This is a genomic window from Rhodococcus sp. RCBS9, from assembly GCF_029457415.1.
Classification (GTDB): domain Bacteria; phylum Actinomycetota; class Actinomycetes; order Mycobacteriales; family Mycobacteriaceae; genus Rhodococcus_F; species Rhodococcus_F qingshengii.
The window spans coordinates 3,145,001-3,202,671 of record NZ_CP120422.1 but is presented as its reverse complement, the minus strand read 5'-3'; the positions used below and the strand labels follow the sequence as shown (position 1 = coordinate 3,202,671).

General features: G+C 60.7%; 41 protein-coding genes, 5 rRNA genes and 1 riboswitch (1 of these 47 cut by a window edge). Of the genes, 19 read left to right on the top strand and 27 right to left on the bottom strand.

The window, feature by feature from the left end:
• Both P0M12_RS15100 and P0M12_RS15095 read right to left on the bottom strand, forming a co-directional pair.
• Positions 1-1,023, bottom strand: the 5' portion of a protein-coding gene (locus tag P0M12_RS15100; RefSeq protein ID WP_218695577.1) for an ABC transporter substrate-binding protein. 585 nt of this gene lie to the left of the window's left edge; the window shows 1,023 of its 1,608 coding nt (coding positions 1-1,023); the start codon lies at positions 1,021-1,023; its stop codon lies off the left edge, out of view.
• A gap of 134 nt (positions 1,024-1,157) precedes the next feature.
• Positions 1,158-1,736 (bottom strand): CGNR zinc finger domain-containing protein, encoded by a 579-nt coding sequence (locus P0M12_RS15095; protein WP_042450527.1) that lies wholly within the window; start codon positions 1,734-1,736, stop codon positions 1,158-1,160.
• A 63-nt stretch (positions 1,737-1,799) separates the two neighbouring features.
• Between P0M12_RS15095 and P0M12_RS15090 the strand changes: the two genes are divergently transcribed.
• Together P0M12_RS15090 and P0M12_RS15085 are read left to right on the top strand one after the other, a co-directional pair.
• Positions 1,800-2,177, top strand: coding sequence for a hypothetical protein (locus P0M12_RS15090; RefSeq protein WP_042450525.1), 378 nt, complete (start codon positions 1,800-1,802; stop codon positions 2,175-2,177).
• 93 nt (positions 2,178-2,270) lie between these two features.
• Positions 2,271-2,615 (top strand): hypothetical protein, encoded by a 345-nt coding sequence (locus P0M12_RS15085; RefSeq protein ID WP_042450522.1) that lies wholly within the window; start codon positions 2,271-2,273, stop codon positions 2,613-2,615.
• On the opposite strand, the gene P0M12_RS15080 is transcribed toward P0M12_RS15085, so the two are convergent.
• Together P0M12_RS15080 and P0M12_RS15075 are read right to left on the bottom strand one after the other, a co-directional pair.
• Positions 2,616-3,827 carry a saccharopine dehydrogenase NADP-binding domain-containing protein gene (locus P0M12_RS15080; RefSeq protein WP_054187867.1) on the bottom strand — a complete coding sequence of 404 codons (1,212 nt, stop codon included), beginning with the start codon at positions 3,825-3,827 and terminating at the stop codon, positions 2,616-2,618.
• Positions 3,820-4,818, bottom strand: a complete 999-nt coding sequence (locus P0M12_RS15075; RefSeq protein ID WP_277377920.1) for an alpha/beta hydrolase — start codon at positions 4,816-4,818, stop codon at positions 3,820-3,822. Before P0M12_RS15075 ends, P0M12_RS15080 begins: the two co-directional genes overlap by 8 nt.
• Before the next feature lie 143 nt (positions 4,819-4,961).
• Here P0M12_RS15075 and P0M12_RS15070 point away from each other — a divergent pair, with 143 nt between their 5' ends.
• Positions 4,962-5,840 (top strand): phage repressor protein, encoded by an 879-nt coding sequence (locus tag P0M12_RS15070; RefSeq protein WP_050655932.1) that lies wholly within the window; start codon positions 4,962-4,964, stop codon positions 5,838-5,840.
• Here P0M12_RS15070 and P0M12_RS15065 read toward each other — a convergent pair.
• From P0M12_RS15065 to P0M12_RS15030, 8 genes are all read right to left on the bottom strand, one after another.
• Positions 5,819-6,433, bottom strand: a complete 615-nt coding sequence (locus P0M12_RS15065; RefSeq protein ID WP_050655923.1) for a hypothetical protein — start codon at positions 6,431-6,433, stop codon at positions 5,819-5,821. The two genes, P0M12_RS15070 and P0M12_RS15065, sit on opposite strands and share 22 nt — an antisense overlap.
• A 210-nt stretch (positions 6,434-6,643) precedes the next feature.
• Complete coding sequence (locus tag P0M12_RS15060; protein WP_050655922.1) at positions 6,644-7,969, bottom strand: aminotransferase class V-fold PLP-dependent enzyme; 1,326 nt, start codon at positions 7,967-7,969, stop codon at positions 6,644-6,646.
• Between the two features lie 53 nt (positions 7,970-8,022).
• A riboswitch (SAM riboswitch) is annotated at positions 8,023-8,137 on the bottom strand.
• Positions 8,138-8,197: 60 nt separating this feature from the next.
• Positions 8,198-9,733 (bottom strand): helix-turn-helix domain-containing protein, encoded by a 1,536-nt coding sequence (locus P0M12_RS15055; protein ID WP_050655921.1) that lies wholly within the window; start codon positions 9,731-9,733, stop codon positions 8,198-8,200.
• Entirely contained in the window at positions 9,730-10,788 is a 1,059-nt protein-coding gene (locus P0M12_RS15050) for a DUF917 domain-containing protein (RefSeq protein WP_277377891.1), read from the bottom strand. The genes P0M12_RS15055 and P0M12_RS15050 overlap by 4 nt, the downstream gene beginning before the upstream one ends.
• A gap of 6 nt (positions 10,789-10,794) precedes the next feature.
• Positions 10,795-11,904: a DUF917 domain-containing protein gene (locus P0M12_RS15045; RefSeq protein WP_050655919.1), complete on the bottom strand. Its 1,110-nt coding sequence runs from the start codon at positions 11,902-11,904 to the stop codon at positions 10,795-10,797.
• A complete protein-coding gene (locus P0M12_RS15040; RefSeq protein ID WP_277377890.1) occupies positions 11,901-13,481 on the bottom strand; it encodes a hydantoinase/oxoprolinase family protein in 1,581 nt (526 codons plus the stop codon). Before P0M12_RS15040 ends, P0M12_RS15045 begins: the two co-directional genes overlap by 4 nt.
• A 30-nt stretch (positions 13,482-13,511) precedes the next feature.
• Entirely contained in the window at positions 13,512-14,879 is a 1,368-nt protein-coding gene (locus P0M12_RS15035) for a cytosine permease (protein ID WP_231782879.1), read from the bottom strand.
• Between the two features lie 151 nt (positions 14,880-15,030).
• Complete coding sequence (locus tag P0M12_RS15030; RefSeq protein ID WP_054828021.1) at positions 15,031-15,762, bottom strand: SDR family oxidoreductase; 732 nt, start codon at positions 15,760-15,762, stop codon at positions 15,031-15,033.
• 244 nt (positions 15,763-16,006) lie between these two features.
• On the opposite strand from P0M12_RS15030, the gene P0M12_RS15025 reads away from it, so the two are divergent.
• Positions 16,007-16,147, top strand: coding sequence for a hypothetical protein (locus P0M12_RS15025; protein ID WP_003941170.1), 141 nt, complete (start codon positions 16,007-16,009; stop codon positions 16,145-16,147).
• Here P0M12_RS15025 and P0M12_RS15020 read toward each other — a convergent pair.
• Positions 16,135-16,461, bottom strand: a complete 327-nt coding sequence (locus P0M12_RS15020) for a hypothetical protein (RefSeq protein ID WP_054828022.1) — start codon at positions 16,459-16,461, stop codon at positions 16,135-16,137. The genes P0M12_RS15025 and P0M12_RS15020 overlap by 13 nt on opposite strands.
• Before the next feature lie 39 nt (positions 16,462-16,500).
• On the opposite strand from P0M12_RS15020, the gene P0M12_RS15015 reads away from it, so the two are divergent.
• From P0M12_RS15015 to P0M12_RS14990, 6 genes are all read left to right on the top strand, one after another.
• Positions 16,501-16,908, top strand: coding sequence for a hypothetical protein (locus P0M12_RS15015; protein WP_054828023.1), 408 nt, complete (start codon positions 16,501-16,503; stop codon positions 16,906-16,908).
• Positions 16,909-17,333: 425 nt separating this feature from the next.
• Positions 17,334-19,187: a BCCT family transporter gene (locus P0M12_RS15010; protein WP_007727149.1), complete on the top strand. Its 1,854-nt coding sequence runs from the start codon at positions 17,334-17,336 to the stop codon at positions 19,185-19,187.
• Positions 19,188-19,309: 122 nt separating this feature from the next.
• Positions 19,310-23,203 (top strand): Pls/PosA family non-ribosomal peptide synthetase, encoded by a 3,894-nt coding sequence (locus tag P0M12_RS15005; protein ID WP_277377919.1) that lies wholly within the window; start codon positions 19,310-19,312, stop codon positions 23,201-23,203.
• Between the two features lie 11 nt (positions 23,204-23,214).
• Positions 23,215-24,516: a M1 family metallopeptidase gene (locus P0M12_RS15000; protein WP_050655931.1), complete on the top strand. Its 1,302-nt coding sequence runs from the start codon at positions 23,215-23,217 to the stop codon at positions 24,514-24,516.
• Between the two features lie 148 nt (positions 24,517-24,664).
• A complete protein-coding gene (locus P0M12_RS14995; RefSeq protein WP_277377889.1) occupies positions 24,665-25,180 on the top strand; it encodes a hypothetical protein in 516 nt (171 codons plus the stop codon).
• 11 nt (positions 25,181-25,191) lie between these two features.
• Entirely contained in the window at positions 25,192-26,763 is a 1,572-nt protein-coding gene (locus tag P0M12_RS14990; RefSeq protein WP_003941083.1) for a flotillin family protein, read from the top strand.
• Positions 26,764-26,808: 45 nt separating this feature from the next.
• On the opposite strand, the gene P0M12_RS14985 is transcribed toward P0M12_RS14990, so the two are convergent.
• Positions 26,809-28,083 (bottom strand): MFS transporter, encoded by a 1,275-nt coding sequence (locus P0M12_RS14985; RefSeq protein WP_052959811.1) that lies wholly within the window; start codon positions 28,081-28,083, stop codon positions 26,809-26,811.
• Entirely contained in the window at positions 28,083-28,727 is a 645-nt protein-coding gene (locus P0M12_RS14980) for a GntR family transcriptional regulator (RefSeq protein ID WP_007727164.1), read from the bottom strand. Before P0M12_RS14980 ends, P0M12_RS14985 begins: the two co-directional genes overlap by 1 nt.
• 175 nt (positions 28,728-28,902) lie before the next feature.
• Between P0M12_RS14980 and P0M12_RS14975 the strand changes: the two genes are divergently transcribed.
• Positions 28,903-30,024 (top strand): GGDEF domain-containing protein, encoded by a 1,122-nt coding sequence (locus P0M12_RS14975; RefSeq protein WP_277377888.1) that lies wholly within the window; start codon positions 28,903-28,905, stop codon positions 30,022-30,024.
• Between the two features lie 14 nt (positions 30,025-30,038).
• Here the strand turns inward: P0M12_RS14975 and P0M12_RS14970 are convergent, their stop codons facing one another.
• The 4 genes from P0M12_RS14970 to P0M12_RS14955 all read right to left on the bottom strand — a co-directional run bounded on the left by P0M12_RS14970 (position 30,039) and on the right by P0M12_RS14955 (position 34,280).
• Complete coding sequence (locus tag P0M12_RS14970; protein ID WP_058227989.1) at positions 30,039-30,836, bottom strand: SDR family oxidoreductase; 798 nt, start codon at positions 30,834-30,836, stop codon at positions 30,039-30,041.
• Positions 30,837-30,913: 77 nt separating this feature from the next.
• Positions 30,914-31,612, bottom strand: a complete 699-nt coding sequence (locus P0M12_RS14965) for a class F sortase (protein WP_277377887.1) — start codon at positions 31,610-31,612, stop codon at positions 30,914-30,916.
• A gap of 129 nt (positions 31,613-31,741) precedes the next feature.
• On the bottom strand, positions 31,742-33,202 hold the full coding sequence (locus P0M12_RS14960; protein WP_277377886.1) for a hypothetical protein: 1,461 nt from the start codon (positions 33,200-33,202) through the stop codon (positions 31,742-31,744).
• 619 nt (positions 33,203-33,821) lie between these two features.
• Positions 33,822-34,280: a carboxymuconolactone decarboxylase family protein gene (locus P0M12_RS14955; protein ID WP_007727180.1), complete on the bottom strand. Its 459-nt coding sequence runs from the start codon at positions 34,278-34,280 to the stop codon at positions 33,822-33,824.
• Between the two features lie 47 nt (positions 34,281-34,327).
• Here P0M12_RS14955 and P0M12_RS14950 point away from each other — a divergent pair, with 47 nt between their 5' ends.
• Complete coding sequence (locus P0M12_RS14950) at positions 34,328-35,722, top strand: PLP-dependent aminotransferase family protein (RefSeq protein WP_277377885.1); 1,395 nt, start codon at positions 34,328-34,330, stop codon at positions 35,720-35,722.
• A gap of 309 nt (positions 35,723-36,031) precedes the next feature.
• Here P0M12_RS14950 and rrf (P0M12_RS14945) read toward each other — a convergent pair.
• The 5 genes from rrf (P0M12_RS14945) to pdxA all read right to left on the bottom strand — a co-directional run bounded on the left by rrf (P0M12_RS14945) (position 36,032) and on the right by pdxA (position 44,939).
• Positions 36,032-36,148 (bottom strand): 5S ribosomal RNA (rrf, locus tag P0M12_RS14945).
• 153 nt (positions 36,149-36,301) lie between these two features.
• Positions 36,302-39,437, bottom strand: a 23S ribosomal RNA gene (locus tag P0M12_RS14940).
• A gap of 327 nt (positions 39,438-39,764) precedes the next feature.
• Positions 39,765-41,282 (bottom strand): 16S ribosomal RNA (locus P0M12_RS14935).
• The 16S, 23S and 5S rRNA genes sit together here, the layout of an rRNA operon.
• A gap of 609 nt (positions 41,283-41,891) precedes the next feature.
• A complete protein-coding gene (locus P0M12_RS14930) occupies positions 41,892-42,659 on the bottom strand; it encodes a DeoR/GlpR family DNA-binding transcription regulator (protein ID WP_003941419.1) in 768 nt (255 codons plus the stop codon).
• Between the two features lie 27 nt (positions 42,660-42,686).
• Positions 42,687-44,939 carry a 4-hydroxythreonine-4-phosphate dehydrogenase PdxA gene (pdxA, locus tag P0M12_RS14925; RefSeq protein ID WP_081557279.1) on the bottom strand — a complete coding sequence of 751 codons (2,253 nt, stop codon included), beginning with the start codon at positions 44,937-44,939 and terminating at the stop codon, positions 42,687-42,689.
• A gap of 212 nt (positions 44,940-45,151) precedes the next feature.
• On the opposite strand from pdxA, the gene P0M12_RS14920 reads away from it, so the two are divergent.
• The 7 genes from P0M12_RS14920 to P0M12_RS14890 are packed head-to-tail and all read left to right on the top strand — an operon-like array spanning position 45,152 to position 52,140.
• Positions 45,152-46,729 carry an ABC transporter substrate-binding protein gene (locus P0M12_RS14920; RefSeq protein ID WP_007732494.1) on the top strand — a complete coding sequence of 526 codons (1,578 nt, stop codon included), beginning with the start codon at positions 45,152-45,154 and terminating at the stop codon, positions 46,727-46,729.
• Between the two features lie 4 nt (positions 46,730-46,733).
• The gene (locus P0M12_RS14915; RefSeq protein ID WP_198035682.1) at positions 46,734-47,738 is read left to right on the top strand and encodes an ABC transporter permease; all 1,005 of its coding nucleotides are present in this window, start codon (positions 46,734-46,736) and stop codon (positions 47,736-47,738) included.
• Positions 47,738-48,685, top strand: a complete 948-nt coding sequence (locus P0M12_RS14910; RefSeq protein ID WP_007732498.1) for an ABC transporter permease — start codon at positions 47,738-47,740, stop codon at positions 48,683-48,685. The genes P0M12_RS14915 and P0M12_RS14910 overlap by 1 nt, the downstream gene beginning before the upstream one ends.
• Before the next feature lie 3 nt (positions 48,686-48,688).
• Complete coding sequence (locus P0M12_RS14905; protein WP_007732500.1) at positions 48,689-49,522, top strand: ABC transporter ATP-binding protein; 834 nt, start codon at positions 48,689-48,691, stop codon at positions 49,520-49,522.
• Entirely contained in the window at positions 49,519-50,385 is an 867-nt protein-coding gene (locus P0M12_RS14900) for an ATP-binding cassette domain-containing protein (protein WP_007732503.1), read from the top strand. Before P0M12_RS14905 ends, P0M12_RS14900 begins: the two co-directional genes overlap by 4 nt.
• Positions 50,385-51,344: an aldo/keto reductase gene (locus P0M12_RS14895; protein ID WP_277377884.1), complete on the top strand. Its 960-nt coding sequence runs from the start codon at positions 50,385-50,387 to the stop codon at positions 51,342-51,344. Before P0M12_RS14900 ends, P0M12_RS14895 begins: the two co-directional genes overlap by 1 nt.
• A gap of 34 nt (positions 51,345-51,378) precedes the next feature.
• On the top strand, positions 51,379-52,140 hold the full coding sequence (locus P0M12_RS14890; RefSeq protein WP_007732505.1) for an aldolase/citrate lyase family protein: 762 nt from the start codon (positions 51,379-51,381) through the stop codon (positions 52,138-52,140).
• Positions 52,141-52,203: 63 nt separating this feature from the next.
• Here P0M12_RS14890 and P0M12_RS14885 read toward each other — a convergent pair whose 3' ends face one another.
• The 3 genes from P0M12_RS14885 to P0M12_RS14875 form a co-directional block, all read right to left on the bottom strand.
• Entirely contained in the window at positions 52,204-53,628 is a 1,425-nt protein-coding gene (locus P0M12_RS14885; protein WP_007732506.1) for an aldehyde dehydrogenase family protein, read from the bottom strand.
• 412 nt (positions 53,629-54,040) lie between these two features.
• A 5S ribosomal RNA gene (rrf, locus tag P0M12_RS14880) occupies positions 54,041-54,157 on the bottom strand.
• A gap of 153 nt (positions 54,158-54,310) precedes the next feature.
• Positions 54,311-57,445 (bottom strand): 23S ribosomal RNA (locus P0M12_RS14875).
• Positions 57,446-57,671: the final 226 nt, after the last annotated feature.

Sequence of the window (57,671 nt, the reverse complement as noted above, 5' to 3'; positions counted from 1 at the left end):
CCCTTCGACACTGTTGTAGTCGCAGGCAAGGGGTTCCGAAACCGCGAGGGCGCGTGCGCGGGTTCCTTTACCGCCGGTGGTGATCTCGGTGTAGTCGTCCAGGTCTACTGCCTGCACGAGGGCCTGCCGCACAGCACGGTCTGCCGTGGGTAGGGCCGCGAAATGATTGAAGATGAACTCGCCGGACAACGTGGTGTAGGTCTTCGAATCCAGACCCGCGGCCAAGACTCGTTCCTCGTCCGAACCGGTGACCGCTGCGGCATTCACTCCGCCGGTGAGAACAAGATTCGCCGTCGTACTGGGATCGGTGACAATCTTGATCGTCACTGTCTTCGGCACTCCGAGAGTGTCGGAAGTGGTCTCGCCGTTCGGACTCCAGGTGTAACCGTCGCGGCGTTCCATCGTGATGTGATCGTTCGGAACAACTTCGGTGACCTTGAACAGACCCGTTCCGTTGCTACTCGAACGGATGCTGGCCGGGTCTTCGAGCGTCGCAGCGCACGGAAGCCGCAACGCGCCGATTCGAGAGAGCAGGAAGGGCGCTGGCTCGGCGGTAGTCACCGTCAGTTCGTCACCGTCCGCTGAGGCCGAAGTCGACATCGGCACAGTGGATCCGCGTAGCGGTGAAGCGTTTTCAGGATCCATGACCCAGTTGATGTCATCGGCCGCGGTCTGTGCGGTGAAGGAAGTGCCGTCGGCACAAGTGATGCCCTTCTTGAGCACGAACTTCAGCGTGTTCCCTTCTTCACTCCAGCTCTCCGCCAGATAGGGACGCACAGTGCGTGTTTGCGCGTCGATGTCGATCAACGAATCGTACGAGTACGCGTTCACGATCTGAGTCGACGTAAGGTTGGTGATCAGAGGGTGCAGATTTCCGGGATCGGCGTTGATGACAGTCGTGAAACTGCCGTCCTTTGCATACTCACCGACCGAACCTCCGGGACTGGATGCGCCGCCACACCCGGCCAGGGTGAAAACCCCAACGCTGATAACTGCTGTCGCGGAGACAGAACGGGCTTTCATACGAGCCGCCATCTACTAGGAGTTGCCATGGCGACAATCGTGCGGGATTGACGTGGTCTGTATCTCGTTGAAGTTCCCCATACAGTCGGCCGTACTCTGTTCGATTGTCACTATCGACCGGGCAAGCGCAGACGCTAAGTACGACGCTGCCGTTGACGGTGATTCGCGACGTTGATTCGGTTGCCGCACAACGCCGGCATGCAGTAGCGGCGTCGCCCTCCACGGCTTGTATCGACGAACACCCCGTTGCACGTCGGCGAGGCGCATGGGCGGAATCGTTCGTACCCCAATGTGCGCAGAGTCCCCAGCAACGAGTAGCCGATCAACAGCGCAAGTTCGCCGGTGAGATTGATTCTGCTGTCCGGTACCGCATTCCATCGATAGTCGGACCGGGCATCAGGCACGAGTCGGACGTGATGCGGGACGGTCTGCAGGAGTCGATGAGTGCGATCAACGAGCTCATCGGAAGTCGGAGCATCGAGAATCGAACGAATCCCCTCTCTGAGTTCCTTGACCTCAGCAAGTTCACCGCTGGTAAGCCGACGTCCGTTGGTGAGCGCATCCGGCGAGAGTCCATGTTCGTCCAGTAGATCGTGAAGCGCCTGAGGGGCAGCCAACGCGTCACCTGCCTCCACCCACACGCGGGGCGAGGTATTGACCAAGTCGGTCGCAAACGACGCACCGGCGACGTAATCGTCTAAAACTACTTGCATCCCTTACCGTCCTGCCCTACCGTAATTGAATACCCTAACTTTACACCTTACGGAGGCGGCGGGATGGAACATTGCGCAGACCACAGGCTGCCCGAGATACTCCGAGACACTCACCACCGATTGCGCCGCGCCGGTACCGTGGCATCGCAGACACCCGTCGTCGCTGCCGATCTCTACTGGTCGATCGGCGCGCTCGCCCAGTGCCTGACCGCGATGGACGAGGTCATTTCACAACTTGGAATCAATGCCCGAAAGCAGTTGCGCGCTGGAAAGTTCGACGTCCAGAGCGGACCGTTCGAAGGAGAGCCCGACGCCGCCCTACTCACCGCAGTTCTTGCGCTCGCCAGAGCATCGAGTAGTTGCGAACCGGTTCAGGCGGCAATCGGCAACGCTCAGATCGCGGTGAGTGATCTCGTCGTCTCAAGGCCCACCAGCGCTTGACGCCCGCGCTCGCAGCCTGTCCCAATAGAGACTGTATGGTTGGTTTTCAGGCAGCCATCGAGAGCATCGACCAGCAGGAACCGGGTTATCACTGTGAGTGCAGGAACATCGACAATCTACGAGGACCGAACCGTCCGGATCGACGATCAGGGCGTCACGATCCGCCACTACTACTTTCCGTTTGTCAGCAAGTTCGTCCTGTACTCGCAGATCGAATCCGTCGACCTCGGAGTCATGTCATGGCTGAGCGGACGCCTACGAATCTGGGGAACAACAGATTTCAGCTCGTGGTACAGCCTGGATCTTTCACGCCCGTGGAAGGAGACCGCGGTGGTACTCACTCTCGCCGGCCACGGATCGCCTTCGTTCAGCCCCAAGGACGCCGATCGCGTCGAGACCGAAATCCGCAGTCGCATCGGATCACACGCCGCGAACTGACTAGCGGAACTCGGATTCGACGGTGACGATCTCACTCCAGTCGGTTCGATCGAACAACCGCGCCAGCGCAGTGAACAGAACTTCCGGGTCGACGACGCTCTCGGGTGAGTGCACACCGATCCGATCCGAAATCGTTCCGTCGGCGAGCCGGGACACCACCTGAGCAAGGCCGAGCGCCAAGGGGATTCCGGTTGCACCGGCCATGTCCGACAGCAACTCCGACACCGGTGAATCGTCGGCAATCCGGGCCACGACGCGCATCGCTCTTCCGTCGAACATTCCTGTCGCCGAGGCGAAGAACAACGGCAGGGATCCGTGGCCGGCGCGCGTGAGCATTCGAGGCGCAGCACGGATCATCCGTCCGAGCGAAGGCTTGCCCAATTCTTCGGCGGCCGAGTCGAGATCGATTCTCCCCTTGTCGATGTCGGCGCGGAGAACGTCGAGAAACGCCACGGTTTCCGGTGTGATGACCATCAGATTTGCCGAATGCCCCGCAGGATTGATGGTCCGATGAAACATCACCGGCTCCGGATGCCCGACCACGTAAGCGTTCCCCCGACGTCCGCCGGGCAGTTCGAGTGCGATGGAACGCAACGGTTCTTCGTTGACGATTCGCCCCGCACGAACCACCGGAACCTGGCCGCTGATCTGCTGCATCCAGTGAACGGCGGCTGCACTCAATGTGTCCACCGACTCGTCCTCGCCCTCGACATCAACCGGCCAGGCTGTATACAGATCGTCGACCACGTCCAATCGCGAGACTGCCATCGCGGCCAGGAGGTTACTCATCCCGGGACTTGCGCCCATGCCGACTACCGCACAGATTCCGGCTCCCCTCGCGGCACAGTCCAATTCCAGCATGTCGACGGCCGGCTCCCAGTCGTCGCAGATGTCGAGATAGTGAGTCCCGGTCTCGATCGCTGCCTGGAGAATGCCGACGCCGAAACGGAAGAACGGTCCGACCGTATTGACGACCACGTCTGCGCCGTCAAGCAATTCACGTAGCGTGCGACCGTCCGTGACGTCGATGCTGCGCGCCTCGACTTCCGCTGACGCCTGCGCCAGTTCAACTGAAAGACGCTTCGCAGCATCGATATCGCGATCCGCGACTACTACCTTGCCGATTCCCGGCAATGTTGCGGCCAGACGAACTGCTGCCGAGCCCATGGCACCGGCACCACCCAGTGCGACAACCGTGATTCCGTCAGCCATGAATTCCCTCCAAAAATGCAGTCTGATCCGCTAGATAGCCGGGAGCGAAGATCGAACGGGGAGCAAGGACGGCCACCAGAGCGGACCTCACTTCCGAGTCTTCGAGATCCTTGTCCACGATCGAATGCGTAGCGTCGGGGTACTTCTTGACCACCAATTGCCCTGGAGTGTCCAACAATTCGCGATACACCCTTTCGGTATCAGCCACGTCGACGTTGACGTCTTGTCCGCCGATGATCAAGAGCACCGGAACCTTCACGGTTTCGAGATCGGCTCGCGCATCCGAGAGGTAGTTCTTTCGGATGAAGTTCCACCGGTCTTCGGTGAGACCGTCGGCCTCGCCGGAGGCCACGAGATCGTCGAACGATGCATCACGGGCCAACTGATCCAAGTTCTTCGCACGAGCGACCCGCGCTTTCTCGAACTCGTCGGCCGACGCATTTCTCTCGGAAAGTTCGGCTAGGGTATTGAATTCGCCTTGTTGGAGCCAGTTGATCGCGGGACCCACGGCAATGACGAACGCTACGTCCGGGTCGAGGTTCACCACCTTGGGCATCACCCACCCTGCCTGGCTTGCACCCCACAGACCGATCCGAGACGGATCGATATCCGAACGTCCCCGCGCCCACTCGATTGCCGCTTCCGTTTCTGCCGCGCGATCGTCCATGCTCTGGTCGAGCCAATTGCCCGGTGCCCCATTCACCCCCGGCTTGTCCCAGGAGAGTGACGCGTACCCCGCCTTTGCGAACGCCTCCCACACCGGTCGATAGAACGTCTCATGTGTTGCATCGACCGGGCCGTCTCCGTGGACGAAAACCACGAGCCCGAAGGGACCGTCACCGTGTTCGGGCAGTGCAAGGACTCCCTGGAGCGGCACCGATCCCCCGGTGATCGTCACTTTTTCCTCACGGATGTCATAGGTGTTCTGATACAGCGTCCAGCCCACCAGAGTCGCGATCAGAACAACGACCACCGCCAGGGAAGTAACCATCCACCTGCGTAAACGAGGCTTACTCTTGCCCTCGCTCATCGATTCCGCTGCCATCTTCCCGCCCTAACGTACGAATTTGAAACGATCGTATTGCATTCGATAGTACAGTTGTGGGCGAAGATGTCGAGAAGCGAGGAAAGGACATGGCGATGACCGACAGGGACGTCGATGTACCCACGAGGATCTTGATCGAGGGACTACTGCGCACGGACGGAACTGTCGACGGGCACACCCTCTATGCCACCGCCGACGCCCTCGGCAAAACTGATCAACAGGTTCGGCTGTGCATAAAGCGGTTGGTCACCGAGGGGAAGTTCACTCAGGAAGGTCGCGGGCGGCAGGCCACGCTACGAGCAACGCCGAAAGCCCTGCGCGAGATGGAACCCGACGTCGAATTCGTTCGGCTGGCCTATCGACAAGACCGCGACACTGTGACGCCGTGGGACGGGTATTGGCACCTGGCCGGATTCGCAATTCCGGAGTCGTCACGGAAAGCGCGAGATGCGCTGCGCACCAGGGTCGTTTACCTCGGCGGCGCGCTCGTCCAGGGCGGTCTGTACGTCTCGCCGCACGCCTGGGAACCGTATATTCGCGATGCGGCCGCCGAACTCGACGTCGAACAGCACCTGTCTTCTCTCACCACTCGAGATCTGAAAGTGGGCACTCTCGAAGACCCCGTGAAGATTGCCGCGCAGTTGTGGCCACTGGACCAGATCGCTGACGGATACGAACGGCTACTCGACGTAGCGACCGCACGCCTGCACAAACTGCAGAACAGTCCGGGTACCGATGCTGTCACGATGACCATCGAACTCGCGGCGGAATTCACGCGAGCCATGGAACCGGATCCGCTGTTGCCGCCGGAACTACTGCCCACCAACTGGATCGGCACGAGGGCTCGGTCGATCACTGCGCAGTGCTGGACGCTTCTGGCACAGGTGGACGGTGCCGACGAATTACCGTCGCTGTTCCACCTGTACGCAGATGCAATCGGTGACGATCAGGACGCAAGCGTGCGATGACGGGGCGGCAGTCCGAAACGCCCGAGAACCTCGTCGACTGCGGTGGACGGTGTGACAAGTCCGCGATCCTGAAGCCACGGAATGGTGCTGTCCACCAGATGCTCGAGCGTGCGAGGCAATGCGAGAGGCAGCAACGTAACGCCGTCGGCGACCTCCGCAGCTCGGATATCGGCGATCAAACTGCCGAGACCGGAAGGCGTTCCGACGTAATGAAGCGAAACGGGAACCCGCGGCGAGGTCAACGCGCTGTCCAACTGCGCAAGCTCCTTACGAGCGGAGCGAGCCTCCGGCGCGATCAGAATCTCGAGATCGACCAGCACTGCGACGCTGTCGGGATCGCGTCCTTCTTCAGCGACGGCAGCGCGTATCCGTGCGCGTTCGAGCTGTGCCTCACGCAGATCCGCAGCGCGAATCCGAACCACATTGGTAGGGAATGAAGCCAAATCGAGAGCCTTTTCACCCTCGGTGAGGTCCACCCAGTAGTCGCCGCCGATGATGGGCAGGTTGCCGGGTGCGCCCTCAGCGGCCGGATGGTGACCGGATCCGGTCAACTCGACCGCTACGTGCAGAGAATGCGAAGCGAGTGAAGACATGTGAGACCTCCGAAAATCAGAAAAGTATGGGATGAGCGAGACGAATCGTCAGCTCGAACACATTCCTGAAGAGGTGCGGCACAGATCGACATGGCGACGGCACCACTGACCGAGAGTGATGCTCACTCTCGAAGGGGTGGCGGGAAAATCCGCTGGTGCCATGGCTGCCATGCTAGTTGTCCGTTCGAGTTTTCGGGGACCGAGCTCAGCTCAGACGCACTCGGCTGCGCCGGCATTGTCGTCTGCGGCTCCGAGGAAGGGGCGGGTCTCGGGCACAGGGTTCCACGCACCTGCCGTCTTCGCGTACTTCCAATCACGCTGATTCGAAACCAGGATGTTCACGGCGTCGACCAACCGCGTCACGTCGTCCGAGCTGCTACCGAGGCCGAGGCTGGCGCGAACTGCACCGCCGGAGAGGCCGAGGCGCGCGAGAACCGGATGTGCGCAGAAGCGACCGTCGCGAACTCCGATGCCGTGCTCGGCGGAGAGGAATGCGGCGATCTCGCCCGCTTCGAATCCGTCGACGGTGAAGGTGACGATTCCGACGGCGTCGGGAGCGTCGTTCCACAGTCGCACGAGTGAGACGCCCTCGATGGCGGACAAGCCGTCAGTGAGCTGGGCGGTGAGCGCCTTCTCATGCTCGGCGATCACGTCGAAGTCCAGGGCGTGCAGGGTTTCGCAGGCGGTCGCGATGGCTGCCGCACCGAGCACGTTGGGGGAACCCGCCTCGTGGCGTGCGGGCGCGCAAGCCCACTCGGTGGATTCGACGGTCACCTCACGCACGGCGCCGCCGCCGGCGAGGTACGGCTGAGCTTCGTCGAGCCAGTCACGGCGGCCGACGAGAACGCCGGCGCCGAAGGGCGCGTACAGCTTGTGGCCCGAGAACGCTACGTAGTCGACGCCGCATTCCTGCAGGTCGATGCGACGGTGGGGAGCCAACTGAGCAGCGTCGACGAGGATACGTGCGCCGCAACGGTGAGCGATGTCAGCCAAACGTGCAATCGGCAGGATCTCACCGGTCACGTTGGAGGCCCCGGTGATTGCGAGCAGCGCGGCAGGCTTGGTGCACAGTTCACCGATCAGACGCTCGATCGTTTCTTCGATGGTGTCTGCGGCGGTGACGATACGAGCGTCGTTCCACGGCAACAGGTTTGCGTGATGCTCGACGTCGAGGACGACGGTGCTGCCGGGGACGCACTGCGCAAGCAGGTTCAGCGAATCGGTGGTGTTCCGGGTGAAGACGACAACCTGATCGTCGGCACAGTTCACGAAACGAGCAACGGATTCACGAGCGTTCTCGTAGGTGAGCGTGGAGATCCGGGACGCGTAGCCGGCACCGCGGTGGACGCTGGCGTACGTGGGCAACAATTCGGCGATACGGTCGGTGACCTGGGCCAATGCCGGCGCGCTGGCCGCGTAGTCGAAGTTGGCGTAGGAGCATTCGCCGCCCTGAACCAATGGAACCTGCAGGTCGGCACCCGAAACCTTGGCAATCGCGGTGGTGCAGCAGGTGTCGGCACTCAATACAGCAGTCATCGAAGACAATCCTCACGTTCAAGGACTCGTTCGTCGGGAGATGGCCCCGGAAGAGTCCGCGCTTGCCGCATTCGTTTTCGAACGCAGCCGGGTCGTCACCCGGAGCACCCCACCGCGGAGGAGGGTTGCCGACCAGCAAGCCGGGGCTGAACACTGGTACTCGTGACCTGGCAACGAGGATGGCAGGAACCTCCCGCGCTTGTCAAGACGAAGCTGCGAAGACCGTCGTCACGGCGCGATCGTCCGGCAGGCGAGGTGGAGCGCAAGCCTGGTTTCCGGATCGGCCAGATCGACCGAGAGAAGGCGCTGAATTCTATCGATCCGACTCGATACGGTGTTGCGGTGCAAGCCCATTCGGGTTGCAGTGTGAGCCAGAGACGATTCTTCGTCGAGGTACGTCGACAGAGTCTCGAGCAACTCTCCATTGGAATCGCGTAGCGGTGCGAGCAATGCCGCGGCCGCAGGCTGGAAGGTGTCGGTTCGCGTCCACGCCAGCAGCAACTGCGCCAGCCCGAGGCGGTCCACGTGCAGGAATCGACCTGTTTGAGATCGGGAACCGGCGAGCCGAGCGGCATCCCCGGCCTCCGACAGGGACGAACCGATTCCGGCCGGACCGTCGTGTGCGCGTCCCACACCTACCCAGGTCTCCATCGTGGGTTCCAACCTGGCCTGAGCTGCACGGATGCACTCGGCGATCCTGGTGATCGCCTCCGGTCGCGGCTCGCCTGGCAGAGTCGTCCACGCCGCCCAGCCGTCAGCCTGTTCCACGACATTGGCGTCGATTCCCTCGGCGGCGAGAGCATCTGCAACCTCGCTGCGTCTTGCCACCAGGTCGACCTCACCGACCGCCAGGACTTTGATGCCGATGTGCCATCCGTCCAGCATCCAACCCGCGTCGAGTGCGCGCCGGAGCAGTCCGGGTGTGGCGTCTGCTGACGTGTCGATCAGTTCACCGAGCAACGCGCTACGCCGGCGCGCTTCACGCTCGTCGACCATGCGCGCAACGGCCAGTCGGTGCCCGGCAGCCAACGAGGCCACGTCGAGAACCACTGAGAGAGAAGCCTCTTCGACGCTTTGACGCACCGGGAGCAGCACCGCCAGCCAGGGCTCTCGGGCTGCGCCGGACATCACCGGGCACGCAATCAGGACCGCGCCGGAGTCCAATTCGACCGTGGTGGGCGCCCCGCGACCCGACAACATACCGGCAGCTGCTCGATCAGCGTCTGACAACAGGTCGGCGCCGGTCATCGGACGTCCGGACGTGTCCAGGAGAAAGAATGAACGCTGAAAGGTGTTCAGTAGCACCGACAGAAGATTCTCGACGCTTCCTCCGGCTCGTTGGCCCGCGTGTGTCGCCCGCAGTACTGCGTCGGCCATCACCGCCCGCGAATTCGAGAGAAGATCACGAAGATCCACGCTGAACTGCCACGGGTCGGATACTCCGAGCACCACCAGTCCGAGCCGATCGGCAAGCAACGAGAGATTCGCATCCTCCGCGGCAGCGCTGTGCACAGCGACCACCTGGCAGCCGGTCGCCGCTGTGCGCCGAAGGAGAGCGTCGAATCTCCACTCCCCGATGTCGATTCGATCGAGAATCACCAGAACTGATCCTGAACTCGCCGCACCCGACACGGCCTCGGCCGACTGTGCCGATTCCCCGGTGAGTGCTCCCACTGTCGTCACGACGGGATCACCCTCCCCGGCCAGTCGATACAGCCCGACAAAGGCCGGGTTGTTCAGCAACGCCGAAACACTCGCGCTCATCGCGCCTCCATCAGCACTGCGTCGTGGTCGATCCCGAATGCCCGCGGGCCGACAACTTTCAATCTGCCCACTTTTTCCGCCCACCACTGTGGACCGGGAAGAACCAACACGGCCACATCGTGCCCCTGGTGCACGGATTCACACGAGACGAAGGCGCCGGTCCGCACGTCGAGCAACGTCACGATGTCCGGGCACGTTGCAATCATCTCGCCGTCCAACGCGACGGTCAGGAACTCACTCTCGAATTCGACTCGTATCACCGCAGAATCGTGTTCGAGAATCACGCTGCCCCGACGATCGCCGGTGTCCGGACGACTACGACGGACCGCACGCACCCGGCCAGTCCCCATTACCAGGGCCCCGGAGCTTTCCGCGATCTCCTGCCAACTGCCCACTGCCCCGATGTGCTGACCCAGTTCGTATGCTCGGGAGAGAGTTCCCGGAATGCACGCCTCCTGCACCGTCCGCGCATCGATCGACGCGATCGCCAGAGCGCCCCAACCGCTGGTTCTCCCGATCAACGACCGCACTGCTACCTCGGCGCCGAGCACATCCACTCCGTCGACGACGGTAATGAGGCCGCCGGGCTGGGCGAGTGTGACCGGGCACAATTCCAACCCGGCTGCGGCGAGAGAGAAGTGATCGAGCCGCGGCATCGCTCGACCCAGCAGGTCCGCGTCGACCACGGGAATTCCCAACGCCAACGCCGCCGCAATGCCGGAGAGAGCGTTGAGTCCACCGCCTTCGAAAGTCATCACCGCGGTCGGACGCTTCCCGGTCCAGCGCGTCAAAGCTGCTGCAGTATCTGCGAACTCACGCCCGGAGGGCAATTGCTCCTCCAAAGCCAGGGCCGATCCGACGATTCCCACCGGCATCACCAATGCCTCCTCCGGCAACTGGTCCGGCGCGATGACCTCCACCGAAGTAGACGTCATCAGTGGACGCAGCAATTCCACGAACAAGCGTGGATCGCCGCCCCCGCCGCAGCCCAGGACCACCGCCCCCGCTGCGATCGCGTCGAGGTCGGCCTCCCGGACCGCGTGCAGCCTGCTCACGGCTCGCTATTCTGCCAGTACAGGTTGCTCGAGTGTCTCCACCGGCAGGAACGGGCGATCGAGCCCGAAGCTAGCCGGGCCGAAGACCGCCAGTGCCTCCGGGGTTCTCATGATGGGTGGGGTCGCGATCCCGATGACCGCAACGCGCTGCCCGTACCGCAAGCCCTCGGTGGTGATGGGTTCGGCGGTATCGGCCTCGACGATGCAGATCAGGTCTGGCACGATCGCCACCATCACTCCGGATTGGACGGCGATCAGATTTTCGTTCTGGAACTGAACTTCCAGCTCTTCGTCTCCGACGCCGGCGATCCGCACCGAACCGCGAGCGAACCCCTCATCGGTTCGCCTGTCGACATCGATAACCTTGCCGTGAAAGAGAACTCGCCCGTATCCGTAGAGCGTGTCGGCGAGACTGTCGACAAGCGCCTGCACCGGGTCCACCCGCTGCTCACGTGAAAGTCTGATGGACCGGCCGATGGTCATGGCCAACGACAGAGTCCGTGGGATCGCCGTCCGCTTCACATCTGCACCCGTCATCGAGTACTGCGCGATGTGCGCCATCCCACCGAACCTCGACGTCACCCCGCGGGCGAGGCCCTCCAATCTGCTGTTGTCACTTCCGGTGTCGAAGATCGCCACCTCGTCGTGCTCGTTCGCCATGGCGAGCGGACTCGCCGAAATCCCGTACACCGAGAAGGTTTCCATCTCGAGCTGAGGAAAGGCTCGTCCCATCCCGTCGGCGTCGACAACCGGCAGGCCGCGCCGCGCGGCCACCAGCAACGGAATCATCGAATTGATTCCGCCGCACTCCATCGGCATCGTGGCATCTGCAGTTCGACCCGTGTGCTTCTCCAACGTGATCAGCGCCAGCTCGGGTTCGGTTCCGCGCGGCATCTTCTCGACCACGACGGTCGGGGCACCCATCTGCGCGACGGGAATCACCCATGCGTCGTCGTCAAGCTCCTCCGGATCGAGAATTGTGATTTCACCGGCCTCACCGAGCGCCTGCGTGACCAACATCTTGCCGACGAACGGATCTCCCCCGCCGCCGGTGCCCAACAAGGCTGCGCCCCTGGCGAGGTCGTCGAGGTCCGCCGTTCGTAGTGTCCAACTCATCGTGAGCCCTCCTGACCGATGGAGACCAAACCACTGTGCAGTGCCAAGTCACCGACTGCCTTCACTCGAATACGCGTTGCGTTGCCCGGCAGATACGGAATCGGGACCTCGTCGAACTCCACGATCTGCACCGACTCGGGCCGTGCGCCTGCTGCGACTGCCCGATCGATCGCCTCCTGGCGAGCATCGTCGGCAAAAACCTGCCGGTGCCCGTCCCGCACCGCTTCGACTCGATCTACCTCACCACTGACCTGCGCGATCGCAGCGCCGATCGCATTGGCAACATCGAAGCGCTCAGGACGAATCACCGTTCCCAGGCCCGGGAGTTCACGCTCCAGCAGTACCGATCCCCCGCCAACCGCCACAACGGGAAGTGGATCCGACGTGGTCCGCATCTGTTCCACGGCGTCGGCGACTCGGCGCGAGATCCGGTCGAGTGCCGTCGACACCAGGCCGCGGTCGAGGTGCGCCACCGCACTGCGATCTCCGACGTCGGCCAAGCCTGCCGCGACGGCTATGTCGGTGGCCGTCAACGTGTCACCGCCGAATACGAGTGCCCGTGAACCCAATTCGTATCCCACAGATTCGGGTCCGACTGTGAGTCCGTCTGCATCCACCAGCGAACCACCACCGATACCGATCGAGAAGACGTCCGGCATACGGAAATTGGTCCGTACCCCCGCGACCGTCACCTCCGTGGTGGCTTCTCGCGGGAAACCGTTGGTCAATACGCCCACGTCGGTAGTGGTACCTCCGATGTCGATCACCGCACAGCTGGCCAGACCGGACAGCACAGCGGCGCCTCGCATGGAGTTGGTCGGTCCCGATGCGAAAGTCGCCACCGGATAACGCCTTGCGTACTCGATGTCCATCAAGGTTCCGTCGTTCTGGCTCAGGTACAGCGGCGCGACAATGCCGTGCTCGACCAAAGATCGGGCAAGACCGTCGACGATGTGATCGGCGAGCTCGCGCAGCGCAGCATTGATGATGGTCGCGTTCTCCCGCTGGAGTAGACCCACTCGACCGATCTCGTGCGAGAGCGAAATTGCGACGTCGAGGCCGAGTTCCTCACGCACGATCTCCGCGGCGGCCGCTTCGCATTCGAGATTGACCGGAGAGAACACCGAAGATATTGCGACCGAACGAGTACCGCTGCGAGCCATGGCGGCGGCATGGCGGCGAATCTCGTCGGGGTCCAGCGACGAAATACGACGACCGTCGAACTCGTGCCCACCGTGAGCGAGGTAGCGCCTTCCTTGCACAGCGGAGACCAGGTCTCGCGGCCACCCCACCATCGGAGGAAGCGCCGCGGTCGCCGGAAGCCCCAATCGCAGAGCCGCTGTCGGTGCAAGTCCGCGTTGCTCGATGAGAGCGTTGAGAAAGTGCGTCGTGCCGATCATCACTGCTTGAACAGCGCTGGGAGAGAAAGAGTACTGCTGCTGCAGCGCCGTCAGAGCTCCGCCGATTCCGCCGGTGATGTCCTTGCTGGTCGAGTGTTTGACATGCCCGATGACGGTGGTCCCGTCCATCAGGACCGCATCGGTGTTCGTACCACCGACGTCGATTCCGATTCGCATCGCGAACTCCCTTCTACAGTGTGTGCCGTGCTAGTGCGTGAGCGCAGATTTTCCCGAAGTCTCTTGCGGCGCTTCGGTTGCGGTGCGTCCGACTCCACGAATCAGGCCGAGTCGACCCGCGACGATGTAGAGAACGAAGGCCGAGGCCACCGCGTTGATCGACGGCAGGCCGAAGGTGCTGTAATGACCGATCAGCGCCGAGACGATCCAGATCACCAGCGTGGCCGGTACCCAAGTGGGTGCCGAGTTCGGGAGGGTACCCGCAGCTCGACTCTCCTCCAGATCCTTGCGCCATGTCTTGACGATGAAGTATTCCGCCACCATGATCCCGGCGATCGGCGGGAATCCGACGCCCAACAGGATCAGGAAGTCGGTGAACGAGTTCAGGATTCCGGCAGCCGCGAGGACCGAACCGGTGATGCCGACAACTGCTGTGACAACTGCGCGATTGATCCGTCGACCGAACACGACGTCGATGAAGTTCACGACGCCGAGCCCCGAGCTGTACAGGTTCCAGTCGTTGATCTTGAAGGTGCCGAGAACGATGATCAGAACGCCGACCCAACCGACCGACGAGAGAATGATCGTGGCGATGTCGGAACTGCGAACGGCATGGGCAAGGAGAACACCGGTCAGCCCGATCACGTATTCGCCCAACGTTATTCCGACGAGCGTCTGCTTCACGACATCGCCTGCCGTGCGGTTGAAGCGCGTCATGTCAGGTGTGATCACTGCTCCGGCAATGAAACCGCCTGCGACGATGGTAGTTCCGGCGAGGAAGCTGAGCTCCGGCCCGGCTGGAGCAGATGTCATCAGATCTGACAGCGAGTGATTACGCAGTTCGGCGATGACGGCCCAACCGACCAGGATCAGGAACAGCGGAACGGTGATATTGGCGATCAGTTGCATGGATCCGAACCCGCGAAGGACTATCGCGGTGATCAGGAGACCGAAGGCCAAAGCCCACGCCCACTGCGGCAGAAACGGCATGATTCCGTGCAAACCTGATGCAGAGACAGCAGATTGAATGCCGAACCAACCGATCAGGCTGACCCCGATCACCAAACCGATCACCGCGGAACCTGCGTGCCCGAATCCACACCAGCGTGCGACCACCGATGTGTTGAGCCCTTCACGAACCCCGATGATGCCGATGAAAATACAGACGACCTCGAGAATCACCGCCCCGACTGTCAATGCCCAGAAGGCATTCCAGAACGTCATACCGTAGCCGAGCGTCGCACCGAGCAAGAACTGTGCGAGTGCCGATACCTGACCGAATCGCTGTACTGCCACCGAGAACCACGAATATCGTGCTTCGTCGGGAACGCGGGTGAGCGCGTAGTCGTCACCGTCGGACACTTCACCGCCGGCGGCGGTCGTTGACGTGTTTTTCATGACGGACTCCTCGAATAGTTGGGAAGTGTTCTCGGAGAAGACGGTACGAATGTGGCCAGGGTCACGCCTATGGGCGAATTGGCGTTTCTTCGTGTTACGACAATGCATTTCGCACAGTCGTCATTTCACACAGTCGCCAAATGGCACGGGTCTAACGCAACGCGTATCCGCCGTCGGGGTACAGCGTGGAACCCGTTGTGTACGTGTTGGTGAAGAGATAGAACACCGCTTGTGCAATCTCGTCTTCGTTCCCGACGCGGCCGAGCACGTTGTTCTCGGCGCTCCAGGTGAACGCGGCCTCCCGAACCTCCGCCGGGCGCTGAGCCCACAGATGCCCGTCGATGGTTCCGGGAGCGACAGTGTTGACGCGGATCGGCGACAGTTCGACCGCCAGCCCCCGCCCGAGCCCCTCGATTGCCGCGTTGGCTGCAACGTATGCCGCGGCAGCTGCGGGTGGCCGCACACTGGCAGCGCCGGACATGAGGACCACCGATGCGGTGGGTGTCAGCTTGTCGAGCGCAGCGTGCACGACGCGGTACTGCCCCCAGAACTTGGAGGTGAACGGCGACGCCGCTTCCTCGACGCTCTGTTCACGGAACGAGCCGACCTGGTAATCGGCAGCCGTGGTGAAGAGAGCATCGACGCTGGGGATGTTGGTGAAGAACTCTTTCACCGAGTCGTCGTCGGAGGTGTCGACGGTGAACCAGTGCGCAGCCTCACCCAGCTGCGCGGCCGCTGCTTCGAGCTTGGATGCGGTTCGGCCACCGAGAACTACCTGCGCGCCGGCGTCGACGGCAAGCTGCGCCACTCGCAGCCCGATGCCTGTTCCGCCGCCGATCAGTACGACGGTCTTGCCTGAGAGAGGAGAAGGTGTCGTTGTCATGCAGCGACTGTAGGGCTCACCGAATTGTCCCGACATGTGCAGAACGCACAGATTTCACTACGGAACAGTGCTAAGTATCGAGACTTAGCTGGTAGAGGACACCGCCCCCGGGGATCTCGCTTGACGACGTTTGCTGCGTCGAAACTGCCTTCACATGTACTCCTCCTTCGAGTTCGCTTGTAACAAAACAACTCCCACGACCGAAAATGTCGGTGAACCACAACAGCGAAGGGAAGTAACGACTATGGGATCAGCAGACGTCATGGCCTGGCTCGCCGAGGGTTACCTCGCCGGCGATCCGATTCGCTATCCGCTCTACGTCGGATCGATGTTCCTCGCGATGCCGTTCCAACTGATCGGCGTAATTCTGGGTCACCCCTTCTGAATCGTCACATCAGGCCAGGGCGGACGACGTAGAACGGCCAGAGTTGCGATCACTGCGGCCGCCAACCCGATGAACTCCCCCATCAAAGCCGCCCTGGTGTGATCGACGGCCGGTGACCACGACGGCTCACCCTCGTGGATCGAGAACACTCCCACTGGCACCGGTATCGGGTCGCGGCGCCACCGCCGGTGTAGACGCGAAACCGTGATGATCGTCGATCCGTCGCTGGTCTGGTGCGGTTCTCCGAAGATCATCGAGGTCCCGGAATCCGCCCGAAGTCGCTCCACCGCATCACGAATCTCCATGATCTCCATCGTCGCACCGAAACAGCAGCCCTGTGCGAGTATCGGTCGATGGCAGAGTGGTGGAATCCGAGCAGGCGCGTCGAGCGATGGTGGCAGACGATCGTGCTGGTTTGGCTACTCGTTTTCTTCGGCCCAAGCACCATCGACAAGGTCATCACAGAACCCACAGCTTGGAATTGGACATTCCTCGCAATCTGGCTTTTCGCGACGGTCGGGTCTGCTTACTACGCAGTCCAAGCCTGGCGAAGCAGGAACAAACCTCAGTCGGTGTGGTGGGAAGGGACAACTGCCCCCACCGAAATCCCTGCCGACGACGTCCGTAGCGCACTCGCGTCGACAGACGACCGCATTCCCGCAATCAAGGCACTACGCGAACTACATCCGGGCTTGGGCCTGAAGGATGCGATGGATCTGATCGACGCCCAGCGGGGCGAACAGGGCCCGCAACACCGATAGTTGCGACCATCACAATCACAGTTAGGTATCGACACCTGACCGCCACGATCGGGCAAGCACGCCAGGAGTTAACCACCTGACAGACAGGCTGTTTCGCCTAGTTTGACAAATGTGGTCAATCGGTGAGCGTCGACTCGACCGATTCAACTCACCGTACCAATCGAATTCGCCGTTCAGCATTCCACTCATGACCCAATGCCACTATTACCCAACGATTTACAACCGGAACTACGGCATCCAGTGAGAACTTTCGCGACAGTGCAGCATCTTTCGTCCAGTTGAGTTGACCGAAACTTGACGTTACGTTGAATTTCAAAGCAATAGCCCGGTCTTGACCTGCGATGGTGTGAGCGAAACGCCCACCTACGCGTGACACGTGGCCGCACTGATGGGCGCTGTGAATGCCTGAACGTTCGAGGAGTGGAATGACTGCGGTCAAAACTGCGTGGCGTGAACTACGGAAACCCGTGTTCATCCCCGCGTCGATAGTGATCTTTGCCCTGATCGCCTTTGCCGTGATCTACGCGGGAACAGCCGCGGACGCTTTCGAAACACTCAACAACGTGATCAGCGACGGCGTCGGCTGGTGGTACATCCTCTCGGCCACCGGTTTCGTGATCTTTGCGCTGTACTGCGGAATCAGCCGCATCGGCAACATCCGATTGGGACGTGACGACGAGCAGCCCGAGTTCGGGATGCTCTCGTGGTTCGCGATGCTCTTCAGCGCCGGCATGGGCATCGGGCTCGTGTTCTACGGAGTAGCCGAACCACTTTCGCACTACGTGACCCCACCCGTCGCCGGGCAGATCGCCGGATCCACGGACGCCGCAGCCAATCAAGCAATGGAACTGACGCTGTTCCACTGGGGCCTTCATGCATGGGCGATCTACGTCGTCGTCGGCCTCGGTCTGGCGTACATGACCTACCGCAAGGGTCGTCCGCTCTCGATCCGTTGGTTGCTCGAGCCGCTCCTCGGACGGGCTCGCATCGAAGGAAAGATCGGCCACGCCATCGACGTCGTCGCCATCGTCGGCACGCTGTTCGGTGTCGCGACGTCGCTGGGCTTCGGTGTCCAGCAGATCTCGGCCGGCCTCGACTACCTCGGCTGGGTGGAGACCGACAACTGGTTGGTCATCACCATCATCGTCATCGTGACGGGCATGGCGACCTTCTCGGTCGTCTCCGGTGTCACGAAGGGCCTCAAGTGGCTCTCCAACATCAACATGATGCTCGCTGCCGCGCTGGCACTGTTCGTCCTGATTCTGGGACCGACGCTGTTCCTCATGCAGTCGTGGGTGCAGAACCTCGGCGGATACGTCCAGGCCTTGCCCGAACTGATGCTGCGTACGTCCCCGTTCGCCGAAGACGGCTGGCAGGGTGCATGGACCATCTTCTACTGGGGTTGGTGGATGAGTTGGGCACCGTTCGTCGGCATGTTCATCGCGCGCATCTCACGCGGCCGCACCATCCGCGAATTCGTCTTCGGTGTGCTGCTGGCCCCGACGCTGGTCGGTTCGTTGTGGTTCACGATCTTCGGTAACTCCGGCATTCTGCGTCAGCGCAACGAGGGCACGATGCTCGACGCATCCGGCGCAGTGGACACCAACACGTCATTGTTCACGCTTCTCGACGGACTTCCGCTCGGAACGATTTCGAGTGTTCTCGCGATCGTCGTGATCGTGTTCTTCTTCGTCACGTCCGCGGACTCCGGCTCGATCGTCATCGACATCCTCGCGACCGGTGGCAGCTTGGAGACCTCCAAGATCACGCGTGTCTACTGGACGTTCCTCTCCGGTGCCGCGGCCGCAGTTCTCCTCATCGTGGGTGGCAGTGGATCGCTCACGGCGCTGCAAACCGTTGCCATCGCCACGGCGGTACCGTTCTCGGTCATCATGGTGCTGGCATGTCTGTCGATGCTGAAGGCGTTCCGATACGAGGTCGCTTCAGCACCACGCTACCTGCGGGTTTCTACAAATGCCTCGGCATCGACCGACGTTCCGCAACCCACCGAAAAGCGGCTCCGCGATCTGAAGATCTCGTCGACCTTCGCCGGGCTGACCCCGTCACAAAGCGGAATCATGACGGATCCCTCCGACGCCCACATGCTCGTCGCGGTCCACGAAGTTCCCGCCCATGCGGTCAACATCGACCCGGATACCGGCGCCGTCGACTTCTCCGAGGAATCGAAGGTCGTCGATCCGCTGGGCGGAGAGGTGTTCGACACACCCGAGTTCGCCGACTCGGCAGAAGGCCACGCGCAAGCTGCCAGTACGGACTGACCGGCACGTTCGGCATGTTGCATTAGGCATATCTGTTCACCAACTCGCAAACTTGTCATGAGACTTTCAACTCGACAGTTCGCAGGACTCTAAGTTTCGTGAGTAGAACAGGACCAACGGGTTTGCCACTCCAGTCGCAGTCGGAGACGGAACAATCTTTCGGGATTCCGTCCGTATTCCTACGGTCGGCGCATGCACCTGCGCCGCGCACGCTCATCGACATCGTGCGGGCCTCAGCCGAGGCCAACCCGGAAGCACCCGCCATCGACGACGGCGACACCACACTGTCGTACTCGGAGTTGCTCGACGAGATCGAGCTCGGTGCGCGCTGGCTCGGTGATGCCGGCGTCGGCGCAGGTGACCGCGTCGGAATCAGGATGCCGTCAGGTTCGCGTTCGCTGTACGTCGCGATCCTGTCGATCCTCGCGGCGGGCGCCGCCTACGTTCCCGTCGACGCCGACGATCCGGAAGAGCGCGCCGAGTTGGTGTTCGGCGAGGCGCAGGTAGCGGCGATCATCACCGGCGACGGAATCCAGCCGGGGACGGCGCCGAAGCGGCTCGAACATCCACCGGTTCGCGAACCCGAACCCGAGGACGACGCCTGGATCATCTTCACCTCAGGATCCACGGGCACCCCCAAGGGCGTCGCGGTCACTCACCTCAATGCCGCTGCCTTCGTCGACGCCGAGGCGCGCATGTTCCTCCAGGACGAGCCCATCGGGCCTGGTGACCGCGTCCTCGCGGGACTCTCCGTGGCATTCGACGCGTCCTGCGAGGAGATGTGGCTCGCGTGGCGCCACGGCGCCTGCCTCGTCCCGGCTCCTCGTTCGCTGGTTCGCAGCGGCATGGACCTCGGCCCGTGGCTGGTCTCGCGTGACGTCAGCATCGTCTCCACTGTGCCGACGCTTGCGTCTCTGTGGCCGGCCGAGGCCCTCGAAGCCGTTCGACTCCTGATCTTCGGCGGCGAAGCCTGCCCACCCGAACTGGCAGAGCGCCTGGCCGTCGAGGGCCGCGAGGTCTGGAACACTTACGGCCCCACCGAGGCAACCGTCGTCGCCTGCGGCGCACTGATGGACGGCAAGAGTCCCGTCAGCATCGGCCTCCCCCTCGACGGCTGGGACCTTGCCGTCGTCGACGCCCAGAGCAATCCCGTCGCGGTCGGTGAGGTGGGCGAGCTGGTGATCGGCGGCGTCGGCCTCGCCCGTTACCTCGACCCCGCGAAGGACGCCGAGAAGTACGCGTCGATGCCCTCTCTCGGGTGGGAACGCGCCTACCGAAGCGGCGACCTGGTCCGGCTCGAAACCACCGGCCTGATGTTCCAGGGCCGCGCAGACGATCAGGTCAAGCTCGGCGGCAGGCGCATCGAACTCGGTGAGGTCGACAACGCCTTGCAGAACCTGCCGGGTGTGAGCGGCGCTGCCGCAGCCGTGAAGAAGACGGCAGCCGGCAACCAGCTCCTCGTCGGATACATCGCCAGCACGGATCCCGACTTCGATCTCAAGGCCGCTCATGCACTGCTCAGCGAGCAGCTACCAGCAGCCCTCGTGCCGCGTCTGGCGTTGATGGACGAACTTCCGACGCGTACGTCAGGCAAGGTCGACCGCAATGCGCTGCCGTGGCCCTTGCCCGGCGCCGGTGAAGATGCGGGGGCCGCGTTGGGCCTCGACGGCACCGCTGCCTGGGTTGCCGGCCTGTGGGGATCGATCCTGGGCGCGCAGATCACCGGACTCGACGACGACTTCTTCGAAGTGGGCGGCGGATCCCTCTCTGCGGCTCAGCTGGTAACCGCCCTGCGCGAGCGGTTCCCCGAAGTGACCGTCGCACAGCTCTACGACCACCCACGGTTGGGATCGCTCGCCGAATATCTCGACGAATTGGCACCCACCGAAACTGTGGAGCCGCGCATCGTCGCTCCGACACCCTTGAAGACTCAGCTCGCGCAGATCGCCGTCACCGTTCCGCTCACGACGCTCACCGGACTGCAGTGGGTGACGTGGCTGGCGATCGCGAACAACGTCCTCGGCTGGTTCGTCGACGTCAGCTGGGCGCCCACGGTCTCGTGGTGGTGGATCCTGTTGGCGTTCATCGTGTTCATCACGCCGATCGGCCGTATGACCCTCGCCGTCGTCGGGGCGCGCCTGCTCCTACGCAAGTTGGAGCCAGGAACGTACCCGCGAGGTGGTAGTGAACACCTGCGTCTGTGGATAGCGCTCCGACTCACCGAAGCCAGTGGCGCAGCAAACCTTTCGGGCGCACCGTGGATGCTCTACTACGCCCGCGCCCTCGGCGCCGACATCGGCAGCGGCGTCGATCTCCACACACTTCCTCCCATCACCGGCATGCTCGAACTCGGTGACGGCTGCTCCGTCGAACCCGAAGTCGACCTCTCCGGCCACTGGATCGACGGCGACGTCATTCACATCGGCGAGATCAAGATCGGCGACGGCGCCTCCGTCGGTTCACGCTCGACGCTTCTGCCCGGCGCGCGTATCGGTCGCGACGCCGTCGTCGAACCCGGATCTGCGGTGTTCGGCCGAGTGAAGGCAAACCAGCAGTGGGCCGGCTCCCCCGCCACCAAGGTCGGGAAAGCGAATCATCCTTGGCCGGCCGAACATCCGAAGCGCGCACCCGGCTGGGTGCCGGTATACGGCGTCACCTCGGTCTTCCTGGCCGGTATGCCGATCTTCGCGCTGATGGCCGGGATCGCATTGATCGGTTGGTGGATTCGCGACACCGACACGCTCGCGAGTGCAGTGCTCCAATCGCTGATCATGCTTCCCGTCGCGACCATCCTGAGTTTGCTCGTCTTCGCAGTCGTCACCCTTGTGGCCGTTCGTCTTCTCTCGATCGGGCTGACCCCCGGTTACCACCCTGTCCGCAGCCGCATCGGCTGGCAGGTGTGGGCGACCGAACGCCTGCTCGACTCGGCCAGAACCTTCCTCTTCCCGCTCTACGCGAGCCTGCTGACACCGGGATGGCTCCGCCTTCTCGGCGCCAAGATCGGCAAGAACGTCGAAGCCTCCACCGTGCTCCTCCTTCCCAAGTTCACGACGGTCGCCGACGGCGCATTCCTCGCTGACGACACCATGGTTGCGAGCTACGGCCTCGGCGGCGGCTGGATGCACATCGAACAGGCGAAGATCGGCAAGCGCGCGTTCCTCGGCAACTCCGGTATGACCGCCCCCGGTCGACGCGTCCCCAAGAACGGTCTGGTGGCGGTTCTGTCGGCTACCCCGTCCAAGGCCAAGTCCGGATCATCGTGGCTGGGTAGTCCACCGGTACGTCTGAGAAGGGCTGCCGGAGACACCGACGCCGCCCGCACGTTCAATCCGCCCATGCGCCTCAAGATCGCCCGCGGAGTGGTCGAAACCTGCCGACTGATCCCCGTCATGGTCACGTTCGGCATTGGTCTCGGTGTTCTGTTTGCACTCGAAGCACTGGTCGGCGCAGTCGGATTCTGGTTCGCGGCTCTGCTGAGCGGCGTAATTCTGCTCGTCGCCGGAGCAGTGGCGGGCGCGATCACCATCGCCGCCAAGTGGATCGTCGTCGGACGCATCGCCAAGGTCGAGCATCCGCTGTGGAGTTCGTTCGTCTGGCGAAACGAGGTAGCCGACGCCTTCGTCGAGACCGTCGCGGCGCCGTGGTTCGCTCGCGCGGCGACTGGTACGGCCGTACTGAACATCTTCTTGCGTGGACTCGGGGCCAAGATCGGTAAGGGCGTTTGGTGTGAGTCGTACTGGCTACCCGAGGCAGATCTTGTGACTTTGGGCGACGGAGCGACAGTGGAACGGGGGTGCGTCGTGCAAACTCATCTCTTCCATGATCGGATCATGTCCATGGACACCGTCACTTTGGGAGCAGGAGCAACGCTGGGACCGCACTGTGTCGCGCTACCCGCAGCCGGCATCGGCGCGGGAGCGACGGTAGGGCCTGCATCTCTGGTGATGCGAGGTGACACCGTTCCGCCCTCCACCCGCTGGCAGGGCAACCCGATTGCACCGTGGGTGGCGTCGTGAAGCCGAACCGAATGCTCGAGGAGCCGATCGATCCGTACCTGCCGCTCAACGGCAACCGCGGGTACCGCGTGTCCCGGTACGAACTGGAACTGACGTACAAGGTCTTCAGCAACCGTCTCGCCGGCAAAGCTGTCATCACCGCTGTCACCACCGAGAGCCGATCCAAGTTCAGCTTCGACCTCGCACAGAACCTGCAGGTGTCCAAGGTGTCCGTCAACGGTGCCCGCGGCACCAAGTACGCGCACTTGAACAACAAGCTGATCCTCACGCCGTCTACCAAGATCCCCGCGGGCGGTGCCCTGTCGGTCACCATCGCGTACAGCGGCAACCCCGAGCCGATCAAGAGCCTGTGGGGCGAAGTCGGCTGGGAGGAACTCGACGAAGGAACTTTGGTCGCAAGTCAGCCCAACGGCGCGGCGTCCTGGTTCCCGTGCGACGACCATCCGATTTCCAAAGCGTCGTACCGAATCTCGATCACCACCGATTCCCCGTTCTATGCCCTCGCCAACGGCAAGCTGATCCGCAAGCAGACCCGTGCGAGTCAGACGACGTGGGTCTACGAGCAGACCGAACCGATGGCAACCTACCTGGCAACCATTCAGATCGGTCAGTACGAGCACCGACAAGTGAGCGCCGGGCCGGTACCGGTCTTCGCCGTTCACCCACCTCGGCTGCGCGCAGCGTTCGACGTCGACTTCGGGCGCCAACCCCAGATGCTGGAGGTCTTCGGAAAGCTGTTCGGCCCGTATCCCTTTGCCGACTACACCGCTGTGGTCACCGACGACGAACTCGAAATCCCCATCGAAGCGCAGGGACTCTCGATCTTCGGAGCCAACCATTGCACAGGCAGGCGCGGTTCCGAACGTCTTGTCGCACACGAGCTTGCCCATCAATGGTTCGGCAACAGCCTCACTCTCGGGCAGTGGTGCGACATCTGGCTGCACGAAGGCTTTGCCTGTTACGCGGAGTGGATCTGGTCCGAGAATTCCGGTGGTCCGTCCTCGAACCAACTCGCGACAAACGCCTATCAAGGGCTCGGGCGTAAATCTCAGGACTTGATCGTCGCCAATCCCGGTCCTGCCCTGATGTTCGACGATCGAATCTACAAGCGGGGCGCATTGACTCTGCACGCCCTGCGCGGCGTTCTCGGAGACGAGAAGTTCTTCGAACTGATCCGTCAGTGGACCACGAAGCATCGGCACAGCACGGTCAGTACCGAGCAATTCACCGATCTCGCTTCACGTTTCACCGACACTCCATTGCGCCCACTGTGGGATGCATGGCTGAATCAGCGCTCTCTGCCTCGTCTCTGACGCTCTCTCACCGCGATATCACCACGCCGAAACATTCCGAATGCGCCGATTAGCTTTGTCTTACCTTTACTATAGAGGTGGGCCGAGGGACGACCCCGACAACACAATTCTCAGGGCACGCTTCCTCGACAGGTAGATCGGGGGATCGATGTTCGTTGTATTCACAATATGTTTCGTAATCGGGGTCGTCGCCCTGATCGGAGCCTTTGCCGTCGGCGAGGTTGCAGATCTGGGCGGCGGCCACGCAGACGGGCTGCCATTTCTGAGCCTGACAACCTTGGCCACAGCACTTTTCGGCTTCGGCGCCGGCGGCGTAGCTGCCACTCTCGCGGACGCTCCGACATTGGTAGCGGCGATTGCAGCACTCGCACTCGCCGCCGTTCTCGTTGTCGTCACGCGCGGCCTACTTCTCCCCTATCTCATTGAGCAACAAGATAATTCGCACATCGGACGAGCTTCGTACTCCGGGCTGTTGGGCACGGTCACCCTCACCATTGCAGCCGAAGGTTGGGGAGAAGTCTCGTTCGTCGACGCCGAAGGCAATCGCGTGCAGGCCAAGGCCGTCAGTGCACAGCCGATGGCGCTCACCACCGGCACCACCGTCTACATCGCCGATGTAGACGATCAATACCTTCACGTCGTCACGGTTGACGACGCGATCTAAGGACTCGATACATGCTGCCAATCATCATCATTGCGGTTGTAGTCGCAGTAATCATCTTCATCGTTCTCCCCGCGATCTACGTGAAGAACTACGTCAAGGTCCCGCCGAACGAAGTGGCGGTCTTCACCGGACGAGGCAAGCCGAAAGTCGTCCGCGGCGGAGCCCGGTTCAAGATTCCGGGAATCGAACGCGTCGACATCATGTCGCTCGAGCCGTTCAACGTCAGCATCAATCTCAAGAATGCGCTCTCCAACGACGGTGTTCCGGTCAACGTCGAGGCAGTCGGCCTGGTACGAATCGGTTCCGCCGACGAAGCGGTTCAGACAGCGGTGCAACGATTCCTGACCTCCGACCTGGACGAACTCCAGCAGCAGATCAACGAAATCCTCGCCGGCAGCCTGCGCGGAATCACCGCAACCATGACGGTCGAGGATCTGAACTCCAACCGCGATTCGCTCGCACGCAGCGTGGTCGAGGAGGCAGGCGGCGACCTCGCACGCATCGGCATGGAAGTCGATGTCATCAAGATCGCGGGAATCTCCGACTTCAACGGCTACCTCGAATCGCTCGGTCAGCGCCGCATCGCCGAGGTCAAACGTGATGCCGCGATCGGAACTGCTGAAGCAGAGCGTGATTCGCAGATCCAGTCGGCAAAGGCGCGACAGGCAGGCTCCGTCGCACAGGCCGAGGCCGACACTGCGATCGCGAGTGCAAATCAGAAGCGCGACGTCGAACTCGCTCGCCTTCGAGCACAGACCGAAGCCGAGAACGCCGAAGCCGACCAGGCCGGACCACTCGCGCAGGCAACGGCCGAGAAGGCCGTCGGCATCGCACGTGAGCAGGCCGAGGCGGCCCGCGTCGAAGCTCGCACCGAGGTCGAGCGTCGTCGCGCCCAGCAATCGGAAGCGGCATTGCAGGCAGATGTCATTGCACCGGCCGAGGCCGAACGCCAAGCCTCCATCGCACGCGCAGAGGGTGAGCGACAGGCCGCGATCCTCCGCGCCCAGGCACAGGCCGAGTCAGCAAGGCAGGCCGGCGGGGCTCAGGCCGATGCACGAAAGCTCGTCGCCGACGCTGTTCGCTCCGAGCAGCAGGCTGATGCCGACGGCCTTCGAGCACGTCTGGAAGCCGAAGCTGACGGCCGCAAGGTAGCGGCCGACGCCGTTCGCGCCGAACAGCAGGCCGAAGCGGATGGTTTGCGCGCCAAGCTCGAAGCCGAGGCTGCCGGTAAGCGTCAGATCGCCGAGGCGCTCAATTCCTACACCCCGCAGGCCGCGCAGTTGCTCACTCTGCCTGACGTTCTGGCAGCACTGGTCGACGCCACCGCAGCAGCAGCGAAGCCGGTCGGCGACATCGATCGGATCTCCATCGTCGGCGGCAGCGACGGGGCGCAGGGTTCGATCGGCTCGATCCTGGGCATCAGTCCCCAGGTGATTGCCGGTGTCATCGAAACTCTCGAAAGCTCAGGCGTCGATATCACCGGTTTGCTCAACGGCCTGAACAAGACCGCATCGGTTCCGGCCGGTTCGGTACACAATTCGGTCCACAGTTCGGAAAACGGTTCCGCAACTGTAGACGCGTGATTTCGCCCCGGTCCGCCGACTCTCGCAGGGGTCGGCGGACCGGCTTCACGCGCTCGGCAGGTGTGAACGCGACTTGAAGAGAATCAGAATCAAGCAGGCAGCGGCGGCGGCTGATCCGAACAGAAGAGTCACCGTGTAGCTCAGCGCCGGAATGCTTTCCGACAGCATCGCCAGCAACGCAGGCACCGCGAACCCGATGTAGGTGATCGAGTAGAACACCGCGGTCAATCCTGCCAGATCGTCCGGCCCCGCAATTCGCTGGATCTCCAGCAACCCGGACACCAGTGCCATGCCGTACCCGCAACCGAGGATCGCTGCAGCCACGATCGCGATCGCCACGGTCAGCGTCGACGCAACCAGAGCAGCACCGGCCATACCGACCACCAGAAACACCAGAGCCACAACGGCGCCACGAGCACTGCGGTCGGTGTCGATCTTGCGCCCCAACGACTGAATCGCGAATCCGCATGTCAGCGCGACCATGCACAGCAGAGCCGAAAAGGCCACGGGCGCATCGCCACTGTGCCCGGTCATGAGCGCCGGAATAACTGCATACGCGACACTGGCGGCACCGAACACCCACGGCGCCAACGGAACAACGACGTAGAGGAATCTGCGGTGACCTGCCGAGGGGATCTTGAGGTCGTCGATCAACCTGCGACGGTCGGATTTCGCCTGTGCCGGTCGTGTTTCGGGCGCACGCCACAGCGCCATGGCGGCGAGGACGGTGATCGCGATGTGCAGCACGTACGCCAACACACTCGGCATGGGCGCCCACTGCGCCAAGATTCCCGCAGCACCCGCTCCCAAGGCGAAGCCCGCGGTCAGACTCATCGCTGCTCGCCGAGCACCTGCGCCTTCCGACGCCGTCGGATCCCAAGGTTGCGTGGACAACTCCTTGACCCAGGAGCCGCCGACGGCCATACCGATCCCCAAGGCGATGCCACAGAGGATTCTTCCCAGGATGAGAGCAGCGGCGGAGTCCGCCCCGAAAGCGAGCAGCGTCGAACCGGCGATCGCGATGATCGGCGCGGGGAGCATGATCGGGCGTCGACCCAATCGATCGGACAGCGGGCCGCCGAGCAGCAGGGCCGGCACAATTCCGACGACGTAGGCGAAGAGGAAGAAATCGACCATCACCGGCGAATAGCCGTGGTCGAGTCGGTACATCACCAGCAGTGGGGTGAATTCGTTTCCGCCCCAGGCAGCGGCGAACATACTGGCGGCAACGGTCAGCCACAGCCACTTTCCGCCGGAGAGGCGTTCACCCTCGAGACGAGTTTCGGCCGCGGTCCCAGCGCCGATCGTTTGGGTGCTCATCACAGAGTTCCTTCGAAGCCGAGGCCGTGGACCTGGCGCATGTGTGTGAGGACGGCAGTGTTGTATCCGTCGGCATCGCCTGTGTCGACGAGGTCGGTAAGCGCGGTGTGATCGGCAAGGATGCGCGAGAGTTGGCCAGGGTCGCGTGAGATCGACCGGGCTGTCATCCGTCGTTGCCTGTCGCGCAGACTCGCGTAGAACGAGTCGAGCAAAGGGTTCCCACCGGCGGCAACGATCATCTTGTGGAAGTCTGCATCGATTGCGCTGAACGCGGCCACGTCCCCGCGATCAGCAATCTCACGTTGCTCGATCAGATTCGCGCGCAACGCTGCGACAAGCGCTTCCCGTGCGTGCGGTCGGACCGACACCACTCGAACGCTCTGAGTCTCGACGAGCTGTCTGGCACTGACTACGTGTTCCGCTTCCCCATCCGCGACCGGGACGATCAGCGCCCCCTTCTTCGGATAGAGGCGCATCCAACCTTCCGATTCGAGACGCAGAAACGCCTCACGCACCGGCGTTCGGCTCACATTGGTCCGTGCAGCGATGTCACCCTCACTGATCAGCTCCCCGCCGGCGAGCTCGCCGGAAAGGATCAGCTCCTTGACTTCGCGGAAGACGGTTTCGGAAGCGGAATACAACATAGACACAAGATGTATTTATACTCCACGCTGGCGCAACGCAGACATCCGGGTCGCCGATCCGAACATCTCGGTCCGATGCGGCATCGATCCAGTTAGCATTGCAAGGTGCCAGACAGAAGAGGAATCAGTTCGCGATGAATGGCGCACGCTCCGGCCTTCGAAGACTGACGCACTCATGACATCGCAGATGAAGTCGATGAGGACGCTGACCCGCGAGTGGTTGATACTTCCCGATCAATACGACCGCTTCACTCGCTATCTCCGCGACAACGGCCTCACGACCGCCACCCGGCTATTACTTGGCATCATTGTCATCGGACTGGGAGTGTGCGCACTACTGAACAGATTCAGCCCTGCCGGTCCGACAAGCACGATTGCGCTGTTCTTCAACACTGTTGTCGTGATCTCGTGCTTCGTAGTCGGAGTCTCATGGTGGGTCTTCGGCCCCACAAAGCGTCGCTCGTTCGGTTTCGTGGTCTTCTGCGACATCGCGGTCACGATCTCCGTCGTTGGAGATTCCTCCCAGCTCGCACGATTGCTCACCTGTGTCATTTTTGCTCTGGTCGGCATCTACATCGCCTACTTCCACAACCCGAAGTTGCAGATCGCGCACATAGCTTTTTCGCTTCTTGTGATCGCGGTGGCTGCGCAGCCAATTCTGTTCGGGCCGGATCGCGATCCAGCCCTTGGTGTTTCGAAAGTACTGGTCGTCATCACCGCGTTGGTGGTCTGCGCATTCATCTCGCAGATCGTGCTGACGATGCTCAGCATGGATGCTTCCAGTTCCGACCTCGATCCTCTCACCGGCCTCTTGAACCGTCGTGGCCTCGACCGCCACGTCGAGAAGGTACTCGAGGGGTTCCAGCGTCAAGAATCTGCGGCACTACTCGTGATCGCGATCGACATCGACCGGTTCAAGACGATCAACGACGTGCACGGCCACGACGTCGGCGATCGCATCATTCTCCGGGTATCGCAGCGGTTATCCGCCTGGGCACACGCCGATGCTGTCGTCGCGCGGGTCGGCGGCGACGAATTCATCCTCGTTCAAAGACTTTCCGTGCCAGCCATCGGACCGATGCTCAACTCGATCGGACCGGCAATGCACTCGAATCCCGACGAGATACCATCGACGTCGAGCATCGGAATCGCCGTGCGTACCCACAAATTCGTCGCCGGAGAAGACCGCGCAGCAGCGTTCACGGACATGCAGAAAGTCGCCGATTCGGCGATGTACGAAAGCAAGAGACTCGGGGGCGGACGCGTTCACACGATCGTCACCACCGCCGGCAGGTAGCAGTACGCACAATTTCAGTAGTAGACCGGCCCCGGCACCCCTCCACCCGCTGCCACTGCGTCACCGGTGATCGCGATGCTTCGCGGCGATGCCAGGAAGGTCACGACGTCGGCTACTTCTTCGGCATCGATGATCCGATGTATCGAGTTCGTCGCAATACCACGCTCCACCTCTGCCTGCGAGCGGCCGGATTCTTCCGACTCGCGCGTAATCCGTGCGGTCAACCTCTCGGTCCTCGTCACGCCCGGATGGACGACGGTGACGTTGATTCCCTTGGGGCCCAGCTCGTCCGCAAGATTCTTGGTCAGTGCAGACACACTGACGTTGCGGATCGTGTGGGCGATCGAAGTGGCCTGTCTGGCACCCAAACCGCTGATGTTGATGATCCGACCCCAACCCTGATCGATCAGATACGGCGCCACAGCGCGCGCAGTTCGCAGGTACCCCAGCACTTTCACTTCGACTTCGTCTCGCACGACGTCGTCGGTGGTCGCCTCGAAATCCGTCGGCTTTCCGGCGCTGAACGGCGTCGCTGCCGAATTGACCAGAATGTCGACACCGCCGAACTCCTTTACCACTTGCCGCACCGACGCCTGAACCGCGTCGTCGTCTCGCGTATCCGTCACGACTCCGATCGCACGAATTCCGAACTCCGAAACCAAATCTCGTGCAACGCTTACGACGGTTCGCTCAGTGCGCGCGAGTATCGCGATGTCGACCCCTTCAGCGGCCAGACCTCTGGCGATTGCCAAACCGATCCCCTTGCTACCACCGGCAACGATCGCACGCTTTCCAGACAGGTGAAGATCCATACCTGCGACACTATCCAACAGGCGGTCCCCGATCTCTACGAAGAGAGATCGGGGACCGTCGGGATCATTCCTGTGCCTCAGACCATCAGATCCGCGTACAGGTAGACGTTGTCGGCGTAGTTGCCCACACCGTCCTCGAATTGCAGTTCACCGCCGCAGGTTACGACTGCCAACTTACGAGGGCCCTCCGGGCCGGCCAGCACGCTTTCCTCCACACCATCGGCCTTCGGGCGCGTCGTCACCGCAGTCACCTTCCACGACGTGCTCTTACCCGTCGCGTCGGATGTACGGATCACTTCACCCGGCTCGATCGTGCCCAGGTCGAACAGCGCGCCGTTACCCTGGCCGGTCAGATTGACGTGTCCGGCAATCAAGGTCGTGCCGGTGGCGGAATCGAGAGATGCACCGTCGAGCCAGATTCCGACGTTCTTGACGTTCTCCGGCGGAGTGAGAACTCCTTCCGGCACGGTGGCGTCCACGATCGGCGCCTGAACACCGACCGGGTCGAGCGAAAGGGTGTTGGGAGTCATCAACGCATCCGTAGGCGTTGCCGGATTCACGGAGTGCGACATGACAACTCCCGGACTCGGCGGGATCGCAGCATCGCCATCGGAGGATCGCAGGCCGACGAAGGCCATGGAAGCACCGGCGGCCAACACCGCGATGAGAGCCAGAATGAACGCGACACGACGCCCTTTGCCTGGACTCGCGGGCTGATCGTGGTTGGGATCGTCGTATGGATTGGATGGATTGGGATCCGACTCGTACATGGTCATCGAACTGTCTCCTGCGGGATGAGGCGCCCCCGGCACCTCGTGCGAATTGACGCCCCCTGCGTCTGATCAATGTCGGCACCGATCACACGAATCGTGATCGGTGCCGACGTCTACTACACGTGCCTGGTGTCAGGATCGCTTGCGGCGGAGAGCAACTGCTCCGGCAGCAGCCATTCCGACAAGCCCGAGGCCCGTCACTGCGACGGCGACGTTACGGCCTGAATTCTGTTCAGCAGCACCACCGTCGATGGCAACCGGGCGGGGGCCAGTGGCCGGCTTCGGAGCCGACGGCGCCGGAGTTGCGGGAGTTGCAACCGGCTGCGACGGAACAGGTGCACCCGGAACTACAGGCACAATCGGCACGATGGGCACGATCGGAACAATCGGCACGATCGGAACGACCGGGGTTGCAGGCGTCGTGGTGGCCGGTGTGGTCGTTGCCGGTGTGGTTGTTGCCGGTGTGCTTGTTGCCGGCGTGCTCGTTGCCGGTGTCGTCGTGGGTGCTGCTGCATATCCGACGCTGGCAGATGCATTCATCGAAGCCGGCCGAACGGTGTCGAACGACGCGAAGATCTGGCACTGTGCGCCTGCCGTGTTCCAGTGCAGGTTCTCGACCGAATCCGGAATGACGCTTGCAGTCACCGAGTAGTCCCCGCCGGCCGCAGCGGTGAGGCAAAGATCAACAGCAGTCGGTGCGTCGCCGCGGCCGTCGACCGTCAGTTGATTTGCAGACAACGTCGCCTTGGCGTTGTCACCACAGACGGTCAGTTCGGTGCCCGCCGAGGACTGAACAGTGATCGGCTTCCGGTACATATTCGTATTCAGGGTGAAAACGGCAGTCTCGCCGGCCTTCAGAGTCCCCGTCGCGGGTGTCTTGCGAACGAGGTCGAGCGTCTGCGTGACGTTCATGATCTCGACGATGCGAGCTCGCTCGTCGTCGCCGATGTTCCTGTCGCACAGGCTTTTGAAATCGGCCATCAGCGGATTGTCGTAGTCCGAGACACACCACACAAGCGTCTGCCGCGCCGAACGTGCATCCTCGCTGCTATTTCCCGAAACGACACCGTCGAGTTTGGCGGGATTCTGCAGCAACCAACTGATGACAGCGAGATCGTCGGCTGACAGATCGGGATTGCCCGAAGACGGCACCGTCGCACCCATCTCGTCGTTGTGCTTGTCAACCGGCAAACCGTTCTCGTCGACACCGGCACACGGATCGAGATCGAAGTCCGTGCAGTACATCCATTCCGACTTCGCAATTCCGTCGACGTCGCGGACACCGCAGACCGGAGCATCCACCGCGGCCGAGGTACCCCGATCGGTGGTGCCGTACATCGGCACGATGTTGCCGTCGTTGTAGTGATCCAGCCGAATGCCGGAGATGTCGAGCATCTGCTCCGAGGGCGTGTACTCGGCGCCCTCACACAACCCGGCGGTGAACGCCGGAGCGGCCGCGGTTCGCACCGGCATCGGCGCGGACACAGCTGGCGAAGCAAAAGCGACGCTACTACCGGCCACCGTTACGGCAATAGCTGCAGTTAGCGAGAGCCGGAGAACAAGCGGCCTACGCCGTGAACCAGACACAGTCATCAAAGCTTCCCTTTCAAGACATTTCGGTAGCGGGACGATTGCCTGGATTCCCAATACCACGCCACCCAGCGCTCACTTCCGAGAGGATCAGCCGATCACTTATGGCAATCAGCCAGTTACTGAATGGCAATGTAGTGCATGTTTCAAGAAAGATCACCCAATCGTCGAGCACTCAGGGCGCAGCTTGGACATTCGGATGACGAGTTAGCCATGAAGGTGACTGAACCTTTGTCCAACCGCACAACAATCGCGATCCCCCCAAAATCTGCTCATCCAACCGCGACGTTCCCGACATTTCGCCAACGCTAGCCAGTCGGTAACTTGGACATTCTGGGGAAACTCACAGGAAGGGGCGTTTTCAGCTCGCGCGCAAAAGAAGGGGCCCGCTATGCGGACCCCTTCGCCGGAAACTTCCGACCGAGACTGCTTTGTCGGGATTCGGGCAACTTGTAGATGACCCAGAACAATCTCCACTCACATTATGTGATTTGCCTCACATTCAAAGAATCTGTTGGTTTTGTTCACACCCTGAACCAATCTTTTGGTCCTCTTTGCGTCGATTACCCAGATCTCCGACGGCGGAACCCTGCCCTGCCGGAGAGCGGAGCACGGCCTCGGATCAGTCTCGGACCGGAGGCGCCTTCCTCGTGGTAACCGCAATGCGATTCCACGCATTGATCGTCAAAATGACGCTGATGAGCTGAGCCAGTTCCACGTCCGAGAATTCGCCGGCAGCCTCGCTGTACACCTCGTCCGGAACGAAACCGTCGGTGAGGACTGTCACGGCCTCGGTCAAGGCGAGCGCGGCTCGTTCACGATCGGAGTACATCCCTCGCGCTTCTTCCCACGCGTTCAGTAGGTAGAGCTTCTGCTCCGTGACGCCGACCTTTCGGGCGTCGCGAGTGTGCATGTCCAGGCACCATGCGCAATGATTCAGCTGCGACGCACGCGTGAGGACCAGCTCGACGAGCGTCGGCTCCAGCCCCTTGCGTGCAGCGGCATCCAACGCAATCATCGCCTTGTAGACCTCGGGCGCCAGCTTTGCGATATCCAGTCTTTGTCCTGTTGCTGTAGTCATAACTCAAACGGTAATCCCGGAAAGACCCGGAAACATGGTTCAATCCGGTGGTGAATTCGTGGGCCAATCTTGGGTTCGATCTACATATCGAGCTGCCACAGGGAATCGGGGTTCGCGCTGCACTGCTTCAGACCCTTCGCGACGCGATCGACAGTGGACTGCTGAAGCCCGGCACCAGACTCCCACCTTCCCGCACCCTCGCGCTCGACCTCGGAGTTGCCCGAAACACCGTTGCGGACTGCTATGCCGAACTCGCCGCAGCTGGGTGGCTTGTCACACGGCCTGGTTCCGGGACCCTGGTCGCCACGCTCGCCGGCACACACACCCGCGAGGTCGAGCCATCACCGACTCGACGACGCTGGACCTACAGCCTTCTCCCTGGATCGCCCGACGCGTCGGCGTTTCCCCGCGCTGCATGGATTTCGTCCGCCAGACGTGCTTTGACCACCTCGCCGACCGACGCGTTCGCGACTACTGATCCCAGGGGCCGAGTCGAACTCCGAAACGCCCTCACCACATACCTGAGCCGCACCAGAGGCGTTCGCGTCGATCCGAGCTGCATTGTGATCAGTGCCAGCTCGGGTCACGGGATTTCCCTCCTTGCCCGCGCACTCGGAGGAACGATTGCGGTCGACGCTTTCTGCCTTCACCTGCACCGGCAGTTGCTCGCCGACGAAGGGCTGCTGACAGTTCCCATATCGGTTGACGAATCAGGCACTTGCACAGACGAATTGGCCTCTACATCTGCTGAAAGTGTTCTGCTGACGCCGACCCATCAGTTCCCTCTCGGCGGTCCCCTCACACCGGCGAGGCGCGCGACCGCTCTCGAATGGGCCACGACTACGGGCGGCGTCATCATCGAGGACGACTACGACGGCGAATTCCGTTACGACAGAAAACCTGTCGGTGCACTCCAAGGAATCGCACCGCAGCACGTTGCGTACCTGGGCACTGTCAGCAAGACACTGTCGCCGGCCATTCGCATCGGATGGATGGTGTTGCCGGACAGGCTGATCGAACCTGTCCTCGCAACAAAGGGACCCTACGAACGCTGGGTAAGTTCAACGGATCAATTGACCTTGGCGGACTTCATCGAATCCGGAAGATTCGACAGCCATATTCGAAAGATGCGCACCTCGTACCGACGACGACGCGATCAACTGGTCGCGACACTTGCGCAGCAAGTACCCCAGGTCAGGGTCGGGGGGATCTCCGCGGGACTTCACGCTGTGATCCGTCTGCCCTCCGGCACCGAACAATCTGTTCTTGCAGCGGCCCAGGCGCGCGATCTCGGGCTCGAAGGGCTGTCGGTCTTCCGACATCCCGACGTGTCGTCAGTCGGCGGTGACGGCATCGTCGTCGGCTACAGCACGCCGACGCAGTCGCAGTACTCGAGGACGCTGGACGTGCTCTGCGAGGTGCTGCAGGCGGCTCTGCGATAACGCCTGCCGGCCCTGCCCATCCGCTCACCTGCCCTGCCCTGCCCTGCCCTGCCCTGATGGTGTGAACGTACCGTTCCCCTCGCCCAAGAGGGTGAGCGTGTCGTTCACTCCATGCCGGGGTGCCGGCGGCGTGCCCGCCCCTTTGATGGTGTGAACGGTACGTTCGGTCGATCTGAGGCGACGAAAGTGCCGTTCGCTCGAAGTCGGGGGTGCCGGCGGCGGTGCTTTCGGGTGTTGGTGATGGTGGGGGTGTTTTGGGTACGAGAAAGCCCCCCAACCAGTACTGGTTGGGGGGCTTCTCTAATGTGTGTTCGGCGGTGTCCTACTCTCCCACACCCTGTCGAGTGCAGTACCATCGGCGCTGAAGGGCTTAGCTTCCGGGTTCGGAATGGGACCGGGCGTTTCCCCTTCGCTATGACCGCCGTAACTCTATGAAACTGTCACAGTAACCTTCTTCTGATCACCTGGTTTCACCACCCGTCAACACCAGTTTCTGGTGTTGGGGGATGGAGAAAACAGGGTTTCTCATCAGTATCTGTGTGTTGTTTCAGATACCGCACAGTGGACGCGTAGCTTCTTTGTGGTAAGTCCTCGGCCTATTAGTACCAGTCACCTGCATGCATTACTGCACTTCCAGTTCTGGCCTATCAACCCGGTGGTCTGCCGGGGGCCTTACCCCCTCGAGGGGGTGAGAAACCTCATCTTGGAACAGGCTTCCCGCTTAGATGCTTTCAGCGGTTATCCCTTCCGAACGTAGCTAACCAGCGGTGCTCCTGGCGGAACAACTGGCACACCAGAGGTTCGTCCGTCCCGGTCCTCTCGTACTAGGGACAGCCTTCCTCAAGTTTCTAACGCGCGCGGCGGATAGAGACCGAACTGTCTCACGACGTTCTAAACCCAGCTCGCGTGCCGCTTTAATGGGCGAACAGCCCAACCCTTGGGACCTACTCCAGCCCCAGGATGCGACGAGCCGACATCGAGGTGCCAAACCATCCCGTCGATATGGACTCTTGGGGAAGATCAGCCTGTTATCCCCGGGGTACCTTTTATCCGTTGAGCGACACCGCTTCCACTTGCCGGTGCCGGATCACTAGTCCCGACTTTCGTCCCTGCTCGACCTGTCAGTCTCACAGTCAAGCTCCCTTGTGCACTTGCACTCGACACCTGATTGCCAACCAGGCTGAGGGAACCTTTGGGCGCCTCCGTTACATTTTGGGAGGCAACCGCCCCAGTTAAACTACCCACCAGGCACTGTCCCTGAACCAGATCATGGTCCGAGGTTAGAGGTCCAATTCGATCAGAGTGGTATTTCAACAACGACTCCACGATAACTGGCGTCACCGTTTCACAGTCTCCCACCTATCCTACACAAACCGAACCGAACACCAATACCAAGCTGTAGTGAAGGTCCCGGGGTCTTTTCGTCCTGCCGCGCGTAACGAGCATCTTTACTCGTAATGCAATTTCGCCGAGTCTACGGTTGAGACAGCTGAGAAGTCGTTACGCCATTCGTGCAGGTCGGAACTTACCCGACAAGGAATTTCGCTACCTTAGGATGGTTATAGTTACCACCGCCGTTTACTGGGGCTTAAATTCTCAGCTTCGCTCCCGAAGGAACTAACCGGTCCTCTTAACCTTCCAGCACCGGGCAGGCGTCAGTCCGTATACATCGTCTTACGACTTCGCACGGACCTGTGTTTTTAGTAAACAGTCGCTTCTCACTGGTCTCTGCGGCCCCACCCAGCTCAGACAGTAAATGTCGTCACCAGACAGGGCCCCCCTTCTCCCGAAGTTACGGGGGCATTTTGCCGAGTTCCTTAACCATAGTTATCTCGATCGCCTTAGTATTCTCTACCTGACCACCTGTGTCGGTTTGGGGTACGGGCCGTGTGAAAGCTCGCTAGAGGCTTTTCTCGGCAGCATAGGATCACTGAATTCGCCTCAATCGGCTACGCATCACGTCTCAGGCTTGTGTGCGACCCGGATTTGCCTAGGTCACGCCCTACACGCTTACACCAGTATTACCACTGACTGGCTCAGCTACCTTCCTGCGTCACCCCATCGCTTGGCTACTACCAGATCAGGTCCCATGCATCCACCAACTCGAGACCCGAAGGTCTTCTCGTGGCTTCAGGATGGTTAGTATCACTGATTCACCATGGGCGCGTTCACACGGGTACGGGAATATCAACCCGTTGTCCATCGGCTACGCCTGTCGGCCTCGTCTTAGGTCCCGACTCACCCTGGGCGGATTAACCTGGCCCAGGAACCCTTGGTCATTCGGCGGACGAGTTTCTCACTCGTCTTTCGCTACTCATGCCTGCATTCTCACTCGTGTGGCCTCCACGGCTAGGTCACCCTGCCGCTTCCATGGCCACACGACGCTCCCCTACCCATCCACACACCTGCCAGAAAATCCGTGGATCAACTGGGGGCTATTGCGTGAATGCCGCAGCTTCGGTGGTGTACTTGAGCCCCGCTACATTGTCGGCGCAGGATCACTTGACCAGTGAGCTATTACGCACTCTTTCAAGGGTGGCTGCTTCTAAGCCAACCTCCTGGTTGTCTTCGCGACCCCACATCCTTTTCCACTTAGTACACGCTTAGGGACCTTAGCTGGCGATCTGGGCTGTTTCCCTCTCGACTACGAACCTTATCGCCCGCAGTCTCACTGCCGCGCTCTCACTCACCGGCATTCGGAGTTTGGCTGATTTCGGTAAGCTTGTGGGCCCCCTAGACCATCCAGTAGCTCTACCTCCGGTGAGAAACACGCGACGCTGCACCTAAATGCATTTCGGGGAGAACCAGCTATCACGGAGTTTGATTGGCCTTTCACCCCTACCCACAACTCATCCCCTCAGTTTTCAACCTAAGTGGGTTCGGTCCTCCACGACGTCTTACCGTCGCTTCAACCTGGCCATGGGTAGATCACTCCGCTTCGGGTCTAGAGCATGCCACTACGATCGCCCTATTCGGACTCGCTTTCGCTACGGCTACCCCACACGGGTTAACCTCGCGACATGCCACTAACTCGCAGGCTCATTCTTCAAAAGGCACGCCATCACCCCCAGCAGTAAACTGCTCGAAGGCTCTGACGGATTGTAAGCGCACGGTTTCAGGTACTATTTCACTCCCCTCCCGGGGTACTTTTCACCTTTCCCTCACGGTACTAGTCCGCTATCGGTCACCAGGGAGTATTCAGGCTTATCGGGTGGTCCCGACAGATTCACACCAGATTTCACGGGCCCGGTGCTACTTGGGTTTCCATTACAACAGTCACAAAGTTTTCGTGTACGGGATTCTCACCCTCTACGACAGGCCGTTCCAGACCACTTCCACTAACCCTGTGATTTCTTACTGTTGGCCAACACGGCAGTATTGACAAAATGAACCCCACAACCCCACGAATGCAACGCCTGCCGGCTATCACACACCCATGGTTTAGCCTCTTCCGCTTTCGCTCGCCACTACTCACGGAATCACGGTTGTTTTCTCTTCCTGTGGGTACTGAGATGTTTCACTTCCCCACGTTCCCTCCACACGCCCTATATATTCAGGCGCGGGTAACACGACATCACTCGTGCTGGGTTTCCCCATTCGGACATCCTCGGATCACAGCTCGGTTGACAGCTCCCCGAGGCTTATCGCAGCCTCCTACGTCCTTCATCGGCTCCTGGTGCCAAGGCATCCACCGTACGCTCTTCATTACTTACAACAAAGATGCTCGCGTCCACTGTGCAGTTCTCAAACAACACACAAACAACCACATACACGTTGACACCAACACCCACCAAAGTGGACCGGTATGACAACTGCAGTCATTTGTCGTTACTTCCTTCGAGGAAACACTCGCGTGTTCTCTCAGGACCCAACAGTATGTCGATATATTGTTCGTCGGTTTCCCACAGAGGAGAAACCGTACGACGATCAAGTTTGTCAGCGATCCACCCATGAGCAACCGCCGGACAACATCGTGTCCGAAACGGTCTCTGCCAACCAGTAATTCACCTGTGTGAACCCTGACATTGGAGAAGCTCCTTAGAAAGGAGGTGATCCAGCCGCACCTTCCGGTACGGCTACCTTGTTACGACTTCGTCCCAATCGCCGATCCCACCTTCGACGGCTCCCTCCCACAAGGGGTTAAGCCACCGGCTTCGGGTGTTACCGACTTTCATGACGTGACGGGCGGTGTGTACAAGGCCCGGGAACGTATTCACCGCAGCGTTGCTGATCTGCGATTACTAGCGACTCCGACTTCACGGGGTCGAGTTGCAGACCCCGATCCGAACTGAGACCAGCTTTAAGGGATTCGCTCCACCTCACGGTCTCGCAGCCCTCTGTACTGGCCATTGTAGCATGTGTGAAGCCCTGGACATAAGGGGCATGATGACTTGACGTCGTCCCCACCTTCCTCCGAGTTGACCCCGGCAGTCTCTTACGAGTCCCCACCATAACGTGCTGGCAACATAAGATAGGGGTTGCGCTCGTTGCGGGACTTAACCCAACATCTCACGACACGAGCTGACGACAGCCATGCACCACCTGTATACCGACCACAAGGGGGGCCACATCTCTGCAGCTTTCCGGTATATGTCAAACCCAGGTAAGGTTCTTCGCGTTGCATCGAATTAATCCACATGCTCCGCCGCTTGTGCGGGCCCCCGTCAATTCCTTTGAGTTTTAGCCTTGCGGCCGTACTCCCCAGGCGGGGCGCTTAATGCGTTAGCTACGGCACGGATTCCGTGGAAGGAACCCACACCTAGCGCCCACCGTTTACGGCGTGGACTACCAGGGTATCTAATCCTGTTCGCTACCCACGCTTTCGTTCCTCAGCGTCAGTTACTGCCCAGAGACCCGCCTTCGCCACCGGTGTTCCTCCTGATATCTGCGCATTTCACCGCTACACCAGGAATTCCAGTCTCCCCTGCAGTACTCAAGTCTGCCCGTATCGCCTGCAAGCCAGCAGTTGAGCTGCTGGTTTTCACAAACGACGCGACAAACCGCCTACGAACTCTTTACGCCCAGTAATTCCGGACAACGCTTGCACCCTACGTATTACCGCGGCTGCTGGCACGTAGTTAGCCGGTGCTTCTTCTGCAGGTACCGTCACTTGCGCTTCGTCCCTGCTGAAAGAGGTTTACAACCCGAAGGCCGTCATCCCTCACGCGGCGTCGCTGCATCAGGCTTTCGCCCATTGTGCAATATTCCCCACTGCTGCCTCCCGTAGGAGTCTGGGCCGTGTCTCAGTCCCAGTGTGGCCGGTCACCCTCTCAGGTCGGCTACCCGTCGTCGCCTTGGTAGGCCATTACCCCACCAACAAGCTGATAGGCCGCGGGCCCATCCTGCACCGATAAATCTTTCCACCACCCACCATGCGATAGGAGGTCATATCCGGTATTAGACCCAGTTTCCCAGGCTTATCCCGAAGTGCAGGGCAGATCACCCACGTGTTACTCACCCGTTCGCCGCTCGTGTACCCCGAAAGGCCTTACCGCTCGACTTGCATGTGTTAAGCACGCCGCCAGCGTTCGTCCTGAGCCAGGATCAAACTCTCCGTTGAAGACTCTAGATATCACCAACCCGAAGGCCGGCTAATCAGTCATAGACAAAAAGAGTCAAATCACTAGCAAAAAAACTCAACTAGCAAAAAATGTGTCGGCAACCATTCAGACGGAAGAATGAACAATCACCGACGAAAAATACTCACACCCCGAACATCAGAACCGAAACCCGAAGGCCCGGAACATCATCCGACATGTGAAGTACCAAAAAAATTTTGGCACTGACATTCATCGACACACTGTTGAGTTCTCAAAGAACACGCACACACCATCACCACGACCCTACGGCCGCCGCTCCGGGGCAACTTTTCCAGCCTATCCCAACCTGGCCACCGGCGCAAACCGGAACCCCGTGAAGAAAAACTGGATTGTGTTCGCCAGGCACTTCGTACAACCTCGTGTCACTCACCCTCGCAGGTGGGAGTCGGTGTCCGTGTCGCTCTGACTTGGAATAAGTTACGCGTCCGCCGAAGTCTTTGACAAATCCACAGGTCAGAGACTCAGAGGTATCCATTTCCCCAGCAAGATTGCCCGTTTAAGTCGATTTTCACGAATTCGGATATCATGTGACGCCGGACACCGTGCCCGGATCGGCACGCAGCGGGAACTCACACCACTTGGACTCGGATACCTGCATCCTCGAACAACGCGACTTGCTTTGCGTCTACTGCAGCATCGGTAACCAGCACGGCCCCCGGCGGTATCGGCGCCCACGCATGGAAAGGACGTTCACCGAGCTTGGCGGAGTGGGCGAGGATGTAGACCTCGCCGGCACGTTCGATCATCATTTCCTTGAGCCGGGTCTGATCGAGCTCAGCTTCACAAATACCCAGGTCAGCGGTAACTGCATCGGCACCGAGGAATGCCTTGTCAAACGACACCCGCTGCAGCGACGCTTCCGCCAGTGGCCCGACGAATCCTTGACTGAGCTGTCTCAGGGTCCCCCCGAGACATTCGACTCGAACACCATCAGCGTCGGCTAACGCCTCGAGCGCCGTCAGCCCTGCAGCGATCACCGTCAAATTCGTCACGTGACGTAAGAACTCTCCCATCGCTCCGACGGTGGTACCTGCATCAAGGAGCACGGTTTCTCCGGGCCGGACCTGCTCAGCAGCCCATTCGGCGATGCCCCGTTTGGCGTCGAATCCCTCCATTGCGCGTTGACGCAAGGAGGATTCCGGATGAGGGTTGAGAGCAATCGCCCCGCCGTACGTTCGAGCAATTACTCCCTGGGCAGTCAACTGACTCAGGTCGCGACGAATCGTGGATGCAGTCACCCCGAATTGGGCAGACAGATCCTCGACACTGGCCAGACCGCTGGTGCGAGCGAGCCTCGCAATCTCCGACCGCCTCGCCTCCGACTCCCGGATGGCCATCGCTCCTCCCCCTACAAACCGTGGTTCTTACTTGGAAACGAATGTGCTGGTTGCCAATTCGGCCGCCTGCCGCAGCGCTTCGACCATACTACCGGCCTCGGCGATGCCCTTACCTGCAATATCGAAAGCGGTTCCGTGATCGACGGAGGTACGGATGACAGGTAACCCGACGGTGATGTTGACGCCGGCCTCGATCCCGAGAACTTTGACCGGGCCGTGCCCCTGATCGTGGTACATCGCAACGATCAAGTCGTAGTCCCCACGTCCAGCGAGGAAGAATGCCGTGTCCGCCGGCAGTGGGCCGTGGACGTCGATTCCTTCTGCCTTCAAGAGTTCGACGGCGGGAATGATCTTCTGCTCTTCCTCTCCGTACCCGAAAAGCCCGTTCTCCCCCGCATGCGGGTTGATCCCGCACACGCCGATTTTCGGAGATGGATTGCCCGTGCGCACCAAAGCTTCGTGACCTCGACGAATGGTCCTCTCGACCAGGCCGGGCTCGATCCTGGCAACTGCATCGAGCAGTCCGATGTGAGTTGTCACGTGAATCACCTTGAGCTTGGGGGTCGACAACATCATCGACACCTCCTCGGTACCGGTCAGGTGCGCAAGCAATTCCGTGTGTCCGGGATAGATGTGTCCTGCCGCATGCAGCGCTTCCTTGTTCAGCGGCGCCGTGCAGATCGACTGGACTTCACCGCGTACGGCGAGTTCGCTTGCGACGCGGATATATTGATAGGCCGCATCCCCCGCGACTGCCGACAGTTCACCCCAGGCGAGATCCTCGGGTAGCAAGTCCAGGTCGATGACGTTGATCCGTCCATCGATGAATTCAGCATCCTTGATCTCCTCGATCGCGACCACGTCGACGTCGATTCCGAGCACCGTGGCAGCCAATCGCAAACGCTTCGCGTCGCCGACAACAACAGGGCGGCAACGCTTTCTCGTTTCGGCGTCGAGGAGTGCGGGGACGATCACTTCCGGTCCGACGCCGGCGCCGTCGCCCATCGTGACAGCAATCAGCGGCAGTGGAGTGGATTCGATTGACATGGGATTGACCTCGTTGTCTGAAGGAGTAACTGAAGGTGGACTGTCCGGAGCGGCGACCGGGGTGGGGTGCGCGAGAAACTTCGTTATGGAGAAAAGACTGTGTGCATTCCCGAAACTGCCTGGCCGCGTGACGATGTACCGTCCGGTGCGATCGACGGAAAGTACGGCGCCGTGTTCGATTTCGTAAATCGGTGACAGCGTGTCGATCCGCAGGCGGTCGAGAACGCTGCGCGCGGTTTCGCCACCGGTAAGTACCAGGTCGATCGGGTACTCGTCGTGGGAGAATCCTGCATCGACGGCAGCGATCAGATCGGCGAGAGCCGAAACGAGGTGGACGGATTCTGCAGGCACGACAGGTCCACTTACCGAAACCACGACGTTTCCGCGATCCAGTGCGTTCAGAATCGGAAGCGGATCGACCGAATGCGCCAGCAGCTCAGCACTGTTCACTTCGATATGATGCGCCCCTGAATCCCGAAGCAATGCCACTTGGTCCCCGGCAGACGCATCCGCCGTCCCCACGACGACCAAGGTAAATCGAGAATCACGAAGAGATGGGCACGCGACGGGTGACTGCACGGTTCTTCGTCGTGCCACTGCCATCGCGAGCGCCGAGGTTCCTACCAATCGAGAACCCCGAACCTCCTGTGCTGCAGCCACAATCAGTTCCAGATCACTCTCGGTCTCGACGTCGCAGATCGCCACCGACCCGGCTTCTGAGATCGACGCAAGAACCTGGATCAAACGACCGGAGCGAATGTCATCCAGCGATACGCCAGAAGTGATTGCCGACGGGCCGAGCGCCTCTGCAATCGACCGAGGAGTCGGCTTCGACTCCGCGCGCCACAGGTCGGTGGAGTGCAACGCAACCCCATCGACCAACACCACGCCGTCTTGCACCGTGCGCCCTTGTCTGGGCAGTCCGGCGGCGACGATGACCGGGGATCCGTCGCGGGAGAGTTCTCCAACCTCCGCTGCTATGTTGCCCCTGAGCAGGGAATCGATCTTCTTGACGATCTCGGAGCCGTCAGACGATTGCAGAACTGATCTCACGTCCCGAGAGGCTCTGGCGGGGTCGGATCGCCGTGAGTGCAGATCGAAAACCGTCACTCCTGATCCGTCGGGCGCATCTGGGCCGAGCCGAAGCGATATGCCCGAACTGCGGAGCAGAAATCCTGCGGCCGACTCCGCTGCTCCGGAAAGATCATCAGCGATGATTACCAGTGGTTTCATCGAATTCCTCGACCCCCTTTCGGTCTGAATCGAGTTTGCACAGCATCGCAAACGATGCGCGAAGTACGCAATCGAAGTTACGGGACTTGCGCGAAGTGCGCAACAGTGCCATTGTGAGCTGAGTTACAAGCGAGAGCCCGACGCGATTGTTCACCAACAGTCCGCTCGGAGCGTCGCCCCCACGCTGCCCCGTCAGGATCGAAAGGTCACCGATGACCAATACTCGTTTGCGAACACCACAGCTCTCCCGGCGATCCTTTCTGCAGTTCACCGGGCTGATCGGTGGCGCAACGCTTCTGGGCACGACTGCCGCGTGCGCCGGCCCTACCGGGAAACCGACACAGGACACCCTGGTGCTCGGGCTCAACCGCTCGCTCGTCAGCCTCGACAACAAACTCAATCAATTCGACGCAGCAGTCACGGCTCAACGTGGCGTCAGACAAGGTCTCACCCGGATCGGCGACAATCTGACACCGCAACTCGTTCTCGCTGACAGGTTCGAATCGACCGGCCCGACCGAGTGGACGGTTCGACTCCGCGAGGGCATCCGTTACTCCGACGGCACACCTGTGCTGATCGACGACGTCACGACGGCAATGCAGATGTACCAGCAGGTCAGCGGATCGTTTGTCGCACCGCAGTTCCCCGAGTGGCCGACGGTCGTCCCCATCGACGATCGCACCTTCATCCTTCGGACGAATTCCCCGGTGCCGGTTCTGGACTCGCTCATGTCCAACATCTTGATCACCCCGGCCGCTGCCAACGAACCCAACGAACTGCAGAGCGGAATCGGGTCGGGACCGTTCGTCGTCAGCGAATCGAACCGGGGCACCGGCGATTACACACTTGTCGCCAATGACAACTACTGGGGCCCGGCCCCCGGCGTTCGTCGTGTTCAGGTCCGCTTCATTCCCGAAGAGGCCGGCCGCGTCGTCGCGCTTCGGAGCGGCGAGGTCGACGTCATCGACTCGATCAGTCCCGATTCCGCCGAACAACTCGCCGATCTGCCTGGTGTCCAGGTGGACACAGTACCGAGCACACGCATCAACCAACTGTTCTTCAACTTCCGCAAGCCCGCCGATCACCCACTGTCCAATCCGCGTGTCCGAGAAGCTCTCACGTATGCCATCGACGGTGAGTCACTCGCTCGGGACGTGCTGATCGGTTCCGCAGTCCCGGCCACCGGCCCCGCACCGTCGACCTTGGACGGAGCCGTGAAAACCGGTACTTACCAATATGATCCACGGAAAGCGCGGCAAATGCTCGAGGCCGAAGGTGCCGACGACCTCGAACTCACCTTCATCTGGGAAACCGGAGAGTTCACCAACGACGTCTCGGTGATGGAATCGGTACTCGAAATGATGAAGGCCGTGGGAGTACGCGTCAAACTCCAGCAGTTCGAACCGGGCGGTGACATCTCGTCCTGGCGCCAGGGCAAGACCGGCGACTGGGATGTGCTGGGCAACGGCTACGGCAACCAGACCGGACTTGCACTGACCACGTTGCAGGGGATGTACGCCGGCACAGCGGAGAAGGAAGCAACTCGCGACACCTATCACGGGTACGTCTTCCCCGAAATCACCGCGAAGATCCAAGCCGCATCCAGTGAACCAGACCCGACCAAGCGCGCCGCTCTACTCGACGCCGCACAACAAGACATCTGGAACACCTGGCCTTGCCTGTGGAGCTTCGTACCCAACGCACTCCTTGCGAAACGCACTCGTGTACAAAATGTTTCACTGACCCCAATCAACTCCTACGACCTCGGCGCCGTCCGATTGGAGGCCTGAGGCGATGACTCTCACCGCTCCGAAACCGCAAACCGCTCTCGGAATCTCTCCGCGTCGACGCACAAGGATCAACCCGACCGTCAAATACGTGCTCAAACGTCTGGCACAGAGTGCCTTGACGATCTTCCTCACGCTCACAACAGTGTTCGTCCTGATCCGAATGGCACCCGGCGATCCTGCCTACGCCTTGGCCGGACCGCTGGCCAGCACCGAGGATCTCGCACAGATCCGTGCTGACATGGGCTTGGACAAGTCGGTGTTCTCCCAATACCTGATCTACCTGTGGGACCTCGTCCACCTGAATCTCGGCACGTCGTACTCGTTCCAGGCGCCGGCCATGGACGTTGTCCTCGGCCGTCTCCCGTACACCATCACCCTTGCCGTCAGCTCCATTCTGTTGACCGCCGTGCTCTCGATTCCGCTGGGCGTGTGGATGGCCCGTCGCGCGGACACCAGACGTGAACTCGGTGCGAACGTCGTAGCCGTCGGCGGGCAGTCCATGCCGGAGTTCTGGAGCGGCCTGATGCTGGTGACGATCTTCGCGGTCTTGATCCCAGTACTCCCGGCAGCCGGTTTCACCACATGGCCGTCGTTGATCCTGCCTACCGTCACCATCGCCATCCTTCAGATCGCGTTGATCTCCCGGATGGTTCGACGCGAAATGGTCTCGGCCTTCGCTTCTCCGTACATCACGGTCGCACGCTCTCGCGGAGTATCGGAACGCGAACTCACCTGGCGATATGCGATGCGTAATTCGGCGATTCCGATCGTCACCGCGCTGGGCACCAGATTCGCCGGAATGCTGAACGGCGTCGTGGTGGTCGAGGTCGTGTTCGCCTGGCCTGGTGTCGGCTCGCTGGTGGTCCGCGCACTCGAGACTCGCGACTACCCGCTCATCCAGGCCACCGTGCTTGTCACCGCGGTTCTCGCCGTGCTCGTGCAACTGGCAGTGGACCTCCTCTACCCCCTCCTGGATCCACGCGTGCGACTCGGAAAGGGCGCCAACTGATGACTACCGTCTTGGAACCTCCAACAACTCCACGCGCCAGCGCGGTCACCGAGGCAGACTTCGCACGCGCCGGAGCCACGCGCCGTAAGCGAGACAGCCGAGTCAAGATCTGGACCGGCTCGATCTGCGCGCTCCTGGTGATTCTTCCTGTTGCATTGGCGGGACTACTCCCCCTTGCAGATCCGAACCAGACCAACCTGAGCAGTCGACGGCTACCGCCCCTCACCGACGGCCATCTGTTCGGCACCGATCAGTTGGGACGAGATCTGCTCTCACGGATCCTGCACGGCGGCCAGGTGTCTCTGACGATCGGTATTCTCGCCGTGATCGTCTCCGGCGTCATCGGCATCGTCGCCGGATCCGCCGCGGGGTACTTCGGTGGTTGGGTCGACACCGTGATCTCCCGCCTACTCGAAGCACAGCTTTCTCTGCCTTTGCTGATGATGCTGCTTCTCGTTGTTGCGCTGTTCGGCCCGTCCATTCCCGTCATCACGTTTGTCATCGCGATCGCACAGTGGCCCGAAGTCGCACGGTTGACTCGCTCATTGGTACTCGTCGAACGCGAAAAGCCTTACGTAGCTGCAGCTCGAGTCCTCGGACTTACCCGCATGGCCATCCTGCTTCGTCACGTCATTCCCAACATCGTCAAGCAGGCATCGCTCGTCGTCCTGCTGCTGCTCGCGCAGGCCGTACTGCTGGAAAGTTCGTTGAGCTACCTCGGCGCCGGACCGCAACGTCCATTCGCTACCTGGGGACGAATCATCGCCGACGGCCAGGACTACATCACCACGTCATGGTGGATCGTCACGTTGACCGGTCTGATGATCGTGCTGCTGGTCGTCGGAGTGAACCTACTCGGCGATGGTCTGCGCGATCGTCCTGCAGGTTCGAAACGACTGGGCGCAAGCCTGTTCGGGCGTGGCAGCGCCCAGAAAGCGAAGGCGTGAGACATGGGAAATCTACTACGGGTCGACGATCTCCAGATCGAACTTGTCACGGCGAACGGCGTCATCCGAGCCGTCGACGGCGTGTCCTTCTGCATCGACGCCGGTGAAACCGTCACCATCATCGGTGAATCCGGCTCCGGAAAGTCGACGACAGCCATGGGGATTCTCGGACTGCTTCCGGACGATCTTGCGGTTCTTTCCGGGAAAGCCGTGTTCAAGGGTCAGGACATTCTCGGAAACACGAAGATCCTGAACGATATTCGCGGAAAACACATCGCGCTCATCCCCCAGGACCCGATGACGGCTCTGAGTCCCGTCCACACCATCGGTAGCCAACTTCGAGAAGCAGTGCGCCACAGCGGTGTGACCGCGAAGAAGCAACAAATCGAGCGGGCAGTGCAACTGCTCGAGCAGGTACGCATTCCGTATCCGGATCAGCAACTCGACAAGTACCCGCATCAACTGTCGGGTGGAATGTTGCAGCGCGTCCTGATCGCCGGCGCTCTTGCTGCCGGCCCCGAACTGATCGTGGCCGACGAACCCACCAGCGCACTGGACGTAACCGTTCAGGCCGGGATTCTGGATCTATTGCTCGAGTTGCAGGAGCGCACCGGCATCGGAATGCTGGTCATCACTCACGATCTCGGAGTTGCGCGGTTGGTCTCCGATCGCATCTACGTGATGAAGGACGGACGTTTTGTCGAGACCGGTAGTGCCGACGTTCTCGTCGACTCACCGCAAAGCGCCTACACACAAAAGCTTCTCGACGCCATACCTCAACTGGGGCCTTGGGACGGCGACCCCGCCCGTTCAACACAGATCGGAGCCTCGGCATGACCCGCCACGAAACGCCACTTCTCGCCGTCGAAGATCTCGTGGTCGAGTATCCGGTTCCCGACGGAGTTTTCCGAGCCGTGGATGCTGTGAGCTTCTCGGTGGAAAAGGGCAAGACCTTGGCCATCGTCGGCGAATCCGGATGTGGCAAGTCGACCATCGCTCGATCGATCGTCCGACTCCTCACACCGACCAGTGGACGCATTCTCGTCGACGGCAATGACATCGCGCAGATGTCGGAGAAGTCGCTGCGCCCCTACCGCTCTCGCGTTCAAATGGTGTTCCAAGATCCGTACGGATCGCTCGACCCTCATCTGACTGCCGAGGACATCATCGGAGAACCACTGCGCCTCAAAGGTGTTCGGAGCAAGTCTGAACGTGCAAAGGCAGCAGCAGAACTCGTCGATCGCGTTGGCTTGCCCAGCTCGGCACTACACCGGCGTCCGGCGGAGTTCTCAGGAGGCCAACGTCAGCGCATCGGAATTGCTCGTGCACTTGCCAGCGGACCCGAGATCCTGGTCTGCGACGAAGCGACCAGCGCTCTCGACGTGTCGGTGCAAGCGCAGGTACTCGAGCTCCTACGTGAAATTCAGGCCGATACCGGTCTGACGTACGTTTTCATCTCACACAACTTGGGCGTCGTCCGAGAAATCAGCGAGACCGTAGTCGTGATGTCGAAAGGAACCATCGTCGAATCCGGTTCCACAGACACAGTTCTCGCCAGCCCGCGCGAGCCGTACACCCGCGCACTACGAGGCGCTGCTCTCGATCCCACCACCATGGTCGGCATCAAACCACGCCACGTGGTGGCAGCCCTGTCCAAGAACTTGCTAGCCAAGCAGACCGAATCACGAGGAGTTGCCTGATGACCGCCCCACTCGAGCTTCCGAAACTGGTGCTCGGCACCATGACATTCGGAGACACGGTCGACATATCGGGCGCCGGATCGATGCTCGACGCAGCACTAGGCGCCGGTATCTCTCACATCGACACGGCCAACGGCTATGCGAGCGGCGAGTCCGAGCGCATGCTGGCAAAGCTGCTCCACGGCCGACGCGATTCCGTCACTCTGGCCACCAAAGCGGGAATGCCGCATCCCGATGCCGGCGACAACAGCCCACTCTCGACAGAGGGGCTCCGAGCAAGCGTCGAAGGAAGCCTGCGCAGACTCGACACGGACTACGTCGACCTGTTCTATCTCCATCAGCCGGACCGAACCGTCACGCTGACCGAAACTCTCACCACCGTCGCGGAACTGGTTGCCGAGGGCAAGATCCGCACACTCGGCGTATCCAACTTCGCAGCGTGGCAAATCAGTGAAATCAACTACACCGCAGACACAGTCGGAGCTCCCCGACCGATCGTCGCACAGCAGCTCTACAACTTGCTCGCGCGTCGCATCGAAGAAGAATACGCAGAATTCGCGGACGTGACCGGACTGACCACCATGGTCTACAACCCACTCGGTGGGGGCCTGCTCACGGGGCGCCACACCTTCGACGAAAGTCCCGCCGACGGCCGATTCGGCGACTCACGTCTTGCGTCGATGTACAAGGAGCGATACTGGAACACACAGATATTCGACGCGATCGCTCAACTGACGGCAATCGCAGAGCAGTCGGGCATCTCCCTGACCGAGCTTGCGTTGCGCTGGCTGGTCAGCAAGCCCGTCGCCGGATCGCTGCTCCTCGGAGGATCCAAAGTAACGCACCTCGAATCCAATATCGCGGCCATCGGGCGAGGTCCACTCGACGCCTCGACCGTCGAAGAGTGTGATCTCGTCGGTGCCGCCCTACGAGGCCCCATGCCCAACTACAACCGCTGAAACACCCGACCTTCATCAGGAAGAGTTCTTCACTATGTCAGCACAGGAATTCGCCGCACGCATCCGAGGACGCGAACGCATACTCGGATATTGGTCCGTCATCGACAGCCCGATCTCGACCGAATGGATCGCGCACGTCGGCTGGGACTACATTGCCCTCGACATGCAGCACGGCCTGATCGGCTATTCGGGGATGGTCGCCGGGCTCACCGCCATCGACTCGTCACCGTCCACCGTCGGGATGGTGCGCGTCGAGGCAAACAACCCGACGCCCATCGGCCGTGCACTCGACGCGGGCGCTGTGGGCGTCATCGTTCCGCTGATCAACAACGCCGAAGAGGCAGCGGCCGCCGTGGCAGCCGCCAAGTATCCGCCTTTCGGCATCCGCTCCTACGGACCCATGCGCTCGCAACTCCGTATCGGCCCCGTTCCCGCCGACGCGAACCGCGACACCGTTGTATTTGCGATGATCGAGACCCCACAGGGTCTGGCGAACGTCGAAGAGATCTGCGCAGTGCCCGGATTGGACGGCGTGTACGTCGGGCCGTCCGACCTACGAATCGCCGTCGGAGGTAAGCACTCCAACGATCCGGACGTCGCCGAGGAATTCGAATCAGCGCTCACCAGGGTGCGCGAAGCTGCCGCCGTCAGCGGAGTCGCTGCGGGAATCCACACACCTTCCGGTCAGGTTGCGGCACAACGGCTCGGGGAGGGCTACACGTTCGCGACCGTGGCCTCGGACCTGACACATCTGGCGAACATCTCGGCTCAGCATTTGGATGCCGCCAAGTCCTGATCCGGGTACAAAAATGGCGATGCTCCCGCACTTGGTACGGGAGCATCGCCATTCTCGAACAAACTATCTCTGAATCGCCTTGATCTCGAGGAACTCTTCGAGCCCGAACGTGCCGGCCTCGCGCCCGACGCCCGACTGCTTGTACCCACCGAACGGAGCATTCGTGTTGAAGGCGCCGCCGTTCACCTCGACCTGCCCGGCACGCAGTTGCCGTGCGACGCGATCCGCGCGATCGGGGTCACCTGACCAAACGCCACCGGCCAGTCCGTACTCGGTGCCGTTAGCGATCCGCACTGCGTCGGCCTCGTCTTTGTAGCCCATGATCGAGAGGACCGGTCCGAAGATCTCCTCGCGCGCAATGGTCATGTCTTCGGTCACGTTCGCGAACACCGTCGGACCGACGAAATATCCACTGGCCAGACCGGTTTCGCGACCGTCGACAACCGCGGTGGCGCCTTCCGACACACCTTTCTCGATGTATCCGCGAACGCGTCCCAGCTGATTCGCGTTCACCAGAGGACCAAGCACCGAAGTCGGCTGAGTCGGATCACCTACCGGGAAATGAGCGGCGACCGCAGCAGCAATTGCCGCTGCCTCATCCACCTTCTCCGCGGGAACCAACATACGCGTCAGCGCCGAACAGGTCTGGCCCGAGTTGATGAAGCACTTTGCGACGCCGTCCGTGACAGCCTTTTCGAGATCGGCGTCGTCGAGAATGACGTTCGCCGACTTGCCACCCAGCTCGAGCGAGACCTTCTTGATGGTGTCCGCGGCAACGATGGCCACTCGCTTGCCTGCCCGAGTCGACCCGGTGAAGGAGACCATGTCGACTTCCGGGTGGCCGGCGATGGCTTCACCCACTACCGGGCCGTAGCCACTTACCAGGTTGAATACACCTGCAGGCAAACCAATTTCGTCGAAGATGTCAGCGAGAGCGTACGTGATGAGTGGCGCAACCTCGGTGGGCTTGAGAACCACGGTGCAGCCCGCCGCGAGCGCACCGCCAACCTTCAAGACAACTTGGTGGAGCGGGAAGTTCCAGGGAGTGATAGCGCCGACAACACCCGCAGGTTCGCGAACAATCAGCGAATTCCCGACCTCGTGAGCGTCGAAATCATAAGTGCGAGCCAATTCGGCAAATGCATTCAAATTCGCGAGCGGCATTCCGATTTGCACGGGCTTCGCGAATCCGATCGGCATTCCCATATCCTGCGAAACCAGCGCCGCAAGATCATCGGTACGTTCGGCAATAATCGCCGCGGCTTTGGAAAGATATTCGGCTCGCTCGCCGCCGGATAGTGCAGACCAAGCGGGGAAAGCCTTTCGTGCTGCCTTCGCGGCCGCATCGACATCTTCGACAGTGCCTTCGGCGACAGTTCCTATCAGCTCTTCGGTAGCCGGATTGAGAACGTCGATCCGACCGCTGCCAGTGGATTCGATCCAGGCGCCATCAACATAGATTTTGGTGCGGTCGAGAATATCGGTCATCGAAGCCTCCGTAGTCATCACGTGTGCACAGGTGAGGTGGGCCCGATCACACGGGGCACCTCTTCCGAGCCTAGCCACGCTCGACGGGTTCCGTGGCAGGTTGGTGTCGCGATTGACCGTCGACTGACGAGACCTGTGGTGCGCGCACGCTTTTCAGTGATGGTGTGAACGTACCGTTCCCCTCGCCCAAGAGGGTGAGCGTGCCGTTCACTCCATGCCGGGGTGCCGGCGGCGTGCCCGCCCCTTTGATGGTGTGAACGGTACGTTCGGTCGATCTGAGGCGACGAAAGTGCCGTTCGCTCGAAGTCGGGGGTGCCGGCGGCGGTGCTTTCGGGTGTTGGTGATGGTGGGGGTGTTTTGGGTACGAGAAAGCCCCCCAACCAGTACTGGTTGGGGGGCTTCTCTAATGTGTGTTCGGCGGTGTCCTACTCTCCCACACCCTGTCGAGTGCAGTACCATCGGCGCTGAAGGGCTTAGCTTCCGGGTTCGGAATGGGACCGGGCGTTTCCCCTTCGCTATGACCGCCGTAACTCTATGAAACTGTCACAGTAACCTTCTTCTGATCACCTGGTTTCACCACCCGTCAACACCAGTTTCTGGTGTTGGGGGATGGAGAAAACAGGGTTTCTCATCAGTATCTGTGTGTTGTTTCAGATACCGCACAGTGGACGCGTAGCTTCTTTGTGGTAAGTCCTCGGCCTATTAGTACCAGTCACCTGCATGCATTACTGCACTTCCAGTTCTGGCCTATCAACCCGGTGGTCTGCCGGGGGCCTTACCCCCTCGAGGGGGTGAGAAACCTCATCTTGGAACAGGCTTCCCGCTTAGATGCTTTCAGCGGTTATCCCTTCCGAACGTAGCTAACCAGCGGTGCTCCTGGCGGAACAACTGGCACACCAGAGGTTCGTCCGTCCCGGTCCTCTCGTACTAGGGACAGCCTTCCTCAAGTTTCTAACGCGCGCGGCGGATAGAGACCGAACTGTCTCACGACGTTCTAAACCCAGCTCGCGTGCCGCTTTAATGGGCGAACAGCCCAACCCTTGGGACCTACTCCAGCCCCAGGATGCGACGAGCCGACATCGAGGTGCCAAACCATCCCGTCGATATGGACTCTTGGGGAAGATCAGCCTGTTATCCCCGGGGTACCTTTTATCCGTTGAGCGACACCGCTTCCACTTGCCGGTGCCGGATCACTAGTCCCGACTTTCGTCCCTGCTCGACCTGTCAGTCTCACAGTCAAGCTCCCTTGTGCACTTGCACTCGACACCTGATTGCCAACCAGGCTGAGGGAACCTTTGGGCGCCTCCGTTACATTTTGGGAGGCAACCGCCCCAGTTAAACTACCCACCAGGCACTGTCCCTGAACCAGATCATGGTCCGAGGTTAGAGGTCCAATTCGATCAGAGTGGTATTTCAACAACGACTCCACGATAACTGGCGTCACCGTTTCACAGTCTCCCACCTATCCTACACAAACCGAACCGAACACCAATACCAAGCTGTAGTGAAGGTCCCGGGGTCTTTTCGTCCTGCCGCGCGTAACGAGCATCTTTACTCGTAATGCAATTTCGCCGAGTCTACGGTTGAGACAGCTGAGAAGTCGTTACGCCATTCGTGCAGGTCGGAACTTACCCGACAAGGAATTTCGCTACCTTAGGATGGTTATAGTTACCACCGCCGTTTACTGGGGCTTAAATTCTCAGCTTCGCTCCCGAAGGAACTAACCGGTCCTCTTAACCTTCCAGCACCGGGCAGGCGTCAGTCCGTATACATCGTCTTACGACTTCGCACGGACCTGTGTTTTTAGTAAACAGTCGCTTCTCACTGGTCTCTGCGGCCCCACCCAGCTCAGACAGTAAATGTCGTCACCAGACAGGGCCCCCCTTCTCCCGAAGTTACGGGGGCATTTTGCCGAGTTCCTTAACCATAGTTATCTCGATCGCCTTAGTATTCTCTACCTGACCACCTGTGTCGGTTTGGGGTACGGGCCGTGTGAAAGCTCGCTAGAGGCTTTTCTCGGCAGCATAGGATCACTGAATTCGCCTCAATCGGCTACGCATCACGTCTCAGGCTTGTGTGCGACCCGGATTTGCCTAGGTCACGCCCTACACGCTTACACCAGTATTACCACTGACTGGCTCAGCTACCTTCCTGCGTCACCCCATCGCTTGGCTACTACCAGATCAGGTCCCATGCATCCACCAACTCGAGACCCGAAGGTCTTCTCGTGGCTTCAGGATGGTTAGTATCACTGATTCACCATGGGCGCGTTCACACGGGTACGGGAATATCAACCCGTTGTCCATCGGCTACGCCTGTCGGCCTCGTCTTAGGTCCCGACTCACCCTGGGCGGATTAACCTGGCCCAGGAACCCTTGGTCATTCGGCGGACGAGTTTCTCACTCGTCTTTCGCTACTCATGCCTGCATTCTCACTCGTGTGGCCTCCACGGCTAGGTCACCCTGCCGCTTCCATGGCCACACGACGCTCCCCTACCCATCCACACACCTGCCAGAAAATCCGTGGATCAACTGGGGGCTATCGCGTGAATGCCGCAGCTTCGGTGGTGTACTTGAGCCCCGCTACATTGTCGGCGCAGGATCACTTGACCAGTGAGCTATTACGCACTCTTTCAAGGGTGGCTGCTTCTAAGCCAACCTCCTGGTTGTCTTCGCGACCCCACATCCTTTTCCACTTAGTACACGCTTAGGGACCTTAGCTGGCGATCTGGGCTGTTTCCCTCTCGACTACGAACCTTATCGCCCGCAGTCTCACTGCCGCGCTCTCACTCACCGGCATTCGGAGTTTGGCTGATTTCGGTAAGCTTGTGGGCCCCCTAGACCATCAGTAGCTCTACCTCCGGTGAGAAACACGCGACGCTGCACCTAAATGCATTTCGGGGAGAACCAGCTATCACGGAGTTTGATTGGCCTTTCACCCCTACCCACAACTCATCCCCTCAGTTTTCAACCTAAGTGGGTTCGGTCCTCCACGACGTCTTACCGTCGCTTCAACCTGGCCATGGGTAGATCACTCCGCTTCGGGTCTAGAGCATGCCACTACGATCGCCCTATTCGGACTCGCTTTCGCTACGGCTACCCCACACGGGTTAACCTCGCGACATGCCACTAACTCGCAGGCTCATTCTTCAAAAGGCACGCCATCACCCCCAGCAGTAAACTGCTCGAAGGCTCTGACGGATTGTAAGCGCACGGTTTCAGGTACTATTTCACTCCCCTCCCGGGGTACTTTTCACCTTTCCCTCACGGTACTAGTCCGCTATCGGTCACCAGGGAGTATTCAGGCTTATCGGGTGGTCCCGACAGATTCACACCAGATTTCACGGGCCCGGTGCTACTTGGGTTTCCATTACAACAGTCACAAAGTTTTCGTGTACGGGATTCTCACCCTCTACGACAGGCCGTTCCAGACCACTTCCACTAACCCTGTGATTTCTTACTGTTGGCCAACACGGCAGTATTGACAAAATGAACCCCACAACCCCACGAATGCAACGCCTGCCGGCTATCACACACCCATGGTTTAGCCTCTTCCGCTTTCGCTCGCCACTACTCACGGAATCACGGTTGTTTTCTCTTCCTGTGGGTACTGAGATGTTTCACTTCCCCACGTTCCCTCCACACGCCCTATATATTCAGGCGCGGGTAACACGACATCACTCGTGCTGGGTTTCCCCATTCGGACATCCTCGGATCACAGCTCGGTTGACAGCTCCCCGAGGCTTATCGCAGCCTCCTACGTCCTTCATCGGCTCCTGGTGCCAAGGCATCCACCGTACGCTCTTCATTACTTACAACAAAGATGCTCGCGTCCACTGTGCAGTTCTCAAACAACACACAAACAACCACATACACGTTGACACCAACACCCACCAAAGTGGACCGGTATGACAACTGCAGTCATTTGTCGTTACTTCCTTCGAGGAAACACTCGCGTGTTCTCTCAGGACCCAACAGTATGTCGATATATTGTTCGTCGGTTTCCCACAGAGGAGAAACCGTACGACGATCAAGTTTGTCAGC

Bases quoted from the DNA above. Each gene is read 5' to 3' on its own strand.
- P0M12_RS15060 (WP_050655922.1), bottom strand. From the start codon at position 7,969: ATGACTGCTGTATTGAGTGCCGACACCTGCTGCACCACCGCGATTGCC.
- P0M12_RS15095 (WP_042450527.1), bottom strand. From the start codon at position 1,736: ATGCAAGTAGTTTTAGACGATTACGTCGCCGGTGCGTCGTTTGCGACC.
- P0M12_RS15080 (WP_054187867.1), bottom strand. From the start codon at position 3,827: ATGGCTGACGGAATCACGGTTGTCGCACTGGGTGGTGCCGGTGCCATG.
- P0M12_RS15015 (WP_054828023.1), top strand. From the start codon at position 16,501: ATGGCAGAGTGGTGGAATCCGAGCAGGCGCGTCGAGCGATGGTGGCAG.
- P0M12_RS14905 (WP_007732500.1), top strand. From the start codon at position 48,689: ATGGGAAATCTACTACGGGTCGACGATCTCCAGATCGAACTTGTCACG.
- pdxA (WP_081557279.1), bottom strand. From the start codon at position 44,939: ATGAAACCACTGGTAATCATCGCTGATGATCTTTCCGGAGCAGCGGAG.
- P0M12_RS15020 (WP_054828022.1), bottom strand. From the start codon at position 16,461: ATGGAGATCATGGAGATTCGTGATGCGGTGGAGCGACTTCGGGCGGAT.
- P0M12_RS15025 (WP_003941170.1), top strand. From the start codon at position 16,007: ATGGGATCAGCAGACGTCATGGCCTGGCTCGCCGAGGGTTACCTCGCC.
- P0M12_RS14890 (WP_007732505.1), top strand. From the start codon at position 51,379: ATGTCAGCACAGGAATTCGCCGCACGCATCCGAGGACGCGAACGCATA.
- P0M12_RS15000 (WP_050655931.1), top strand. From the start codon at position 23,215: ATGCTCGAGGAGCCGATCGATCCGTACCTGCCGCTCAACGGCAACCGC.
- P0M12_RS15035 (WP_231782879.1), bottom strand. From the start codon at position 14,879: ATGAAAAACACGTCAACGACCGCCGCCGGCGGTGAAGTGTCCGACGGT.
- P0M12_RS14980 (WP_007727164.1), bottom strand. From the start codon at position 28,727: ATGTTGTATTCCGCTTCCGAAACCGTCTTCCGCGAAGTCAAGGAGCTG.
- P0M12_RS14995 (WP_277377889.1), top strand. From the start codon at position 24,665: ATGTTCGTTGTATTCACAATATGTTTCGTAATCGGGGTCGTCGCCCTG.
- P0M12_RS15090 (WP_042450525.1), top strand. From the start codon at position 1,800: ATGGAACATTGCGCAGACCACAGGCTGCCCGAGATACTCCGAGACACT.
- P0M12_RS15055 (WP_050655921.1), bottom strand. From the start codon at position 9,733: ATGAGCGCGAGTGTTTCGGCGTTGCTGAACAACCCGGCCTTTGTCGGG.
- P0M12_RS14985 (WP_052959811.1), bottom strand. From the start codon at position 28,083: ATGAGCACCCAAACGATCGGCGCTGGGACCGCGGCCGAAACTCGTCTC.
- P0M12_RS14955 (WP_007727180.1), bottom strand. From the start codon at position 34,280: ATGACTACAGCAACAGGACAAAGACTGGATATCGCAAAGCTGGCGCCC.
- P0M12_RS14965 (WP_277377887.1), bottom strand. From the start codon at position 31,612: ATGACCATGTACGAGTCGGATCCCAATCCATCCAATCCATACGACGAT.
- P0M12_RS14895 (WP_277377884.1), top strand. From the start codon at position 50,385: ATGACCGCCCCACTCGAGCTTCCGAAACTGGTGCTCGGCACCATGACA.
- P0M12_RS14960 (WP_277377886.1), bottom strand. From the start codon at position 33,202: ATGACTGTGTCTGGTTCACGGCGTAGGCCGCTTGTTCTCCGGCTCTCG.
- P0M12_RS15010 (WP_007727149.1), top strand. From the start codon at position 17,334: ATGACTGCGGTCAAAACTGCGTGGCGTGAACTACGGAAACCCGTGTTC.
- P0M12_RS15070 (WP_050655932.1), top strand. From the start codon at position 4,962: ATGGCGATGACCGACAGGGACGTCGATGTACCCACGAGGATCTTGATC.
- P0M12_RS15045 (WP_050655919.1), bottom strand. From the start codon at position 11,904: ATGAGTTGGACACTACGAACGGCGGACCTCGACGACCTCGCCAGGGGC.
- P0M12_RS14910 (WP_007732498.1), top strand. From the start codon at position 47,738: ATGACTACCGTCTTGGAACCTCCAACAACTCCACGCGCCAGCGCGGTC.
- P0M12_RS14915 (WP_198035682.1), top strand. From the start codon at position 46,734: ATGACTCTCACCGCTCCGAAACCGCAAACCGCTCTCGGAATCTCTCCG.
- P0M12_RS14990 (WP_003941083.1), top strand. From the start codon at position 25,192: ATGCTGCCAATCATCATCATTGCGGTTGTAGTCGCAGTAATCATCTTC.
- P0M12_RS15030 (WP_054828021.1), bottom strand. From the start codon at position 15,762: ATGACAACGACACCTTCTCCTCTCTCAGGCAAGACCGTCGTACTGATC.
- P0M12_RS15075 (WP_277377920.1), bottom strand. From the start codon at position 4,818: ATGGTTACTTCCCTGGCGGTGGTCGTTGTTCTGATCGCGACTCTGGTG.
- P0M12_RS15065 (WP_050655923.1), bottom strand. From the start codon at position 6,433: ATGTCTTCACTCGCTTCGCATTCTCTGCACGTAGCGGTCGAGTTGACC.
- P0M12_RS15040 (WP_277377890.1), bottom strand. From the start codon at position 13,481: ATGCGAATCGGAATCGACGTCGGTGGTACGAACACCGATGCGGTCCTG.
- P0M12_RS14885 (WP_007732506.1), bottom strand. From the start codon at position 53,628: ATGACCGATATTCTCGACCGCACCAAAATCTATGTTGATGGCGCCTGG.
- P0M12_RS14970 (WP_058227989.1), bottom strand. From the start codon at position 30,836: ATGGATCTTCACCTGTCTGGAAAGCGTGCGATCGTTGCCGGTGGTAGC.
- P0M12_RS14975 (WP_277377888.1), top strand. From the start codon at position 28,903: ATGACATCGCAGATGAAGTCGATGAGGACGCTGACCCGCGAGTGGTTG.
- P0M12_RS14920 (WP_007732494.1), top strand. From the start codon at position 45,152: ATGACCAATACTCGTTTGCGAACACCACAGCTCTCCCGGCGATCCTTT.
- P0M12_RS14900 (WP_007732503.1), top strand. From the start codon at position 49,519: ATGACCCGCCACGAAACGCCACTTCTCGCCGTCGAAGATCTCGTGGTC.
- P0M12_RS14930 (WP_003941419.1), bottom strand. From the start codon at position 42,659: ATGGCCATCCGGGAGTCGGAGGCGAGGCGGTCGGAGATTGCGAGGCTC.